Origin of the sequence: Pseudomonas sp. AL10 (genome assembly GCF_029960685.1) — a bacterium.
Classification (GTDB): domain Bacteria; phylum Pseudomonadota; class Gammaproteobacteria; order Pseudomonadales; family Pseudomonadaceae; genus Aquipseudomonas; species Aquipseudomonas lactis.
Genome location: NZ_JASBQZ010000040.1, coordinates 1 through 44,641, shown reverse-complemented (window position 1 = coordinate 44,641; position 44,641 = coordinate 1). Strand labels below are relative to the sequence as shown.

Sequence of the window (44,641 nt, the reverse complement as noted above, 5' to 3'; positions counted from 1 at the left end):
GGCGGAACCCTAAGTGGCCGTTACCGCAGCAATGGATATGTACACAATCCAGCTGTGTTGACTGTTAGGCCGCCTTCGCAGGCAAGCCAGCTCCCACATTTGGATCGCGGGGCGTCAGGTGGATAGGTATCGGCTGTTAGGCCGCCATCGCAGGCAAGCCAGCTCCCACAGTTGGATCGCGGGGCGTCAGGTAGATATGCGCTGGCCGCCGGGGCCGTCACGGGAGCAAGCTCCCACAGCGAACCGCGTCCATTTCAGGCCAGGTAGCCATCCCCGCGCAACAGGGTTTCCAGGCAGTGTTCGGTGATGTGATAGAACGCCTTGAGCTCCTGGATTTTTGCCAGTAGCTGCGCGTTGTCCACAGGCTCGGCACGTTTGACCGCCAGGATCATCTTGTTCTTGTTGGTGTGCTCCAGCGAGATGAACTCGAACACCTTGGTCTCATAGCCACAGGCTTCAAGGAACAACGCACGCAGGCTGTCGGTGACCATTTCCGCCTGCTGGCCCAGGTGCAGGCCGTATTGCAGCATCGGCTTGAGCAACGCCGGGCTCTGGATCTGCAGGCGGATCTGTTTGTGGCAGCACGGCGAACACATGATGATCGACGCACCGGAACGGATGCCGGTGTGGATCGCGTAGTCGGTGGCGATGTCGCAGGCGTGCAAGGCAATCATCACGTCCAGCTCACTGGGCGCCACGCTGCGCACGTCGCCGCATTTGAACACCAGCCCCGGATGCTCCAGGCGTGCGGCGGCGCTGTTGCAGAGGGTGACCATGTCTTCACGCAACTCTACACCGGTGACCTCGCCCTCGGCCTTGAGGGTATTGCGCAGGTAATCGTGAATGGCGAAAGTCAGGTAGCCCTTGCCCGAGCCGAAATCGGCGACCCGCACCGGGCGGTCGAGCTGCAACGGCGACGACGTCAGCGCATGGCTGAACACTTCGATGAACTTGTTGATCTGCTTCCACTTGCGCGACATCGAGGGGATCAGCGCCTGCTTGGCGTCGGTCACGCCCAGGTCGGCGAGGAACGGCCGGCTCAGGTCGAGGAAGCGATTTTTTTCACGGTTATGCTCGGCCGAAGGTGCCTCGCGCAGTTGCTGCGGCTTGCTTTTGAACAGCGAGCTTTTGTTCTTCTTGCTGTACTCCAGCTGGGCTTCGTCGGTCAGCGCCAGCAAGTGCGCGTTCTTGAACGAGCTGGGCAACAGCTCGGCAATCGCCGCCACGCCGTCAGCCGAGGGGAAGTTCTTGGTGATGTCGCGGGTCTTGTAGCGATAGACGAACGACAGGCAAGGCTGGTCCTTGACCACCACCGGCTTGATGATCAGCCGCTGCAACTCGGCTTCCTCACCGACGTACTTGGCCAGCACCAGCTTGATAAAAGCGTTCTGGGCCAAGCTTGCGCTCAACAGTTCGATGAACTGGGCATGATGATCCGGCGCAGGGCGGGCAGGTTGAGCGGTGACGGACATGAACAAAAACGCCTCGGGTAAAGAATGCCGGGCATTTTAGGCGGGATGGGGGTTCAGGGCACGGGGTTATTTGATCAACGGTCAATCAACCCGAATAAGGATGCTGCCTTGTGTGGGAGCTGGCTTGCCTGCGATGCAGGCAACTCGGTTAATCAGGCAAACCGAGGCGATGCCATCGCGGGCAAGCCCGGCTCCCACAGAAAGCAGTTATTCGAGTACAACCAGGCGATTGGGCAGTTCGTTGCGGGTTTGGGTAACGGGCACATGCACCTTGAGCAACTCGCCACAGGCTTCAACGCAGGCGATGAACCCGGCCAGCGTCTGCCCCTGTTTAACTTGCTGGGTAAACGCCTGGACAATGGCGTCCCAATTGCTGTCATCCAGGCGCTTGGAAATCCCCTCATCCACCAGGATCTCCACATAACGCTCAGCCTCGCTGACAAAAATCAGCACCCCGGTGCTGCCCACTGTGTGGTGCAGGTTCTGCTCCAGAAACTGGCGCCGCGCCAGGTTGGACGCACGCCAGTGGCGTACCGAACGCGGAATCAGCCGGGTAGTGACCTTGGGCAAGCGGAACACCAGGCACAGCACAATGAACGTCGCCCACTGCGCCACCAGCAAGGTGTACATGGTCAGGTAGCCCGACAGGTAATGCACCACGCCCGGCACCACCAACGCGATCAAGCTCGCCCACAGCAACGGAATGTAGGCGTAGTCGTCGGCGCGCGCCGCCAGCACGGTGACCAACTCCGCGTCGGTGGTTTTCTCGACCCGGGCGATCGCTTCGGCGACTTGGCGCTGCTCGTGTTCAGTCAGTAATGCCATGGTTGTAGATGCTCTATTCTCGTTATTGTCATTACCAGCTGCCCGAAGCCCCGCCACCGCCAAAGCCACCGCCGCCGCCGCGGAAACCACCGCCACCGCCGCCCCCACCGCCGCCGCGCCCGCTGCTGTTGAGAATCGCCAGCAGGATGGCGCCCACCGGCAAGCCCATGCGATTGCACAACCACAACACGCCGATCAGCAGAATAAACAGGCCGATGGAAAAGCCGGGATTATCCATGGCGAAGTTCGCATCCGCCACATGGGCCGGCACCGCCAACGGCTCCCCGCCCACCACCTGAATCATCGCAGCCACGCCATCGCTGATGCCCTGGCTGAAATTGCCGGCCTTGAACTTGGGCAGGATCACCTGGTTGATGATCACCCAGGATTGCGCATCGGTCAGCACGCCTTCCAGGCCATAGCCGACTTCGATGCGCAACTGGCGGTCATCACGGGAGACGATCAACAGCGCGCCGTTGTCCTTGCCCTTCTGGCCAATGCCCCACTGGCGGCCCAACTGATAACCGTAGTCCTCAATGGGCACGCCTTGCAGGTCAGGCACGGTGACCACCACCAACTGGTCGCCCGAGGTTTGCTCCAGCGCCTGCAATTGCTGGGTCAGTTGTTCGCGCACCGCTGGGTCGATCATCTGCGCGCTGTCTACCACCCGCCCGGTCAGCGCCGGGAAGCTCAGCGCCGCCTGGGCCACGCCCACGCAGGCCAACAGCCACAGCGCCAGGCCTATCCGTAATAAACGCATCGACACCTCAGTGCAGCCTTATTTGAACTTCACTTGCGGCGCTTTATCGGCATCGGCGCTGGTGGCTTCAAACGTGGCGCGGATCGGCAAGTCGCTGTACATCACGCTGTGCCACAGACGGCCTGGGAAGGTGCGGATCTCGGTGTTGTACGCTTGCACGGTCTGGATGAAATCCCGACGGGCCACGGCGATACGGTTCTCCGTACCTTCAAGCTGGGATTGCAAGGCCAGGAAGTTCTGGTTGGCCTTCAGGTCCGGGTAACGCTCGGACACCACCATCAAACGGCTGAGTGCGCCGCTCAGGCCATCCTGGGCTTGCTGGAACTGCTTGAGTTTCTCGGGGTTGTCCAGGGTGCTGGCATCCACCTGGATCGAGGTGGCCTTGGCCCGCGCTTCAATCACCGCGGTGAGGGTTTCCTGTTCGTGGGCGGCATACGCCTTCACCGTTTCCACCAGGTTGGGGATCAGGTCGGCACGGCGCTGGTACTGGTTCTGCACCTGGCCCCAGGCGGCCTTGGCCTGTTCGTCCAGCGTGGGGATGTTGTTGATGCCGCAACCGCTCAGCACGCTGCTGATCAGTAACAGCGCCGCAGCCTTGAAGCCCCAGCGGTAATGTTGTGCTGCTTGCATGGTGTTTCTCCTGCCCGATCTGATGGAATGTGACGACTAACCCTATAAACCACGCGCTTGGGGCATAATCCGCCACCACTGGAATGCTTCGAGCCAATCAGCTACAAAGATGCCCAGCGCGAAAAAGAGTTCAGAGTGTGCTGCATTTATCTGAACAACACCCGAACAACAATAGACGTTCCCCACATTTTGGCCGACAGCATCGCTTTGAATGCTGCGCAGTAGCCGAAAAAGGATATTCATGAAAAAGCTGTGTTTGCTCGGCCTTGTTGCAACGCTGGCCACCCACCCCGTCTGGGCAGAAACAAAGCCTGCTGCGCTTAACGACAAGGACGCCTTTGTCAGCGACCTGCTCAAGCAAATGACCCTGGATGAGAAGATCGGCCAATTGCGCCTGATCAGCATCGGCCCGGAAATGCCCCGCGAGCTGATCCGCAAGGAAATCGCCGCCGGCCGCATCGGTGGCACGTTCAACTCCATCACCCGCCCGGAAAACCGTCCGATGCAGGACGCGGCCATGCGCAGCCGCTTGAAGATCCCCATGTTCTTCGCCTACGACGTGATCCACGGCCACCGCACCATTTTCCCGATCAGCCTGGCCCTGGCTTCCAGTTGGGACATGGACGCCATCGGCCGCTCCGGGCGCATCGCCGCCCAGGAAGCCGCTGCCGACAGCCTCGACATCACCTTTGCGCCGATGGTCGACATCTCCCGCGACCCACGCTGGGGCCGTACCTCCGAAGGTTTCGGTGAAGACACCTACCTGGTGTCACGCATTGCCGAAGTGATGGTCAAGGCGTTCCAGGGCACCAGCCCCGCGAATGCCGACAGCCTCATGGCCAGCGTCAAGCACTTCGCCCTCTATGGCGCGGTGGAAGGCGGGCGCGACTACAACGTGGTCGACATGAGCCCGGTCAAGATGTACCAGGACTACCTGCCGCCCTACCACGCAGCGATCAAGGCTGGCTCCGGCGGCGTGATGGTGGCGCTCAACTCGATCAACGGCGTGCCTGCCACGGCCAACACCTGGCTGATGAACGACCTGCTGCGCAAGGACTGGGGCTTCAAGGGCCTGACCGTCAGCGACCATGGCGCGATCTTCGAGCTGATCAAGCACGGCGTGGCCAAGGACGGGCGTGAAGCCGCCAAGCTGGCGATCAAGGCCGGCATCGACATGAGCATGAACGACTCGCTGTACGGCAAGGAATTGCCGGGGCTGCTCAAGTCCGGCGAAATCCAGCAGAGCGACATCGACAACGCCGTGCGCGAAGTGCTTGGCGCCAAGTACGACATGGGCCTGTTCAAGGACCCGTACCTGCGCATCGGCAAGGCCGAGGATGACCCGGTCGACACCTACGCCGACAGCCGCCTGCACCGGGCCGAGGCCCGCGACATTGCGCGCCGCAGCCTGGTGTTGCTCAAAAATCACAACGACACCCTGCCGCTGAAAAAATCCGCGACCATTGCCCTGGTCGGCCCGCTGGCCAAGGCCCCCATCGACATGATGGGCAGTTGGGCTGCTGCCGGCCGGCCTGCGCAGTCGGTGACCCTGCTCGACGGCATGAACGCCGTGATCGGCGAAAAAGGCAAAGTGATCTATGCCCGTGGCGCCAACATCACCGGCGACAAGGCAGTGCTCGACTACCTCAACTTCCTCAACTTCGATGCCCCGGAAGTGGTGGACGACCCGCGCCCTGCCCAAGTGCTGATTGACGAAGCGGTGAAGGCGGCGAACAACGCCGACGTTATCGTCGCGGCGGTGGGCGAGTCCCGTGGCATGTCCCACGAGTCATCGAGCCGCACCGACCTGAACATCCCGCAAAGCCAGCGCGACTTGATCAAGGCCCTCAAAGCCACCGGCAAGCCGCTGGTGCTGGTGCTGATGAACGGCCGTCCGCTGTCGATTCTGGAAGAAAACCAACAGGCCGATGCGATCCTGGAAACCTGGTTTTCCGGTACCGAAGGCGGCAACGCCATTGCCGATGTACTGTTCGGCGATTACAACCCATCGGGCAAGCTGCCGATCACCTTCCCTCGCTCCGTTGGGCAGATTCCAACCTACTACAACCACCTGACCATCGGCCGGCCATTCACCCCAGGCAAGCCGGGCAACTACACTTCGCAGTACTTCGATGACACCACAGGCCCGCTGTTTCCCTTTGGTTATGGCCTGAGCTATACCCAGTTCAGCCTGTCGGACATGGCGCTGTCGTCCACCACGCTGAACAAGACCGGCAAGCTCGACGCCAGCGTCACGTTGAAGAACACCGGCAAGGTCGATGGCGAAACGGTTGTGCAGTTGTATATCCAGGACGTGGCCGGTTCGATGATCCGCCCGATCAAGGAGCTGAAGAGCTTCCAGAAGGTCATGCTCAAGGCCGGCGAAGCGCGCACGCTGCACTTCACCATTACCGAAGACGACCTGAAGTTCTACAACAGCCAGCTCAAGTACGCGGCCGAACCGGGTGAGTTCAATGTGCAGATCGGGTTGGACTCCCAGGATGTGCAGCAACAAACCTTCGAACTGCTCTGATCTGAAGCTGTAAACACGGTCTGGGTGGGAGCTGGCTTGCCTGCGATAGCGGTGGAATATTCACCACCGCCATCGCAGGCAAGCCAGCTCCCACATTGGACTTGAGGTGAACCGACTAGCCGCGCCGATCCAGCAGGTTCACCACCAACCGATCAATCCAGCCCCACACCCGCTGCTTTACCCGCCGCCACAATGGCCGCGCTTTCCAGGCCTCCAGACTCACCGCCTGGCTCTGGGCAAAGTCCGCTTCGAAACTGCCCACCACCGCCGCCGTCAATCCCGGGTCCAGCGCTTCAAGATTGGCTTCCAGGTTAAAGCGCAAATTCCAGTGGTCGAAATTGCACGAGCCAATGCTCACCCAATCGTCCACCAGCACCATCTTCAGGTGCAGAAAGCACGGCTGGTATTCGAAGATCTGCACCCCTGAACGCAGCAGACGCGGGTAATAACGGTGCCCGGCGTAACGCACCGACGGGTGATCGGTGCGCGGGCCGGTGAGCAACAGACGTACATCCACACCGCGCCCAGCCGCCCGGCGCAAGGCACGGCGCACGCTCCAGGTGGGCAGGAAGTACGGTGTCGCCAGCCAGATACGCGATTTGCTGCTGTTCAAGGCGCGAATCAACGATTGCAGAATGTCGCGGTGCTGACGCGCATCGGCATACGCAACCCGACCCAGTCCCGGCCCGGTGGCGGGCACCTTGGGCAAGCGGGGCAAACCAAAGTGGGTCGCCGGTTTCCATTCACGGCGTGCGGCGTTAGCGTGCCATTGCCGGTCGAACAGGGCCTGCCAGTCCAGCACCAACGGGCCGCTGATCTGCACCATCACTTCATGCCAGTCGGCGGTGTCTTGGCCCGGCGTCCAGAATTCGTCGGTGACGCCCGTACCACCGACCACGGCGACACGCTGATCAATCAGCAGCAACTTGCGGTGGTCGCGATACAGGTTGCGCATCCAGCGCCGCCAATTCAGGCGGTTGTAAAAGCGCAACTCCACACCGGCATCGGTCAAGCGCTTGCGTAGCCCCAGGGTAAACGCCAGGCTGCCGTAATCATCGAACAGGCAACGCACCTGCACGCCGCGTTCGGCGGCCAGCACCAGTGCCTGCACCATGGCCTCGGCGCAGGCCCCGGCTTCGACCAAGTACAACTCAAGGTCAACCTGCTGCTCGGCCCGGGCGATGCCCACCAGCATCTGCGGGAAGAAATTCGGCCCGTCGATCAGCAATTCGAACTGATTGGCGCTGCGCCATGGGAACACTGCGCCGCTCATGTCAGCGCGCCGTGAAGATCAGCACCGCACCCACCGGCACCGACAAACTGATCGACTTGAGCCCCGCCGCCTTGCGCAAGGTCGCCACACCGGGCGCCAGGTCAAAATCCTCGGCATGCAATACCACAGGCTCAAGGGTTACCACTTGGAAGCGTCGATCATCCAGGCGCGTGGCCAGCAGTTCGGCGCTGTAGGTCTGGGTCTTGCCGTGCAGCGTGACGCTCAGGGGCAGGCGCAATTCCAGCTGCGCGCCGGACGCCAGGTCATTGATGGGTTGCAGATTGATCTGCGCACTGATCTGCGCTTCGGGGAAGGTCTTGATCTCGAACAGCGCTTTACGCATGCGCTCGTCGCGCAACGGAATACCGCTGTTGATCGACTCCAACTCCACTTCCAACTGAGCCGCGCCCTTGGCGTCGACCTTGCCATGCAATACCAGGAAGCGCTGGACTTCAGCCACCTCGGTGTTTTTAGTGGTGACGAAGGACACGCGAGAGGATTCGTTATCCAGGTACCAGTCGGCGTGGGCGGGCACGGCAGCACAGGTCAGCAGCGCGAAGACCAGAGGTTTGACATTGAACATAAAGACTCATGGGGCAAAAAACCTGGGCGAACCTTAAGCGCAATCTCACAACCGGCGCAAATTCAAATGTGGGAGCTGGCTTGCCTGCGATGGCGGTGTATCAGTGAACCATTTCTCGCCTGGCACACCGCCATCGCAGGCAAGCCAGCTCCCACAGGGTTTTGCGGTGTTTTTGATCCAGCGTTCGCTGCACTTCGCACACCGCCTGTTCAAGGCTGCCCATATGCAAATTCAACACTCGCTCCACCGGCGCCTGATGCATCGGCCAATGCAACGCCATGCTCCCCACCAGGCGACCATTGGCGCGCACCGGCAGCGCCACCGCCCGGATAAGGAAGGGCAAACGCACCGGGTATTCCCAATAACCTTCGGTACGCTGGCCGAAGCCCTGGTGCTGGGTTTGCTCGCAGGCGCGATAGTGCTCGTCTGCCGCCACATGATTGCGGCCTGCCAGGCGCTGTACTTCTTCAGCCGGTAACTGCGTCAGGCAGGCCTTGCCCATCGCCGAGTGGAACAGGCTGGCGTACTGGCCGACGATCTGGCAGTTGTTCGGGTACAGCTTGCGCAACACGCTGGGAATCGCACTCTCCATGACCTCCAGGCGCTCACCATCAAAGCACGACAAGTCCACCACCAGCCCGGTGCGCTCGCTGAGCTCCAGCAACCAGGGCGCGGCGCTCTCCACCACCTGGCGCTTGAAGCGTTGCTGGGTGTCGCCGAACAAGCGCCGGGCACGCAGGCGGTAACGTCGATCACTCAGGCCCCGATAGACCCAACCCTGCTCCTGCAAGGTCAGCAACATGCGCGACACCGTGGCCTTGGGCAGGCGCGTGAGGTAGTGCAGCTCTTCCAGCCCCAGGGCCTGGTGCTCGCCCAGCAATTCGACGATTGCCAGAGCGCGCTCAACCGAGCGTACGGTGCCTGTCTCCATGTTCGATCTCCCTGTTGCCGGTGGATGATCTTTTTTCACAGCAAGATACAGGCCCGTCAGCGCTCAGCGGGTCGTTGCAAGGCACGCCGGTGGCCGGCGTTGTACCCATTGGGTCAGTTGCTCATGGGCGTAGGCCAATTGCAACACGGCCCTGTCGGCCTGGGCCGGGCCAATGATTTGCAGGCCCATGGGCAGGCCCTGGGGGTTGAAGCCCACGGGGATGCTCATGCTCGGCAAACCGGCGAGGGTCGGGCCGATCACCACTTCCATCCAGCGGTGATAAGTGTCCATTTCACGCCCGCCGACGAGACGTGGCCACGGCTGTTGTGCATCGAAAGGGAACACCTGAGCAGTGGGCAACAGCAGGAAATCGTAACGTTCGAACAGCTTGCCCAAAGCGCGGTACCACTCACTACGATCCACCGACGCCTGGTAAACCTGCTGGGCACTCAAGCCATGGCCACCCTCCACTTCCCACTGGGCCTCGGGTTTGAGCAGTGCGCGTTTTTGCGGGTTGGCGTAGGCCGCGCCGAGGTTGCCGTGCACCAGCCAATGGCGATGAACCAACCAGCAGCGCCACAGGCGCGCCATGGAAAAGTCCGGTTGGCAGCTGTGCACTTCACAGCCCAACCTGGCGAAATCATCCAGCGCCGCTTCGCACAGGCTCATCACGCCCGCGTCCATCGGCAGATAACCGTTGTAGTCCCCCAGCCAACCAAGGCGTGCGCCCTTGAAGTCGCGCTGCAACGGCTGGCCCAGCACCGCCGGATCGGCCTGGGAGGACAGCGGCGCGCGGGGGTCGTAACCGGCCTGGATGCTCAGCAACCGCGCCACATCCGTGACGCTGCGCCCCATCGGGCCTTCGGTGCCCAGTTGCTGCACGAACAGCTCCGGCATCGGCCCGTGGGGCACCCGCCCTTGGGAGGGGCGCAAGCCGAACACGTTGTTGAACGCCGCCGGGTTGCGCAGCGAGCCCATCATGTCACTGCCGTCGGCCACCGGCAGCATGCGCAGCGCCAGGGCCACCGCCGCCCCGCCACTGCTGCCGCCGGCTGTCAGGCGCGGGTCATAGGCATTGCCGGTGGTGCCGAACAGCGTGTTGTAGGTGTGGGAGCCCAGGCCGAACTCCGGCACGTTGGTCTTGCCGATGATGATCGCACCACTGGCCCGCACCCGCGCCACGCTGATGGCGTCTTCGCCCGGCACATGCTCGGCGAACAACGGTGAGCCCAAGGTGGTGCGCAAGCCCTGGGTGGCCGCCAGGTCCTTGATGGCCTGGGGCATGCCATGCATCCAGCCACGGGAGCGGCCCTGGTCCAACTCCCGATCGCAGGCCCTCGCCTCGGCCAGCACGGCCTCGCTGTCGCGCAATGTCACCAGCGCATTCACGCCGGGGTTAAAGCGCTGGATCTGCGCCAGGTACGCCTGCATCACCTCTTCGCACGACACCTGCCGTCCATGAATGGCCCGCGACAGTTCAGTGGCATCCCAATCAACAATACTCAAGGCTTCACCTCTCTGGAAAACGGCAACGGCTTGCTCGCCCGGGGGGCCTCGCGCATGCAGTAAGTGCCCAGCAGCGTCAGCACGCAGGCGAACAATACATAAAACGAGGGCGCCACCGGCGTGCCCAGCACCTTGCTCAGCCAGGTCACGATCAACGGCGCGAAACCTCCGAACACCATCACCGCCACGTTATAGGCCACCGACACGCCGGTCGAGCGCACCTCGATAGGGAACTGTTCGGCCAATGCCGTCGGCGCTGGCCCGAAGAAGCCCCCAATCGCGGTGCACAACATCACCTGCATCACCAGCAAGCGCTCGATGGACGGCGCGGTGGCTACCCACACATACAAGGGGTAGACCATCACGAAGAGGGCCAGGGTGAATGCCATCAATACCGGCCGCCGCCCCAACCGATCCGAGAGCAGGCCGGACAAGGGGATCACCACGGTCATCAACGCCACCGCAAACATCTGCACCATCAACACCTGATCCAGCGGCAGGCCGAGGTTCTTGTGGGCGAAGGTCGGCATGTTCACCAGCACCACATAAAACGACACCGTCGCGCCGCAGGCCAGGCCCATGGACACCAGGATACTGCGCCGATGCTCGCGCAGCACTTGCATGAGGCTTGGCGCCGGGCCAGTTGCGTTTTTACGCGCCTGGATAAACTCTTCCGGGTCTTCCATGTGCCGACGAATCCACAACCCCACCGGGCCGATCAACAAGCCCAGCACAAACGGCAGGCGCCAGCCCCACAGGTCGAGGGTTTCGGGCGAAAAGAAATGCGTGACCAACGCCACCATCGCCGCGCCGCCGAACACCGCCAGACACTGCCCCACCAATTGCCAGGAGCCGTACAGCCCCTTGCGATGGGCGGGCGCGCTTTCCACCAAGAATGCCGTCGCGCTCGCGTACTCACCGCCGGTAGCAAACCCCTGCAGCATGCGCGCCACCACGATCAGCAACGGCGCGCCCATACCGATGGCGGCGTAGTTCGGCGCGAAGGCAATCAGCGCGATGGACACGGTCATCAACCGGATAATCAACTGCATCGCCGCCTTGCGGCCTTTGCGGTCGGCGTAGATGCCCAAGAGGATGCCGCCCACCGGGCGCATGAAAAAGCCCACGCCGAAGGTGGCCAGCGCCATCAGCAGCGAGGCGTATTCGTCCTCCGAGGGGAAGAACTGACGGGCGATAATGCTAGCCAGGAAACCGTAAACGATGAAGTCATACCATTCCAACGCGTTGCCGATCACCGCGGCCACCACTTGGCGGGTGCGGGAAACGCCGGGCTTTAAAGTCTGCATGAGGAACACTCCATTCAACCGATCAGGGAAAGGGTCCAGCGGCAGAAAAAGGCGTTACTGTAGGAGCGAGCTTGCTCGCGAAAAACGCGCAGGCAACACGGGCTACCTCAAAGCGCTGCGTCAGCGTTGACGATTTTCGCGAGCAAGCTCGCTCCTACAAGGGTTTGGGTTAGCCGGCCGGCTTGAGCCAGCTCTCGGCCAGCGCGCCCCAATAGGCGGCGCCGGTCAGCAGGATGTCGTCGTTGAAGTCATAGGCGGGGTTGTGCACCATCGGCCGCGACACGCCGTTGCCGATAAACAAGTAACTGCCGGGGCAGCGTTGCAGCATCCAGGCGAAGTCTTCGCTGCCCATCAGCGTGCGGGTGTTGCCGTCCACCGCATCGGCGCCGAGCAAGGCCACACCGACCTGGCGGGCGAATTCGGTTTCTTCGGCATGGTTGACCAGCACCGGGTAAGCCGGGCGGTGTTCGACCTGCACGGTGCAGCCGAAGCTGGCGGCCTGGGTCTGGATGATCGCGTTGACCCGTTCCAGCATCTGTTCGCGTACCTTGGGGTTAAGTGCGCGCAGGCTCAGGCGCAGCAGGGCTTGCTGGGGAATCACGTTGGCGGCTTGCCCTGCTTGAAGGGCGCCGACCGTGACGACAGCGGCTTCCTGGGTGTCGATATTGCGCGCCACCACCGTTTGCAAGGCCATGACCATACTGGCAGCAGCCACCAGTGGATCGACGGTAAGGTGCGGCATAGAGCCGTGGCCACCGACGCCTTCGAGGGTCACGGTGAGCAGGTCCTGGGAGGCCATCATCGGCCCCACCCTCAAGCCCAGATGCCCAGCCGGCAAGCCCGGCATATTGTGCATGCCGAACAGCGCCTCACAGGGGAAACGCTCCAGCAAACCGTCCGCCAACATCGCCTCGGCGCCGCCCTGGCCTTCTTCGGCGGGTTGGAAAATCAGGTTCAAGGTGCCGTGAAACTGCCGCGTCGCCGCCAAGTAACGCGCGGCGCCGAGCAACATGGTGGTGTGGCCGTCATGCCCGCAGGCGTGCATGCAGCCGGCATGCTGGCTGGTATAGGCCGCACCGGTGTTTTCAATGATGGGCAAGGCGTCCATGTCGGCGCGAATGCCCAACGTGCGCGAGCTGTTGCCATTGCGCAGCACGCCGACCACACCGGTCTTGCCGATGCCGGTGTGCACCTCATAGCCCCACTCCTTGAGTGACTGTGAGACCAGCGCTGAGGTGCGATTCTCTTCAAAGCCGAGTTCGGGATGGGCGTGGATATCGTGACGCACAGCGTGCAAGTCGCTGGCAACGTCGCTGAGCCAATCCAGAATGTGCTGGTGCGGGCGCATGGTGATTCTCCTCACAGGCGGGTGGTCCCGTTCTTGTTTGCAACACATCGACAGCTAAGCGCGATGTGCGCGTGAGGACAATCAAAGGTGGTTCCACTCTGTGGAACCTCAGGGCCGAGCTTTTTTCCGTGAGCCCACACACATCCATAGATGGGAGCTGGCTTGCCTACGATGGCCATAGGTATCTACACAACTTTGGTGCGACGCTGGACCTGTGGCGAGGGAGCTTGCTCCCGTGACGGACTGACAGATGACGCAGATCTAGCTGACGCACCGCGATCCAAATGTGGGAGCTGGCTTGCCTGCGATGGCGGCCTGCCAGCCGACACCTATCTACCTGACACCCCGCGATCCAACTGTGGGAGCGGGCTTGCTCGCGAAGGCGGCCTGACAGGCGACACTGTTATACCGAGTACATATCCATTTCTGCGGTAACGGCCACTTAGGGTTCCGCCCTGACGGCGGCTCACTTTGCAAAAGCGGCAAAGTAAGCAAAACGCTCTTGCCCCACCACTCGGCACCTCGCTTTGGCTCGGTGTGCCCGAACGCAGGCTTGAATCCGTGGGCCGCCGCCGAATTCAAGCCTGTGTTCGGCCAGCGTGGTTTGACGGGGCGCCTAAGATCAAGAGCAAAAGCAGAGCAAGATCAACAGCGGCTCGCTCCGCATCGTGGTTAGCGTCTGCTGCTACAGCCCAGAAAGTTGTGTAGATACCTTTGCTGCGATGGCGGAGTGTCAGCTAAACAGTTGTAACTGCCCCACCGCTACCGGGAGCAAGCTCCCTCGCCACAACAGCTATTTGCCACCGGTTGCGAGGGCGCGTGCATAGGGTTAATCTCTGCGGCGTCGCTGCTCATCAGCGACCGGGCGTGGAATCCCGAGAAAGAAGACGCTACAGCGTCGTCATACAATCAGTCGGCGCTTTTTTGTGCCCGCTGTTTGTGCTTTATGGCGGCTGTGCGTGGGAGGCCTTGTGCCTGCCGAGTTGCTTCTTCTCGGATTCCAACCTGCGTACAGCTGCCACCCTCATGCTTGGAATCGTGAATGGCAGCTCTTTTTGGTTGTACCAAAGGAGCAAGCTTATGCCGTACGAAATACCCTCAGCCGAAACCATCGGCGCTGCCACCTTCGCAGATTGCGGAGAAAACAAAAGCCACCTGAAACTGTTCCGCGTCAACGCCGGGGTTCCGCTTGTGGAAGCCCTCGAACACGCCTCGCACGTGCTCTACTACGCCAAAATGCTCGCGCTTGAAGCGGCCATGGACCCCAAGGCGGAAAAGTTTGCGTTTGCCTCGCATTATCTGGGTGAGATGGGTAAGGCGATCATTGATGACTTGCTGCTGGCGATGCAGCCTGGCAGTCAAACCCTGCTGTAAGTAGTACGCGCCCGGTGCGCCGCATCGGGCGCTTGTCTGTATCTCTCTCAATTGCCCATGATCAGCATAAATACGATGTGGGAGCTGGCTTGCCTGCGATGACGGCGGCACAGGCACTCGTGATGTTGACTGACCTGCCGCTATCGCAGGCAAGCCAGCTCCCACAGGGAAATTTGGGTGTGTCAGGGGTTAAGGCGGCAGCCTTGGCGGTTGCCTATCCATCGCGCTGTATGCGTACGCCCCAACCCACTCGCTGTCACTTCACTGCGCTCAGGCGTGTCGATAAACGCACTGATGGGCACGTACTGCTTCACATACCCCAGGCAATACTCCGCAGGGTTGTTCGCCACATACCGGCACGAGCAATACTCCTTGGCGGTGTACGCCGCGATGATGTCGGGAAAGGCTTGCAGGTTGACGCGCTCATGCCAAACCCCGCCCAAGAGTGCGATAAACAACACCAGTAAAACGCTGATAAATGGATGACGACGAATCATGAGCGCACCACCGCCAGCACGCGTTTTAGCAGTTCGTTATGCCGGTAACTGCCATCACGATCATCGCCGTAGCGCACGATCACCAGGTGTTCGTCGGGCAGCACGTACAGCGCCTGGCCCCAGTGCCCCAGCGCGGCGAAGGTGGTGGCCGGTGCGTCGGGCCAGGGTTGGGGGGCGCCGGTGTTGAGCCACCAATGGCCGCCCGGCACGGCTTCATCCTGGCCGGCTTTGTAGTGGTCGAAGGGCCGGCGGTTGAAGGCGACCCAGTCCTTGGGCAGCAGTTGCCGCTCGCCCCAGCGCCCATCCCGCGCCATCAGTAGGCCTATTCGTGCCAGATCGCGGGCAGTGAGGTAGGCATAGGACGATGCAACAAACGTCTCATCGGCATCGGTTTCCCAGGTTGCGTCGCGAATGCCCAGGGGCTGGAACAGCGCGTCCCACGGGTAGGTCATGTAGGCCTTGTGGCCGAGCATGCCCTTGAGCGCAGCGGAGAGGATATTGCTGTCGCCACTGGAATAACGGAAAGCCTGGCCAGGGGCGGCGGCGGCTTCGGTATCCGCTGCGAATTGCGCCATGTCCGTGTGGCCACGGGTGTAAAGCATCGCCACCACCGAAGATTTCAACGGGGCGTACTCGTAGTCTTCCTGCCAATCCAACCCCGAGGCCCAGTGCAGCAGGTCGGCCATGCTCACCTTGGGGTGCTGCTTCATCGGCGGGTAGAAACGTGCGGCGGCGTCGCTGAGTTTGAAGCGGCCTTGCCCATAGGCCACGCCCAGCACGGTAGCCATCAGGCTTTTGCTGACGGACCAGGTGAGGTGCGGTGTGCTCACAGTGGTGGGCGCGGCGTAGCGTTCATAAATGATTTCGCCGTCGCGAATGACCAACAACGCATCGGTGCGAATACCGGTGCGGGTGGCATCGTCGCGGGTTGGGAAAGCGTAGGCGTCCAGGGCATCGACAGCGGGGCCGGCGAGGGCTGTGCCCAGGGCCCACTCCTTATCAGGCCAGATTTCAGCGCGAGCATTCACGGTGACAAACAGCAGGGCAACGCACAACAGGCCTCGGACCATGGACGCAAACTCAAGGAGGGCATTCAAGCCCGCGAGCCTAGCTCACGCCAGTGACAGATTTGCGACAAGGGGGCTGTCATCCAACCGTCACCGTAACTTCATGGAGCTGACACCGAGGCTACATAGCCTGACTTTGGACAACAAAGTCGACTGGCCGCAACCTGGCCGGCACCCGGAGACTCGCTATGACTCAGATCGCCCGCATCAGCGACAAAGGCAATGAACGCCGTCTGCAAGCCGAACGCCTGGTAGGCGCACAGGCATTGCAGGAAGCCCAGGCCCTGCGGTTCAACGTATTCAGCGGCGAATTCAACGCCAAGCTGAAAGGCGCGGAACTGGGTCTGGACATGGATGACTATGATGTTCACTGCAGCCATATCGGCGTGCGGGATTTGAACAGCGGTCGACTCGTCGCCACCACCCGCCTGCTCGACCACCAGGCCGCCAGCACCCTGGGCCGGTTCTACAGCGAAGAAGAATTCAGCCTGCACGGCCTGCTGCACTTGCAGGGCCCGATCCTGGAGATTGGCCGCACCTGCGTCGACCCGGCCTACCGCAATGGCGGCACCATCGCGGTGCTCTGGGGCGAGTTGGCCGAGGTGCTCAACCAGGGCGGCTACAGCTACCTGATGGGCTGCGCAAGCATCCCGATGCACGACGGCGGCATCCAGGCCCACGCGATCATGCAGCGCTTGCGCGAGCGCTACCTGTGCAACGAACACCTGCGCGCCGAACCAAAAAAACCGCTGCCGGCCCTGGACCTGCCGTCCAACGTCATCGCCGAAATGCCGCCGCTGCTCAAGGCCTACATGCGCCTGGGCGCGAAGATCTGCGGCGAGCCGTGCTGGGATGAAGACTTCCAGGTAGCCGACGTGTTTATCCTGCTCAAGCGCGACGAGTTGTGCCCGCGTTACGCGCGCCACTTCAAGGCGGCCATGTGATGAACCGCCTGCGCATTTACGGGCGCATCGCCCGCGTGCTGTTGGTGGTGGGGCTGGGGTTGAGCATGGCCAGTGTGTTCGGCCTGTTCGAGCGCCTGGGGGTGGCTAACTCGATGGTGCGGCGCCAGCGTTGGTCGCGCTTCTTCATGGCACGGCTGACCAACGCCCTGCCCTTTCGCGTGACGGTGCATGGCGAGTTGCCGCAAACGCCGATGCTGTGGGTGAGCAATCATGTGTCCTGGACGGATATCCCGTTGCTGGGCATGGTGGCGCCGATGTCGTTTTTGTCCAAGGCCGAAGTACGTACCTGGCCGGTGGCGGGCTGGCTGGCGGCCAAGGCTGGCAGCCTGTTTATTCGTCGCGGTTCAGGTGACAGCCAACTGATTCGCAAGCAGATGACCCGTCATCTGGAACAACAGCACCCCTTGCTGATGTTCCCCGAAGGCACCACCACCGACGGTCGCGGCCTGCGCACGTTCCACGGGCGCTTGCTGGCCAGCGCGATCGATGCGGATGTGTCGCTGCAGCCGGTGGCGATTCGGTATCTGCGCGACGGCCAGGTCGACCCGCTGGCGCCCTTTATTGGCGATGATGATTTGCTCTCGCACCTGATGCGCTTGTTTTCCAATGACCAGGGCGATGTAGAGATTCATGTGCTCAAGCCGATTGCCTGCGCCGGGCAGGAACGTGCGGCATTGGCGTATCAGGCGCAGCAGGCGGTGCAGAAGGCGTTGTTTGGGCCGGTGCCGGAAGCTGAGCAAGTGTCTGCTCGGCCTGCATTCGCAGCCTGAAGCAATGTGAACACCATCCAAATGTGGGAGCTGGCTTGCCTGCGATGGCGGTGGGTCAGCCACAGCATTCTCAACAGGTAGGCCGCTATCGCAGGCAAGCCAGCTCCCACATTCAGATCTCATGTAGTCAGTTGAGATTGTGCAAATTTCTGCAACTCTGGGTAGAACAGTCGAAAGTCCTCACTCAGCGGCTCATACAAAACCCGCAACTCCTGCATCGCATACCCTAACTCCTCAGGCTGCGTCAGCCGCCGCGAAATTCCGCGCAACACCTGGTCCATCACCGCAAACTCGCGGTACGAGCCCAACCAATCATCCGCTGCCATATACGGCGCAATCTGCGCCAGCCGCCCCGGCAACGCGGGTTCAGCCGCCAACACCCGGTACACCTGGGACGTGAAACGCTCCAGGGGCTGGTCGGCATACAGCGCCCAATCGCGCGCCAGGCAATGGTCAAAAAACACATCGAGGACGATGCCGGCATAGCGCCTGCGGGTCTGGCTGAAGCGTGACAACGCCTCGCCCACCAGCGGATGGCTATCGGTAAAGCGGTCGATGGAACGATGCAGCTGGATCGCCGCTTCGATTTGCGGGCTGAACTGGCCCTGCAGGCGGCCTTTGACGAAGTCGCCATAGAGGCTGCCCAGCAATTGCGCCGGAAGTTGGCCGCCCAGGTGCAGATGTGCGAGATAATTCATGCCGCGCAGTCTACCACTGCCACCTACATATCGTTATAACCCGATATGCCGATTCGCTTTGACCTCAGATCAAAATCATATTGGTATATCGGGATATGACGATTTAAAGTTCGCCTCATCGCGATATAACGCTTTACGACACCGAGCACCCTGCCATGTCCATCGACCTCGACGAAATAATAAAAGCCCTGGCGCACCCAGTACGACGAGACATCCTCACCTGGCTCAAAGACCCGAAAGTCCAGTTCCCCGCGCAATTACACAACCACGAATACGGCATCTGCGCCGGGCAGATCGACCAGCGCTGCGGCTTGTCCCAGTCCACCGTGTCGGCCCACCTGGCCACCTTGCAACGGGCGGGGTTGATCAGCAGCCAGAAGGCCGGGCAGTGGCACTTTTTCAAGCGCAACGAGGAAGTGATCCAAGCCTTTCTCACGGCGCTCATCACCGAACTCAGCGCACCGTAATCACCAAGGACACGCCCCATGCCCCTCTCGCTACTCATACTGGCCCTCAGCGCCTTCGCCATCGGCACCACCGAGTTCGTCATCATGGGCTTGCTGCCCGATGTGGCGGCGGACCTGGGTGTGTCGATTCCCGGCGCCGGCTGGCTGGTGACCGGCTACGCCCTGGGCGTGGCCATCGGCGCACCGTTCATGGCACTGGCCACCGCCAAGCTGCCACGCAAGGCGGCGCTGGTAGCGTTGATGGGTATTTTCATTATCGGCAACCTGCTCTGCGCCCTGGCAAGCGACTACAACGTGCTGATGTTTGCCCGGGTGGTCACAGCGTTGTGCCACGGTGCCTTCTTCGGGATTGGCTCGGTGGTGGCGGCCAACCTGGTGCCGGCCAACAAACGTGCGTCGGCGGTAGCGCTGATGTTCACCGGGTTGACCCTGGCGAACGTGCTGGGCGTGCCCCTGGGTACGGCGCTGGGCCAGGAAGCCGGCTGGCGCTCGACCTTCTGGGCCGTGACCGTGATTGGCGTGATCGCCTTGATCGGCCTGATTCGCTTCTTGCCCGCCAAGCGTGACGAAGAAAAACTCGATATGCGCGCTGAACTGGCCGCCCTCAAGGGTGCCGGTATCTGGTTGTCACTGAGCATGACCGCGCTGTTTGCCGCGTCCATGTTCACCCTCTTTACCTACGTCGCACCGCTGCTCGGCGATGTCACCGGCGTGTCGCCCAAGGGTGTGACCTGGACCCTGCTGCTGATCGGCCTGGGCCTCACCGTGGGCAACATCATCGGCGGCAAACTGGCGGACAAGCGCCTGGCGGCCACCCTGATCGGCGTGTTCATCAGCATGGCGGTGGTGTCCACGGTGCTGAGCTGGACCAGCGTCGCGGTGATACCGACTGAAATCACCCTGTTCCTGTGGGCCACCGCCTCGTTCGCCGCCGTGCCGGCGCTGCAAATCAACGTGGTGACCTTCGGCAAGGCCGCGCCGAACCTGGTGTCCACCTTGAACATCGGCGCCTTCAACATTGGCAACGCCCTCGGCGCCTGGGTCGGCGGCAGCGTGATTGCCCACGGTTTCGGCCTGACCAGCGTGCCGCTGGCCGCCGCGGCGCTGGCGATTCTCGCGCTGCTGGTGACCCTGATCACTTTCCGTCAGGGCGGCAATGCCGACCTGGCCCCCGCGACCCACTGATCAACTTAAAGAGAAGGTGTTTTTTCCATGACGACTATTTTCGATCCGATCACACTGGGCGATGTGCACCTGTCGAACCGCATCATCATGGCGCCGCTGACCCGCTGCCGCGCGGATGCCGGGCGCGTGCCCAATGCGCTGATGGCCGAGTACTACGTGCAACGCGCCTCCGCCGGGCTGATCCTCAGCGAAGCCACTTCCGTGACGCCGATGGGCGTGGGCTACCCGGACACCCCCGGCATCTGGTCCAACGACCAGGTGCGCGGCTGGGCCAACATCACCAAGGCCGTGCATGGCGCGGGCGGCAAGATCTTCCTGCAACTGTGGCACGTCGGCCGCATTTCCCACGAGTCCTACCTGAACGGCGAAACCCCGGTGGCCCCGAGTGCGGTCCAAGCCAAAGGCCACGTCAGCCTGGTTCGCCCCCTGGCCGACTACCCGACCCCGCGCGCCCTGGAAACCGCTGAAATCGCCGACATCGTCGACGCTTACCGCACCGGCGCCGAGAACGCCAAGGCTGCCGGTTTCGACGGCGTGGAAATCCACGGCGCCAACGGCTACCTGCTCGACCAGTTCCTGCAAAGCAGCACCAACCAGCGCACCGACCAGTACGGTGGCTCCCTGGAAAACCGTGCGCGCCTGTTGCTGGAAGTCACCGACGCCGCCATCGAAGTCTGGGGCGCCGGCCGCGTGGGCGTGCACCTGGCACCGCGTGCTGATGCGCATGACATGGGCGACGAAAACCTCGCCGAGACCTTCACCTACGTCGCCAGCGAACTGGGCAAGCGCGGCATCGCCTTTATCTGCTCGCGCGAAAAAGAAGGCGCGGACAGCCTGGGCCCACAGCTGAAAAAAGCCTTCGGCGGTGCGTACATCGCCAACGAACGCTTCACCAAAGACAGCGCCAATGCCTGGCTGGCGGCGGGCAAGGCGGATGCGGTGGCCTTTGGTATTCCTTTCATCGCCAACCCGGACCTGCCGGCGCGACTGAAGGCCGATGCGCCGTTGAACGAGCCGCACCCGGAGACCTTCTACGGTAAAGGCCCAGTGGGTTATATCGACTACCCGACGCTGCCGATCTAACGCAACCCGCAAAACCCAATACTGTAGGAGCGAGCTTGCTCGCGAAAAACGTCAACGATAACGCGCGCTTCCTGAATGAACGCGGCGTCTGTTAGTTTTTCGCGAGCAAGCTCGCTCCTACAGTGTCAGGGGCAAGTTCTCTCCCACATTTGTGCCTGTTGGAAACATCGCTTCACAGAACCGCAACAATATCGCTACAAAATACTTAGCCGGCTACCTATCAACCGCCCGCCATGCCGTATATAAAGTCACCCCACAAATCAGGCAGAAGGACGATTGACCGTCTTTAGGCTTTACTGTTGACACAACGGGTTGCAATTACGCATTTTGTTTCAATTGCGCAGGCTGGGGCTCAGGCGCAGCATGTCCAGCCCTATATCAGCCCAGCGCTCGGCGTCCTGATGCAGTTCAAAGCTATCGGGGACCAGCAGCCACTGGCCGATCAAACCGTGGATAAAGGCATGTATGCAGACAGCCCCACGGGTGGTGTCGAGATTTTCAGGCAGTTGCCCGCGATTGACCGCGTTACGCAACGTCAGGCTGATACGCAGGTTGCATTCCAGGCTATGGGTCTGGCGTTGGCGGCGCATGTCGCACATTTCATCGGTGAACTCGCACTTATGAAACAGAATCTCGTTGATGCGCCGGGTTTTCGGGTCCAGGGCCACTTCATGGTAGAGATGAATCATCAGCTTGCGCATACAGCCCAGCGGGTCGACTTCATCCTCGCTTTCACTCGCCCGGGCCAATTCGTCCAGGGGTTCGTGCAGCGTGTCGAGCAAGGCCTGGAGCAAATCGGACTTATTGCTGAAATGCCAATAGATAGCCCCACGCGTGACGCCCGCCAACGCGGCGATGTCCGCCAGGGTGGTGCGCGCCACACCACGCTCATAAAAGGCTTGCTCGGCGGCTTGGAGAATCTGGCTGCGCGTTTCCTGAGCTTCCTCTTTGGTGCGACGAACCATGGCAGTAAAACCTCAATCAGGACACTGTGGATGGTACTTGACCATCATCTGAATAATTGTGGGACGACGCCGTCATGGGCGCCGAACGTACTAGAATCGAGGCTTGCGGCGGTGCTTTGTCAGCATTGCGCGAAGCCTGTCAAGAGTTTACAAACAACCATGAACGTAAGTATATTGCGTAGCAAGCTACTTATCCACTCACGGCTTGTTTTTTACCCTTCCACACTTCTTGTGCGCACTCTGCGCGCCTGACCCGAGGATCTTCATGCAACTTAAGCCAGCTGTTACCGCTCTGGTCACTGCCGTCGCCCTGGCATCGCTGCTCAGCGGATGTAAAAAGGAAGAAGCGGCACCGCCCGCTCAAACCCCTCAGGTCGGCGTGGTCACCATTCAACCGCAAGCCTATACCCTGACTACCGAGCTGCCTGGCCGCACCACGGCCTTCCGCATTGCGGAAGTTCGGCCGCAGGTCAACGGCATCATTCTCAAGCGCCTGTTCAAGGAAGGCGCCGACGTGAAGGAAGGGCAACAGCTCTACCAGATCGACCCGTCGGTGTATGAGGCCACCCTGAAAAGCGCACAAGCCAGCCTGTCCCAGACCAAGTCCATCAGCGACCGCTACAAGCAGTTGGTCGATGAACAGGCCGTCAGCCGTCAGGAATACGACACTGCCGTCGCCAACCGCATGACCGCCGAAGCAAACGTTCAAACCGCCCAGATCAACGTGCGCTACACCAAAGTGTTTGCGCCGATCTCCGGGCGTATTGGTCGTTCTTCGGTGACCGAAGGCGCACTGGTCAGCAATGGCCAGGCCGATGCCATGGCCGTGATTCAGCAACTGGACCCGATCTACGTCGACGTCACGCAGTCCTCGGCTGAAATGCTGAAACTGCGCCGCGACCTGGAAAGCGGCCAGCTGGAGAAGGCCGGCGAAAACGCCGCCAAGGTCAAGCTGACCCTGGAAGACGGCACGGCCTACGCCCAGGACGGCAAGCTCGAATTCTCCGAAGTGTCGGTCGACCAGACCACCGGTTCCGTGACCCTGCGTGCCGTGTTCCCCAACCCTGACCACGTGCTGCTGCCGGGCATGTTCGTGCACGCCCAGTTGCTGGCCGGTGTGAACAGCAAGGCCATCCTGGCTCCGCAGCAAGGCGTGACCCGCGACCTGCGCGGCATTCCGACGGCGCTGATCGTGAACAAGGACAACAAGGTCGAGCAACGCGAACTGGTTGCCAACCGTACCGCCGGTGCCTACTGGCTGGTGGAAAAAGGCCTCAATGCCGGTGATCGCGTCATCACCGAAGGCTTGCAGTACGTCAAGCCGGGCGCCGAGGTGAAGGTCACGGAAGCCTCCAACGCCAAACCCGCCGGTACCGCTGCTGCGCCTGCTGCCGCTGCTGGTCAAGGGGAGTAATCCATGTCGAAATTTTTTATCGACCGTCCCATTTTCGCCTGGGTAATTGCCCTGGTGATCATGCTGGTCGGGGCACTCTCGATCCTGAAGTTGCCCATCAACCAATACCCGGCCATTGCGCCAACGGCCATTGATATCCAGGTGACCTACCCAGGCGCGTCCGCACAAACCGTGCAGGACACCGTGGTACAGGTCATCGAGCAACAGCTCAACGGTATCGACAACCTGCGTTATGTCTCCTCGGACAGTAACTCCGACGGCAGCATGACCATCACCGTGACGTTCAACCAGGGTACCAACCCGGATATCGCCCAGGTTCAGGTACAGAACAAGCTGAACCTGGCCACCCCACTGCTGCCGCAAGAAGTGCAGCAACAGGGTATCCGCGTGACCAAGTCGGTGAAGAACTTCCTGATGGTGATCGGTCTGGTGTCGGAAGACGGCAGCATGACCAAGGACGACCTCTCCAACTACATCGTGTCCAACATCCAGGACCCGATCTCCCGTACTGCGGGGGTGGGTGACTTCCAGGTGTTCGGTTCGCAGTACGCCATGCGTATCTGGCTCGACCCGGCCAAGCTCAACAACTACCAGCTCACGCCAGTGGACGTCAGCAATGCCATCAAGGCCCAGAACGTGCAGGTGGCCACCGGCCAACTGGGCGGCCTGCCAGCCCTGCCAGGCACCCAGCTGAACGCCACGATCATCGGCAAGACGCGCCTGCAAAGCACCGAGGAATTCGCCAAGATCCTGATGAAGGTGAACACCGACGGCTCCCAGGTTCGCCTGGGTGACGTCGCGCGTATCGAACTGGGCGGCCAGAACTACAGCATCAGTGCACAGTTCAACGGCAAGCCGGCTTCGGGTATGGCGATCAAGCTGGCGGCCGGTGCCAACGCACTGGACACTGGCAAGGCCATCCGCGAAACAGTCAAGTCCCTGGAGCCGTTCTTCCCGCCTGGCATGAAGGCGGTGGTGCCCTATGACACTACGCCGGTCGTGACCGAATCGATCTCCGGTGTGGTTCACACCCTGGTCGAAGCGATCGTGCTGGTGTTCCTGGTGATGTTCCTGTTCCTGCAGAACTTCCGTGCCACCATCATCACCACCATGACCGTACCGGTGGTATTGCTGGGTACCTTCGGGATCCTGGCGGCGTGCGGCTTCACCATCAACACCCTGACCATGTTCGGCATGATCCTGGCCATCGGCTTGCTCGTGGACGATGCCATCGTTGTGGTGGAAAACGTCGAACGGGTAATGGCCGAGGAACACCTGTCGCCCAAGGAAGCAACGATCAAGTCCATGGGCCAGATCCAGGGCGCCCTGGTGGGTATTGCCCTGGTGCTCTCGGCGGTACTGCTGCCGATGGCGTTCTTCGGTGGTTCCACCGGTGTGATCTACCGGCAGTTCTCCATCACCATTGTTTCGGCGATGGCGTTGTCGGTACTGGTTGCCCTGATCTTCACCCCGGCGTTGTGCGCCACCATGCTCAAGCCGATTGATCCGGAAAAACACGGCCAACCCAAGCGCGGCTTCTTCGGCTGGTTCAACCGTACCTTCGACCGTGGCGTACTCAAGTACGAGCGCGGCGTGGGCGGCATGATCAAGCACAAGATCCCGGCGTTCCTGGTGTATGCGCTGATCCTGGTCGGCATGATCTGGATGTTCACCCGTATTCCAAGCGCGTTCCTGCCTGAGGAAGACCAGGGTGTGATCTTCGCCCAGGTGCAGACACCGGTTGGTGCTTCGGCTGAGCGCACGCAAAAAGTCGTCGACGACATGCGCGCCTTCCTGCTGAACGACAAGGAAGGCGAGCCAGGCGAAGGCAAGGCGGTGAAGTCGGTGTTTACCGTGAACGGCTTCAACTTTGCTGGCCGTGGCCAGAGCTCGGGTCTCGCGTTCGTGATGCTCAAACCGTGGGATGAGCGTGACTCGACCCAATCGGTGTTCGAAGTGGCCAAGCGTGCCCAGGGTTACTTCTTCGGGGCCTTCAAGGACGCCATGGTATTTGCCATCGTGCCACCTTCGGTACTGGAGCTGGGTAACGCCACCGGTTTTGACGTGTTCCTGCAAGACCAGGGTGGCGTCGGCCACGACAAGCTGATGGCTGCACGTAACCAGTTCCTGGGCGCGGCAGCACAGAGCAAGGTGCTGGCCGGCGTACGTCCTAACGGCGTGAACGACGAGCCGCAGTACGAGCTGACCGTTGACGACGAGAAGGCCAGTGCCCAGGGCATCAGCCTCGCGGATATCCAGCAGACCCTGGCCATTGCCTTGGGTGGTAGCTACATCAACGACTTCATCGACCGTGGTCGCGTGAAGAAGGTGTATGTACAAGGTGACGCCGCCAGCCGCATGTCGCCCGAAGACCTGGACAAATGGTACGTGCGCAGCAACGACGGGAAAATGGTGCCGCTGTCGGCCATCTCGTCGGGCCAGTGGATCTACGGTTCGCCCAAGCTTTCGCGATACAACGGTGTAGCGGCGATGGAAATCCTCGGTACCCCGGCACCGGGCTACAGTACCGGTGATGCGATGGCCGAAGTCGAACGCATCGCCAAAGAACTGCCGGCCGGTGTCGGTTACGCCTGGACAGGCCTGTCGTACGAAGAACGCCTTTCCGGTTCCCAGGCGCCAGCACTGTACGCACTGTCGCTGCTGGTCGTGTTCTTGTGCCTGGCGGCGCTGTACGAAAGCTGGTCGATCCCGATCGCGGTGATTCTGGTTGTACCTCTGGGTGTGATCGGTGCACTGATCGCCACCAGCATGCGCGGCTTGTCCAACGACGTGTTCTTCCAGGTGGGCCTGTTGGTGACGGTGGGCCTGGCGGCGAAAAACGCCATCCTCATCGTGGAATTCGCCAAGGAATTGCACGAGCAAGGCAAAGGCATCGTCGAGGCGGCTATCGAAGCATCCCGCATGCGTCTGCGCCCGATCATCATGACCTCGTTGGCGTTCATGCTCGGCGTATTGCCGCTGGCAATCTCCACCGGCGCCGGTTCAGGCAGCCAGCACGCAATCGGTACCGGCGTTATCGGCGGTATGATCACGGCCACTGTGCTGGCGATCTTCTGGGTGCCACTGTTCTACGCAACCGTGTCCGCCGCTGGCGAACGCAAAAAGAAAGACACTACTGAAACTCCTAAAGAGGCTGGCCAATGAGCAAGTCGCTACTTTCCCTAGCCGTCACCGCATTCGTGCTCAGTGGCTGCTCGCTGATACCTGACTATCAGCGTCCCGAAGCGCCGGTGGCCGCGCAGTTCCCGCAGGGGCCGGCGTATTCGTCGGCCCAGGCGCCGAGCCAGGCCGCTGCCGAGCAAGGTTGGAAGCAGTTTTTCCATGACCCTGCCCTGCAGCAATTGATCCAGACCGCGTTGGTGAACAACCGTGACCTGCGTGTCGCGGCGCTGAACATCGACGCCTATGCAGCGCAATACCAGATCCAGCGTGCCGACCTGTTCCCGGCGGTATCGGCCACCGGTAACGGCAGCCGTTCGCGTACCCCGGCCAAGCTGTCGCAGACCGGCGAATCGACCATCGCCAGCCAGTACTCGGCGGGCCTTGGCATCAGTTCGTATGAGCTGGACCTGTTCGGCCGCGTTCGCAGCCTCAGTGAAGAAGCGCTGCAAAAGTACTTCGCCACTGAAGAAGCGCGCCGCAGCACCCAAATCAGCCTGGTGGCCAGCGTGGCGAATGCCTACCTGACCTGGCAGGCCGACAAGGAGCTGCTCAAGCTGACCCAGGACACCCTGGCCGCGTTCGAGCAAAGCTACAAGCTCACCTCGCGCAGCAATGAAGTCGGCGTGGCCTCGGCCCTCGACCTCAGCCAGGCACGCACCTCGGTGGAAAACGCCCGCGTGCAACTGGCCCGTTACACCCGCCAGGTGGCCCAGGACGAAAACAGCCTGACCCTGCTGCTGGGCACCGGCCTGCCGGCCAATATCGCCAGCAAGCCGCTGTCCGATGACTTGCTCAGCGAAGTGCCGGCCGGGTTGCCATCAGACCTGCTGCAACGTCGTCCCGACATCGTGCAGGCCGAGTACAACCTCAAGGCGGCCAACGCCAATATCGGCGCGGCCCGTGCGGCGTTCTTCCCGAGCATCAGCCTGACCGCCAGCGCCGGTACCGCCAGCCCTACCCTGGGCGGCCTGTTCAAAGGTGGTTCGGGGACCTGGGCGTTTGCCCCGCAGATCAACATCCCGATCTTCAACGCCGGTAGCCTGCGCGCAAGCCTGGACTACTCGAAGATCCAGAAAGAGATCAACGTGGCCAACTACGAGAAGGCCATCCAGACCGGCTTCCAGGAAGTCTCCGACGGCCTCGCCGCGCGTGCGACCTACAAGCAGCAACTGGATGCCCAGCGCGGCTTCGTCGAGGCTAACCAGGATTACTACCGCCTGGCCGAGCGTCGCTACCGCATTGGTGTCGACAGCAACCTGACCTTCCTCGATGCCCAGCGCCAACTGTTCAGTGCCCAGCAATCGCTGATCACCGACCGCCTGGCGCAGCTCACCAGCGAGGTCAACCTGTACAAGGCCCTCGGCGGTGGCTGGAACGAGCAGACCGCGAAGAACGAGCCGTTGAAAGAACAAGCACCGCCGTTGAAGTTGTTCTGATAGCGCAGGTGTGAAAAAACCGCTTCCCTTACCGGAAGCGGTTTTTTTATGCCTGCATTGTTGCCCGTACAACTTACGTTCGATCATCGCCCACAACCCGCCTTCCCCCACTTTCATCGCCCCCGCACCGCCGCGCACCATGGCCGCCACCTGCATAAACCCAATAACAACAGGTCCACACCATGAGCACTTTCCAACCGCGCCAGCTGTTGCTGGCGGCTGCTGTCGCCAGTTCTGCCCTGCCCGTTTTCGCCCAGGAGCACGGCTTTCTCGAAGACGCCAGCGCCAACCTCAACCTGCGTAACTTCTTCTTCAACCGCAACTTCACCAACCCGACCAAAGCCCAGGGTGGCGCGCAGGAGTGGACACAAAGTTTCATCCTCGACGCCAAGTCCGGTTTCACCCAGGGCACAGTCGGTTTTGGTGTGGACGTGCTGGGCTTGTACTCGCTCAAGCTCGATGGCGGCCGTGGCACGGGCGGCACGCAGTTGCTGCCGCTGGACCATGACGGCCGGCCAGCCGATGAGTTTGGCCGGCTGGGCGTGGCATTCAAGGCGCGCTTTTCCAAGACCGAGCTGAAGGTGGGCGAATGGATGCCGGTGCTGCCGATCCTGCGCTCCGACGATGGTCGCTCCCTGCCGCAGACCCTGCGTGGCGGGCAGATCACCTCCAAGGAAATCGACGGCCTGACCCTCTATGGCGGCCAATTCCGCGCCAACAGCCCGCGGGACGACGGCAGCATGAGCGACATGTCGATGGTCGGCAAAACCGCCTTCACCTCCGACCGCTTCAATTTCCAGGGCGCCGAATACGCATTCAACGACAAACGCACCCAAGTCGGCGTGTGGAATGCCCAGCTCAAGGACATCTACAGCCAGCAGTTCGTCAACCTGATCCACAGCCAGCCCGTAGGCGACTGGACCCTGGGCGCCAACCTGGGCTTCTTTTACGGCAAGGAAGACGGCAGCGCTCGCGCCGGAGACCTGGACAACAAAACCTGGTCCGGTTTGTTCTCAGCCAGGTACGGCGGCAACACCTTCTACGTCGGCCTGCAAAAACTCACCGGCGACAGTGCCTGGATGCGCGTCAACGGCACCAGTGGTGGCACCCTGGCCAACGACAGCTACAACTCCAGCTACGACAACGCGCAGGAAAAATCCTGGCAGGTTCGCCACGACTACAACTTCGCCGCCCTCGGCGTACCAGGCCTGACGTTGATGAACCGCTATATCAGCGGCAGCAACGTGCATACCGGCACCATCACCGACGGCAAGGAGTGGGGCCGCGAGACCGAAGTGGGCTATACGGTGCAGAGCGGCACCCTGAAAAACCTCAACGTGCGCTGGCGCAACTCCAGCATGCGCAGGGACTACAGCAACAACGAGTTCGATGAGAACCGGTTGATCGTCAGCTATCCGATTAGCCTGCTGTAAACCGGCATAGCACTTACTGTATGGTGCGCGCCTGCCGCTGCTGATCCCCCCAGCAGCGGCCTTTACTCGGGCCCTGCACGGCATGAAATCCTTCGCTACAGCAATCGCACTGTTTGCCCTGGCCTTGAGCCTGGGGGGCTGTATCAGCGCGCCCATCGCCCTGACGCCTCAAACCGAACAGCGCCTGCAAACCCAGGCGCCAATCCGCTTTCTGCTGACCTTCGATGACGGCCCTAGCGCCTCCGGCTACAACAACCCGAGCCGCTCGGTAGTGGCCGACCTGGCCAATAATCCGGTGTTGCCGGGGATCAAGGCGGTGTTTTTCCTGCAGACCGAGGCCGCTCGCTCAGGCGGCAGTTCCCGGGGGCGCAAGACCATGGAGCGTGAACACGCCGCCGGTCACGTCCTGGCCTTCCACACCGCCACCGCGTTTCACACCAATCATCGTTGGTTGAATGACGCCACGCTGGAACACACCCTTACCGAAGGCGCCGCAGACATTGCCGCCATCACGGGCGCCCCACCCGTGCTGGTACGCCCGCCCTTCTGGAACTACGACAAGCGCACCTTCGCCGCCTATCAACGCCACGGCATGCAGGTACTGCTGACGGATTTGAGTGCCAATGACGGCAAGATCTGGGGTTTCAACGCCAGCCCGCGTCGGCGGGCCAACCTGTATCGGCAACTGTCGGTGGTGCGCGAGCGCATCGCCTTGGGTGAGCTACCGACGGTGGAGGGCGTGATCCCGGTGGTGGTGACCTTCCATGACATCAACCGCTACACCGCGCGGCATATGCAGGAGTACTTGCAGATCCTGATGGACAGCGCGCGGGTCAACGGTTTGAAGACAGCGGCAGAGCCGTTCTATACCGACCACGCCGCGCTGGAACGTGCAGCGCTGGCCCGTACGGTCAAGGCTGTGAACGCGCCGGTGCATCTGCCGGGGGTGTGGAATTGGGTGTGGGATGCTGATTCCCACTAATGCCCTGAACTTGTGACGATCCCCTGTGGGAGCTGGCTTGCCTGCGATAGCAATCTGTCAGTCAGCCCAATATTGACTGGCCCACCGCAATCGCAGGCAAGCCAGCTCCCACATTTGATTGCATTTCATATTCAGTCTTGCTGGCGAGACTCCACACCCAACTCATCCCACACTGACTCCGCCAAGTGAAACGTCGCATTCGCTGCCGGGATCCCGCAATAGATCGCACTCTGCATCAACACTTCCTTGATCTCGGCGCGGGTTACGCCGTTGCTCGCGGCAGCGCGCAGGTGCAGTTTCAGTTCTTCACTGCGGTTCATGCCGATCAGCATCGCGATGGTGATCAGGCTGCGGGTATGCCGAGGCAGGCCTGGGCGGGTCCAGATGTCACCCCAGGCGTGGCGGGTGATCATTTCCTGGAACTCGCTGTTGAACTCGGTCAGGGCATTGAGGCTGCGGTCGACGTGGGCATCGCCCAGTACTTCGCGGCGCACCTGCAGGCCCTCGGCGTAACGTTGTTTCTCGTCCACAAATAGCTCCTCAGCGGGCCAGCAGAAATTCGATCACCCGGTCGCTGAACGCAGCACCGGCCTGAACGTTGGACAGGTGCGCCGCATAGAACTCGGCATACTCGGCACCCTGCACATGGCTCTGGATAAAGTGGCCACCGGCTGGCGGCGTCACCGCATCTTCGGTACCGGCAATCACCAGGGTCGGCACCTTGATCGAGGACAATTGCTCACGGAAATCCGCATCGCGCACGGCGCCGCAGTTGGCGGCATACCCCTCGGGCGACGTGGCCGCGAGCATGTCAGTGATCTGCTTGGCCTGATGCGGGTGGGCGGCGGCGAAATCTGCGGTGAACCAGCGCGCAATCGACGCATCGCGCAGCGCTACCATCGCGGCTGCGCCATCACGCAGGACCATTTCGATACGCGGGTTCCATACCTCGGGCGTACCGATCTTGGCCGCGGTGTTACACACCACCAGGCGTTGCAGACGCTCGCCGGCATGGATGCCCAGCCATTGGCCGATCAAGCCGCCCATGGACAATCCGCAAAAATGCGCCTTCTGGATCTCCAGCGCATCCAGCAGTGCGATCACGTCTTGGCCCAGTTGCTCAATGCTGTAAGGCCCCTCGGTCACCAGGGATTGGCCGTGGCCGCGGGTGTCGAAGCGCAGTACGCGAAAATGCTCGGTGAAGGCCGGAATCTGGATATCCCACATATGCAGGTCGGTACCCAGGGAATTGGACAGCACCAATACCGGTGCGTCGGCGGGCCCCTCGAGTTGGTAATGCAGTTCGCCCTCGGCGAGTTTTACAAAAGCCACAGCGTTCTCCTCAGGCAGTCAAAGCAAAATGTTCGGTCACTGCACGCGTAACCCAGGTGGACGCCTGGCCCAGGTAGTGGGCCGGGTCGAGCAGGCGGTCCAGTTCAGCCGCTGACAACTCGGCGGTGACGTGCGGCTCATCCGCCAGCACCGCGCGCAAATGGCGCTGCTCGGCGACCGCACGTTTGCAGCACTGTTCCAGCAGATGGTGCGCGGTGTCGCGGCCCAAGCGTTGGGCGAGCACGATACTCACCGCTTCGGCCAGCACCAGGCCCTGGGTCAGGTCGAGGTTCTGTGCCATGCGTTCGGCATTCACTTCCAACCCTTCACTGACCAGAATTGCCTGGTGCAAGGCACCGGACACCAGGCGGCAAATCTCCGGCAAGGTCTCCCATTCGGCGTGCCACAAGCCCAGGCTGCGTTCGTGCTCTTGGGGCATGGCGCTGAACATCGTCGCCACCAGGCCCGGTACACGGGTGGCCGCGCTGATCAACACTGCGGCACCCACCGGGTTGCGTTTGTGGGGCATGGTGGACGAACCGCCCTTGCCCGGCGCCGAGGGCTCGAACACCTCCGCCGCTTCGGTCTGCATCAACAGGCTGATATCGCGGCCCAACTTGCCGAGGCTGCCGGCGATCAGGCCTAGCAGGCTGGCAAACTCCACCAGGCGGTCACGCTGGGTGTGCCAGGGTTGTTCCGGCAAGCCCAGTTGCAACTCGGCGGCCAAGGCTTCGGCCACCGGCATGGCGTGTTCGCCGAGCGCCGCCAACGTGCCTGATGCGCCGCCAAATTGCAGCACCAGCAGGCGCGGCTTCAATTCGGCCAGGCGCTCGCGACTGCGCGTCACCGCGCCCAGCCAACCGGCGATTTTCATCCCCAGGGTGACCGGCGTCGCGTGCTGCAACCAGGTGCGCCCGGCTAAAGGCACGGTGGCATAACGCTGGGCCTGGGCGGCCAACACATCCCCCAGGCGAGCCAGGTCGGCCTCGATCAGTTCCACCCCACGGCGCAGTTGCAGCACCAGGCCGGTGTCCATCACGTCCTGGCTGGTTGCGCCCAGGTGCACATAACGCTCGGCGTCGGCGTCCTCACTGGCGATCAACTTGCCCAACGCCTTCACCAATGGAATCGCTGAGTTGCCCGCCGTGGCAATTGCGCTGCCAAGGGCATCCACGTCATACAGCGACGCCAGGCACGCCTGGGCAATCGGCGCGACGGCGGCCTGGGGAATCAACCCGACGCGGGCCTGCGCCCGGGCCAGTGCGGCTTCGAAATCCAGCATGCCCTGCAAGCGTCCCTGGTCACAGAACACGTCGGCCATGCTGTCAGCGGTGAAATAAGCGTCGAACAGTTGATTGCTCGTGCGCAACGTCATAACTCATCCCTTACAGATCGTGATGCAGGTACGCCGCCTGTTTCGGCAGGCGCAAGCTGAACAGGAAGGCCACCGCCATCATCGCGGTGACGTACCAATAAAAGGTGTTTTCCATGCCGATGGATTTGAGGCTCAGCGCAACCACTTCTGCCGAACCGCCAAACACCGCGTTAGCCACTGCATACGCCAGGCCCACGCCCAATGCACGCACCTGCGGCGGGAACATCTCCGCTTTGACCAGGCCGCTGATGGAGGTGTAGAAGCTGACAATCGCCAAGGCCAGGGTGATCAGCACAAAGGCCAGAAACGGGCTGGTCACGGTTTTCAAGGTCAGCAGGATCGGCACGGTAAACAGCGTGCCAAGGCCGGCGAACCAGAGCATCGAATTACGTCGGCCGATCTTGTCGGCCAACATGCCGAACAACGGCTGCATGCACATGTACAGAAACAGCGCGCCGGTCATGATGTAGCTCGAGGTCTTGGCGTGCATGCCCACGGTGTTCACCAGGTACTTCTGCATGTAGGTGGTGAAGGTGTAGAAAATCAGCGAGCCGCCGGCGGTGTAGCCCAGCACCGTGATGAAGGCTTTGCCGTGGTCGCGAAACAGCGCGACGATACTGCCGGCGTCCTTGTCTTCGCGCATTTCCTTGCTGGTGGTTTCTTTCAGGGTGCGACGCAGCAGCAGGGAGATCACGGCGGCAATGGCGCCGATCACAAACGGGATGCGCCAGCCCCAGGCGCGCAGTTCTTCTTCGGTGAGGATCTGTTGCAGGATCACCACCACGAGCACCGCCAGCAACTGGCCGCCGATCAGGGTCACGTACTGGAACGAGGCGAAGAAGCCACGCTGGCCCTTGAGCGCGACTTCACTCATGTAGGTGGCCGTGGTGCCGTACTCGCCGCCCACCGACAAGCCCTGGAACAGCCGCGCCACCAACAGCAACGCCGGGGCCCAGGCACCGATGTCGTTATAGGTGGGCAGGAAGGCGATGACCAGGGAACCGCCGCACATCATCAGCACCGAAATCATCATCGAATTCTTGCGCCCGTGCTTGTCGGCCACCCGGCCAAACAACCAGCCGCCAATCGGACGCATCAGGAACCCGGCGGCAAACACACCGGCGGTGTTGAGCAACTGCACCGTAGGGTCATCCGAGGGGAAAAACGCCGGGGCGAAATAAATCGCGCAGAAGGCATAGACGTAGAAGTCGAACCATTCGACCAGGTTGCCGGAGGAAGCACCGACAATCGCAAAGATCCGTTTGCTGCGTTCTTCTCCGGTGTAGTGGCTGGTTTTTGTTGTCATGTTTTTTTACTCAGTGGGAACGGTTATAGCCTAGACATACTTTGCAACAACCCTGTTCCGCAAGCAGACTTTTGGATAGGTGGAGCGTGAGAGGGCCTCATCGCGGGCAAGCCCGGCTCCCACATTTTGTGTTGTGGATGATCGTTCCCACGCTCTGCGTGGGAATGCCGCATGGGACGCTCCGCGTCCTGCCGTTCGCGGGTGACGCGGAGCGTCACGGGATGCATTACCACGCAGAGCGTGGGAACGATCGTCAATGGGGCCCTACAGCCAACTCAGTAGTCGAAGAACACCGTTTCCTTAGCTGTCCCCTGCAAAATCACATTCCACTGATAAACCCCGTCCGCATCCGCCTTGGCAATCAGGGTGCTACGACGTTCCGCCGGTACACACGCCAGCAACGGGTCATCGCCGTTCAAGGCCTCACCGTCAAAATAAATCCGCGTCAGCAAGTGCTTCACCAACCCACGGGCAAACACCAGCACCACCAAGTGCGGCGCCTGGGTGGTGCCCTTGAGCCCCGGCACACTGCCAGGCTTGATGGTGGTAAAGCGAAAACGCCCTTGGGCATCCACCGGCACGCGGCCGAAGCCTTCGAAGTTCGGGTCGAGCGCTTTGTCCTGCTCGTCTTCGGGGTGGGCATATTTGCCGGCGGCATTGGCCTGCCAGACTTCCAGCATGGCGTCGTTGACGACATCACCGTTGCCGTCCACCACTTGCCCGGTGATTGCCACGCGTTCGCCGAGGGTGGCAGTGACGGTCAGGTCTTCACGGTTCAGCCAGGTCAGGCCAATGTGGTAATACGGCCCGACGGTGTGGGACGTGGTCGCGTTGAGTGTCATCTCATTTCTCCATCGGCGTGGCGTCGCGGCCGCGCAGGACGATGTCCCAGCGGTAGCCGAGGGCATAGGAAGGAATGGTTTTTTCCAGGTCGAAACTGGCGATCAAGCGTTGCTTGGCGCTGGTGTCCGGCACGCAGTTGTAGATCGGGTCGTATTCCAGCAACGGATCGCCCGGAAAATACATCTGCGTCACCAAGCGCGTCAGCACGCTGGGGCCAAACAGCGAAAAGTGGATATGCGCCGGGCGCCACGCGTTGTGGTGGTTGCCCCACGGGTAGGCGCCAGGCTTGATGGTCTGGAACTGGTACCAGCCGTCGGCGTCGGTGACGGTGCGCCCGGTGCCGGTGAAATTCGGGTCCAGGGGTGCATCGTGCAGGTCGCGCTTGTGGTTGTAGCGGCCGGCGGCATTGGCCTGCCAGATCTCCACAAGAATGCCCGGCACTGGCAGGCCGTTTTCGTCCAGCACGCGGCCATGAATGATGATGCGCTCGCCTTGCGGCTCGCCGTCATGCTGGGCCGTCAGGTCGTTGTCCTTGTCATTGATACGTTCGGCGCCGATGGTCGGGCCGGTGATTTCCGACAAGGAATGGGGCAGAAACACCAATGGCTGAGACGGCGAACGCAGGTTCGTCGACTGGTACGCCGGGTGCAGGTAATCAGGTTGGGTGCCCGCTTGCGGGCGCCGGTAACCGGGCTTGTCACTCATGGAGCAATCCTCTTTTAGTTATCAGACGCGTTCAATCGCCAGGGCCAGGCCTTGGCCAACGCCAACGCACATGGTCGCCAGGCCTTTGCGGCCGCCGTTTTTTTCCAATTGGTGCAGGGCCGTCAGCACCAACCGCGCACCACTCATCCCCAGGGGATGGCCGAGGGCAATGGCGCCACCGTTGGGGTTGACCTGGGGCGCATCGTCCGCAATACCCAGCTCGCGCAGCACCGCCAGGCCTTGGCTGGCAAAGGCTTCGTTGAGTTCGATCACGTCAAAATCGGTGACCGCCAACCCCAGGCGCTCCACCAGCTTGCGTACCGCCGGCACCGGGCCGATGCCCATCACCCGCGGGGCGACACCGGCGCTGGCCATGCCCAGTACTCGGGCGCGGGCGGTGAGGCCGTGTTGCTTGACGGCCTCGGCGCTGGCGAGGATCAGCGCCGCGGCGCCATCGTTGACCCCCGAAGCGTTGCCGGCGGTGACGGTCTTGTCTGCACCGTTGACCGGCTTGAGCTTGGCCAAGGCTTCCAACGTGGTGTCCCGTGGGTGTTCATCGTGTTCCACCAGGGTTTCGCCTTTTTTATGCGCGACCCGCACCGGTACGATTTCCTCGGCAAAGAATCCGGCGGCCTGGGCGGCGGCGGTGCGTTGCTGGCTGCGCAGGGCGAAAGCGTCCTGGTCGGCGCGGGAAACCTGGTAGTCGTCGGCCACGTTATCGGCGGTCTGCGGCATGGCATCCACGCCGTACTGGGCCTTCATCAGCGGGTTGATAAAACGCCAGCCAATGGTGGTGTCTTCCAACTTCATGTTGCGCGAAAACGCCGCGTCGGCCTTGCCCATCACAAACGGAGCGCGGGACATCGATTCGACGCCACCGGCAATCGCCAGCTCCATTTCACCGCTGGCAATCGCACGAAAGGCGGTGCCGATGGCATCCATGCCCGAGGCGCACAGGCGGTTGAGGGTCACGCCGGGAATGCTTTCCGGCAGCCCCGCCAGCAGCAACGCCATGCGTGCCACGTTGCGGTTATCTTCACCGGCCTGGTTGGCGCAGCCGAGGAAGACTTCGTCTACGGCGCTCCAGTCCACCGATGGGTTGCGCTCGATCAACGCCTTGATTGGCAGCGCCGCCAGGTCGTCGGCACGCACCGTGGACAGGCCACCGCCGAAACGGCCGATAGGTGTGCGAATGGCATCACAGATATAAACCTCGCGCATCAGGCTTCTCCCGGTGCTTGGCCGTGGGCAGCCGCAGTGCGCGCTTCGAGGTCACGCAGGGCGGTCAATTCGGTCTCGGTGGGCTCAGCGGTGGTGCTCACCTGGTCGGCAAAGCGAATCGCCCAGCCGGTGGCGGCGACCACTTGCTCGCGGGTCACGCCGGGGTGCAGCGCAGTGACCACGAACTCATGGCTGCCCTCCTCCGGTTCCATGATGCACAGGTCGGTAATGATGCCCACCGGGCCGGCGCCGGGCAGGCCCAGACGCTTGCGCGAGTCGCCACCTTCGCCGTGCCCCACAGAGGTGATGAAATCGAGTTTGTCGACAAACGAACGGGACGACTGCTTCAGGATGATCAGCACGCTCTTGGCGGAACCGGCGATTTCCGGCGCGCCACCGGCACCCGGCAAACGCACTTTGGGCTGGTGATAATCACCGACCACGGTGGTGTTGATATTGCCGAAACGGTCGACCTGGGCCGCGCCGAGAAAACCCACATCAATACGCCCGCCCTGCAGCCAGTAGCGAAAGATCTCACCGGTGGGTACCACAGTGTCAGCGGTCTCCGCCAGCTCGCCATCACCGATGGACAGCGGCAATACGCTGGGCTTGGCCCCAATCGGGCCCGACTCGTAGATCAGCACCACATCCGGCGACGATGTCAGGCGCGCCAGGTTGGCGGCCTTCGATGGCAGGCCGATGCCGACGAAGCACACCGAGCCGTTCTTGAGGCGGCGTGCGGCGGCGACGGTCATCATTTCATTGGTGGAGTAAGCCATTACTTAGCCTCCTGCGCGGTGGCCAGCTTGGCCTGGAATTCACTGAAGTCGGCAGTGCCGTGGATGTATTCGTCGATCCAGGCGGTAAAGGTCCCACGGTCGCGGGCAATCGGGTCCCACGCCTGATAGAAGCGGTTATCCCGCTCGTTGTAGCCGTGCGCATAGGAAGGATGCGCACCACCGGGTACATGACACACCGCCGTCAGCGCCCAGGTCGGCAGCACGCAGCTGTTCATCGGCGCATTCAGGTCGTCGACGATTTCCTCGACGGTGACGATGCAGCGCTTGGCCGCCAGGGCCGCTTCCTTTTGCACCCCGAGAATGCCCCAGAGCAGCACGTTGCCTTTGCGATCGGCTTTCTGCGCGTGAATCACAGTGATGTCCGGGCGCACCGATGGCACCGCCGCCAGCACTTCACCCGTGAAGGGGCAGGTGACGGTCTTGATCAGCGGGTTGACCTTGGGCAAGTCGGAACCGGCGTAGGCACGCAACACCGCGAACGGCAGGCCGGAGGCACCGGCGACGTAGGCATTGGCCAGGTCGGCGTGGCTATGCTCTTCAATCTCCAGCGCTTGCGGCCATTGTTTCTCTACCGCGTCACGCAGGCGATGCAGGGAACCCACGCCCGGGTTGCCGCCCCAGGAGAAAATCAACTTGCGTGCACAGCCGGCACCGATCAACTGGTCGTAGATCAGGTCAGGCGTCATGCGCACCAGTGTCAGGTCTTTCTTGCCCTGACGAATGATTTCATGGCCTGCGGCCGTAGGGATCAGGTGGGTGAAGCCTTCAAGGGCGACGGTATCGCCGTCGTTCACGAAGCGCTTGACCGCATCACGCAGGGTGAGGATTTCAGCCATGGGGTTGGGCTCCCGGTGTTGATCGAAAAAGGCGCTGAGGTGGCGCCGAAGTGCTTGAAGGTTAAGCCGGGGTAATGGGCCAAACAATCCGATAATCGACTGAGTGTTCGATTATCGAACCGATTGTTGCTTGACTAACCATCGCAAAGAACAGGGTCAATGTGGGAGCTGGCTTGCCTGCGATGGCGCGAGTGAATTCAGCACCGCTATCGCAGGCAAGCCAGCTCCCACAGGGATAGTGATCGGTTTCAGGTTGCATCGGCATGGCTGACCATGCCCTTGATCACCACCGCTGCCGTGGCCAATGCCGCCGGAATCACCAGCGCCGTGAGCACCTGCTCGAAGTTCCAGCCCAGGCCCAGCAAGGTCGCGCCCATCCACGCCCCCAGGATCGCGCCGAAGCGGCCGATGCCGAGCATCCACGACACCCCGGTGGCACGGCCCTGGGTGGGGTAGAAACGTGCCGCCAGCGACGGCATCGCCGATTGCGCACCGTTGACGCACATCCCGGCGACCAGCACCAGGGTGGCCAACAGCGTGATGTTGCCCAGGCTCTGCCCCACCGCGTAGGCAAACACCCCGGCCAGCAGATAGAACGTGCCGATCACTTTGTGCGGGTTGAACCGGTCCATCGCCCAGCCCACGCCCACCGCGCTCAGCACCCCACCAAACTGGAACAACGCGCCGATAAACGCGGCCTGCTCCATGCTCGCGCCGCTGTCACGCATCAAGGTGGGGAGCCAACTGGTCAGCAGGTAAACAATCACCAGGCCCATGAAGTACGTGAGCCACAACAGCAAGGTGCCAGCGCTGTAGGTGCCCGAGAAGATCACCGCGAACACATTGCGGGCCTTGACGGTTTTTTGCTCCGGCACGCTGAAGTGAGTGGCCTGGGCGACGATGCTTGGCTCGATAGGGGCCAGGGTCTTGCGCACCTTGTCGGTGCCGCGATTGCGCACCACCAGGTAACGCGCCGACTCCGGCAGCCAAACCAACAGCACCACCGCGAGGATCAACGGCAGGATGCCGCCGATCAGTAACAGGCTGTGCCAGCCGAACGCGGGGATCAGCTTGGCCGAAATAAACCCACCGCCGGCCATGCCAAGGTTGAAGCCACAGAACATGCTGGTCACCAACAAGGATTTATGCCGCTCGGGGGTGTATTCAGAGAGCAAGGTGGTGGCATTCGGCATGCCGGCGCCCAGGCCCAGGCCGGTGAGAAAGCGCAGTACCAGCAACTGGTCGACATTGGTGCTGTAGGCCGACGCCAGGCTGAACGCACCAAACACCAACACCGCGCCGACCAGCACGACTTTGCGGCCAAAGCGGTCGGCCAGCGGGCCGGAACCGAGTGCGCCGAACACCATGCCGATCAACGCGGCGCTCATCACCGGGCCGAGGCTGGCGCGGTCGATGCCCCAGTCCTGGGACAGCGCGGGCGCGATAAAGCCCATGGCGGCCGTGTCGAGGCCGTCGAGGAAGACAATCAGGAAACACAGGATCACCACGCGCCACTGATAGCGCGAGAGTGGCTGGGCGTTGATAAAGGACTGTACATCCAGGGTGGTACCGACAGAAGGCTGATTCATTATTTTTATTCCACACCGATGGCGGGCTGACAACCTGAGGTCGTCATTCTTATAGGGGGCAGCTCCTCAGAGCGCTGCCGCACATTAATAAGCCAAGGGAAACACCGTCAATCGAGCCAGTCGGGATCTGTGCGGTCACCGAACATCTTAGGTTAGGCAAACAGTTGCGCACTCAGCTCACGGCTGGCGCTGAGCATGCTCGGCAAAAAGCGCTGCTCCAACTCGCTGCGGCTGACCCGCCCGGCGTGGGTGCTGACATTCAGCGCGGCCAACACCTGGCCGGACGCGTCATACACCGGCACCGCGATGGAACGCAGGCCCTGCTCCAATTCCTGGTCGACAATGCACCAGCCCTGCTGACGCACCTGTTGCAGGCATTCAAATAACGCTTGCGGCGTGGTCAGAGTGCGGCTGGTCTTGGTTTGCAGGTCGGCATGGTCGAGGTAATCCTGCAGCGAGGCATCGTCGAGGGCGGCCAGCAGAATGCGGCCCATGGACGTGCAATACGCAGGCAAGCGCCCGCCTACCGAAAGGTCAACCGAGATCAGGCGCTGGGTAGTGGCAGAACGGGCGATATAAAGGATGTCATCGCCCTCCAGGGTCGCCATGTTGCAGGCTTCATGCAGTTGCTCGCTCATGCGGTCCAGATAAGGCTGGGCCGAGACAGCCAGCGGTGTGGACGACAGATAGGCATGACCGAGGGTCAGCACTTTGGGCAACAACGAATAGGTGCGCCCGTCCGTGGTGGCGTAGCCGAGCTTGATCAAGGTATGCAGGCAACGGCGCACGGCGGCGCGGGGAATTTCGGTACGGTGGCTGATCTGGGCGATGGTCAGGTGACGCTTGCGCTCCTGGAACGCCTGCACCACGGCCAGGCCACGGGCCAGGGACGTCATGAAATCCGGATCACCGGTGAATGCCTGGATACGCTTGGCCGGTGAAGCCACGATCGGCGGCGCCACTGATGCAAAGGAGTTGCGCAATTGATCGTTCATTTCAAAGGGCCTTCTCTTGTTATCACCACGGGAGGGTTGGCGGCTATTACAAGCCGTGCCGGCCGTACCGCACAAGCCAGCGGCGGCAACATTGGGCGATTATCGGACGATCATGCGATTATCGCAATTTGGCGCAGCCCCACCCGCTAACGTTTCAGATTTGCCTGATGCCTCTGTAAAGCGTAGACATCTACCCTAATGCCGATCAATCAAGCGAAATCAACGCAGAACTCATGTGGGAGCGGGCTTGCTCGCGAAGAGGTCCGCCCAGCAACATACATGTTGACTGACGCACCGCCTTCGCGAGCAAGCCCGCTCCCACATGAGATGTGCGTGTAACTCAAATGTAGACATGAAGATGACGGTGTTCACAAATAACGCGGCGGTATGTAACAAACTCCAGACATGTCGTTGACGCTTTTTAACTTCATGATGATAGTGTTATTCAAATGCGCCGCTATAATGCAACCTGTGCAGAGGTCAGCCCGGTATCACCATCGGGAGTGGAGCTCACCAGGCATTGCAGGCTGCTGGCAACGCCGGTCACAAGTACTCGCTTGAAAGAACGGCCTTCAGGCCCATGTACCAACTTGAACGGTTCGCCTGTTTTATTTGGTATCGCCCGAGCACGACTTTCAGGCATGACGCTGCGCAATCAATAAACTCAACTCAATTAGGTAATACTGTGACGAAAGATGAACTGCGCGCGGAACTTGAGCGCCAGGAGCAACGTTACAAGGATGTCTACGGCGGGGAAGTCACCACCTACGCCGCGCAACCCGAGCCGGAACGCAAGCCATGGCGTAAACGTGCCAGCCTGCTAGACCAGGCATTTGCCCAGGAAATCCAAAAGATCGAGCAGGAACTCAAGACCGAGGAGCCATAAGCGCTTCGGTTCGAGCTTCAAGAGTCGTGCTGTCTCTGCCGGTGCAGTACTGGCAGAGGGCACCTGCTTTAGCGTCCGCTGGTCAGCAACCTACATCCACCTACGAAATTTCATACAAATGTTTCAGGCATGGCGTTTTCATGATGAAAGCCCGTCTTCTGGGGCCTGCGCTTTATAAATCAAAGACTTGCCAAAGCCCCGAAAACCCTGGGATGCGTGCGTCTTGCCGCATTTTTTTCCAGGAAGATTGTTACCGATGAGCAGCTAATGCATCGATTACTGATGTTTTCTGGCATAATCGCGCCCCCTTACGACCGGGTCAGAAAACCTTCATGATCGATTTATTCAGCGGACTGGATGCTTGGGTTCTCGTGAGCCTGTTGCTCGCCCTGGCCTTTGTCCTCGCCTTCGAGTTCATCAATGGCTTTCATGACACCGCTAACGCGGTGGCCACAGTCATCTATACCAAAGCCATGCCGCCACACTTGGCCGTGTTCTTCTCCGGGGTGTTCAATTTCCTCGGCGTATTGCTCGGTGGTGTCGGTGTCGCCTACGCCATCGTGCACTTGCTGCCGGTGGAGTTGCTGATCAATGTGAACACCGGCCATGGCTTGGCAATGGTCTTCTCGTTGTTGGCGGCGGCAATCACCTGGAACCTGGGCACCTGGTACTTCGGTATCCCCGCTTCCAGCTCCCACACCCTGATCGGCTCGATCCTCGGTGTCGGCCTGGCCAACGCGTTGATCAACGACATCCCCCTGGCTGACGGTGTGAACTGGCAGAAGGCCGTGGATATCGGCGCGTCGCTGGTGTTCTCGCCGATGGCGGGCTTCCTGGTCGCCGCCCTGGTGCTGATCGGCCTGAAGTGGTGGCGCCCGCTGTCAAAGATGCACAAGACCCCGGACCAGCGCCGCAAGCTTGACGACAAAAAGCACCCGCCGTTCTGGAACCGCCTGGTGCTGGTGATTTCGGCCATGGCTGTGAGCTTCGTGCACGGCTCCAACGATGGCCAGAAAGGCATCGGCCTGATCATGCTGGTGCTCATCGGTATCGTGCCGGCGCAGTTTGTATTGGACCTGGGCAGCACCACCTACCAGATCGAACGTACCCGCGACGCCACGCTGCACCTGAACCAGTTCTACCAGCGCAACCACGAGACCCTCGGTGAGTTCCTGGCCCTGGGCAAAAGCGTGAAGGATGACCTGCCGGGCAAGTTCCGCTGCAACCCGCAGCAGACCGAACCGACGATCAACGCGCTGCTGGGCACCCTCAAGGGCGTCTCGGACTACCACTCGCTGACCGCCGACCACCGCATCGAAGTGCGTCGCTACCTGCTCTGCCTGGATGACACCGCGAAGAAAGTCGGCAAGCTGCCAGGCCTGGACTCCCGTGAGAAGTCCGACCTCGACAAGCTGCGCAAAGACCTGACCGCCACCACCGAGTACGCCCCGTTCTGGGTGATCCTCGCGGTCGCACTGGCCCTGGGCCTGGGCACCATGGTGGGCTGGAAACGCGTGGTGCTGACCATCGGTGAGAAGATCGGCAAGCAAGGCATGACCTATGCCCAGGGCATGTCGGCGCAGATCACCACGGCCACCATGATCGGCTTTGCCAATATCTTCGCCCTGCCAGTGTCCACCACTCACGTCCTGTCTTCTGGCGTGGCGGGCACGATGGTTGCCAACAAAAGCGGCCTGCAAGGTGGCACGGTCAAGACCATCCTGATGGCTTGGGTATTGACCTTGCCAGCGACCGTAGGCCTCTCGGCCGGGTTGTTCTGGTTGGCGTCCAAGGCATTGGGTAACTGATAGCCAGCCGGCAATAAAAAAGGTGCGATCCGCGAGGGTCGCACCTTTTTTTATGTTCCAAGCGCACCGTAGTCCACCTGTGGCAAGGCATCTTGCCCCCGTGGCGACCGGACAGCCGACACATACCTACCTGACACCCCGCAGTCAAACTGTGGGAGCTGACTTGCCTGCGATGGCGGCCTGACAGTCAACACAGTTGGGCCGTGTACATATCCATTGCTGCGGTAACGGCCACTTAGGGTTCCGCCCTGACGGCGG

General features: G+C 61.5%; 38 protein-coding genes and 1 pseudogene. 14 read left to right on the top strand and 25 right to left on the bottom strand.

Annotated features, from left to right (window positions below; genetic code table 11):
* Positions 1-254 precede the first annotated feature (254 nt).
* The 4 genes from QK296_RS24535 to QK296_RS24520 all read right to left on the bottom strand — a co-directional run bounded on the left by QK296_RS24535 (position 255) and on the right by QK296_RS24520 (position 3,687).
* The gene (locus tag QK296_RS24535) at positions 255-1,472 is read right to left on the bottom strand and encodes an SAM-dependent methyltransferase (RefSeq protein WP_044272728.1); all 1,218 of its coding nucleotides are present in this window, start codon (positions 1,470-1,472) and stop codon (positions 255-257) included.
* Between the two features lie 207 nt (positions 1,473-1,679).
* On the bottom strand, positions 1,680-2,297 hold the full coding sequence (locus QK296_RS24530) for a TPM domain-containing protein (RefSeq protein WP_044272726.1): 618 nt from the start codon (positions 2,295-2,297) through the stop codon (positions 1,680-1,682).
* 31 nt (positions 2,298-2,328) lie between these two features.
* A complete protein-coding gene (locus QK296_RS24525; protein ID WP_003189373.1) occupies positions 2,329-3,057 on the bottom strand; it encodes a TPM domain-containing protein in 729 nt (242 codons plus the stop codon).
* Positions 3,058-3,075: 18 nt separating this feature from the next.
* Positions 3,076-3,687 (bottom strand): LemA family protein, encoded by a 612-nt coding sequence (locus QK296_RS24520; protein WP_003189372.1) that lies wholly within the window; start codon positions 3,685-3,687, stop codon positions 3,076-3,078.
* 241 nt (positions 3,688-3,928) lie between these two features.
* Between QK296_RS24520 and bglX the strand changes: the two genes are divergently transcribed.
* Positions 3,929-6,220: a beta-glucosidase BglX gene (gene bglX, locus QK296_RS24515; protein WP_003189369.1), complete on the top strand. Its 2,292-nt coding sequence runs from the start codon at positions 3,929-3,931 to the stop codon at positions 6,218-6,220.
* A 115-nt stretch (positions 6,221-6,335) separates the two neighbouring features.
* On the opposite strand, the gene QK296_RS24510 is transcribed toward bglX, so the two are convergent.
* The 6 genes and pseudogenes from QK296_RS24510 to QK296_RS24485 form a co-directional block, all read right to left on the bottom strand.
* Complete coding sequence (locus tag QK296_RS24510) at positions 6,336-7,493, bottom strand: phosphatidylserine/phosphatidylglycerophosphate/cardiolipin synthase family protein (RefSeq protein ID WP_057711909.1); 1,158 nt, start codon at positions 7,491-7,493, stop codon at positions 6,336-6,338.
* A 1-nt stretch (position 7,494) separates the two neighbouring features.
* Positions 7,495-8,076 (bottom strand): YceI family protein, encoded by a 582-nt coding sequence (locus QK296_RS24505; protein ID WP_169855427.1) that lies wholly within the window; start codon positions 8,074-8,076, stop codon positions 7,495-7,497.
* A 178-nt stretch (positions 8,077-8,254) separates the two neighbouring features.
* Positions 8,255-9,007, bottom strand: a pseudogene (locus QK296_RS24500) (helix-turn-helix domain-containing protein); the annotation flags it as partial.
* A gap of 63 nt (positions 9,008-9,070) precedes the next feature.
* Positions 9,071-10,513: an amidase gene (locus QK296_RS24495; RefSeq protein WP_282391535.1), complete on the bottom strand. Its 1,443-nt coding sequence runs from the start codon at positions 10,511-10,513 to the stop codon at positions 9,071-9,073.
* Complete coding sequence (locus QK296_RS24490; RefSeq protein WP_282391533.1) at positions 10,510-11,820, bottom strand: citrate-proton symporter; 1,311 nt, start codon at positions 11,818-11,820, stop codon at positions 10,510-10,512. The genes QK296_RS24495 and QK296_RS24490 overlap by 4 nt, the downstream gene beginning before the upstream one ends.
* A 169-nt stretch (positions 11,821-11,989) precedes the next feature.
* Entirely contained in the window at positions 11,990-13,168 is a 1,179-nt protein-coding gene (locus QK296_RS24485; RefSeq protein WP_169855424.1) for a M20 aminoacylase family protein, read from the bottom strand.
* 1,080 nt (positions 13,169-14,248) lie between these two features.
* On the opposite strand from QK296_RS24485, the gene QK296_RS24480 reads away from it, so the two are divergent.
* Positions 14,249-14,542 carry a DUF3077 domain-containing protein gene (locus QK296_RS24480; RefSeq protein ID WP_003189358.1) on the top strand — a complete coding sequence of 98 codons (294 nt, stop codon included), beginning with the start codon at positions 14,249-14,251 and terminating at the stop codon, positions 14,540-14,542.
* Positions 14,543-14,724: 182 nt separating this feature from the next.
* On the opposite strand, the gene QK296_RS24475 is transcribed toward QK296_RS24480, so the two are convergent.
* Together QK296_RS24475 and QK296_RS24470 are read right to left on the bottom strand one after the other, a co-directional pair.
* Positions 14,725-15,039 (bottom strand): hypothetical protein, encoded by a 315-nt coding sequence (locus QK296_RS24475; protein ID WP_003189356.1) that lies wholly within the window; start codon positions 15,037-15,039, stop codon positions 14,725-14,727.
* The gene (locus tag QK296_RS24470; RefSeq protein WP_282391544.1) at positions 15,036-16,109 is read right to left on the bottom strand and encodes a serine hydrolase; all 1,074 of its coding nucleotides are present in this window, start codon (positions 16,107-16,109) and stop codon (positions 15,036-15,038) included. The genes QK296_RS24475 and QK296_RS24470 overlap by 4 nt, the downstream gene beginning before the upstream one ends.
* Positions 16,110-16,294: 185 nt before the next feature.
* Here QK296_RS24470 and olsB point away from each other — a divergent pair, with 185 nt between their 5' ends.
* Positions 16,295-17,050, top strand: a complete 756-nt coding sequence (olsB, locus tag QK296_RS24465) for an L-ornithine N(alpha)-acyltransferase (protein ID WP_003189352.1) — start codon at positions 16,295-16,297, stop codon at positions 17,048-17,050.
* Positions 17,050-17,841, top strand: a complete 792-nt coding sequence (locus QK296_RS24460) for a lysophospholipid acyltransferase family protein (protein WP_003189351.1) — start codon at positions 17,050-17,052, stop codon at positions 17,839-17,841. The genes olsB and QK296_RS24460 overlap by 1 nt, the downstream gene beginning before the upstream one ends.
* Positions 17,842-17,960: 119 nt before the next feature.
* Here the strand turns inward: QK296_RS24460 and QK296_RS24455 are convergent, their stop codons facing one another.
* Positions 17,961-18,539 carry an ACP phosphodiesterase gene (locus tag QK296_RS24455; protein WP_003189350.1) on the bottom strand — a complete coding sequence of 193 codons (579 nt, stop codon included), beginning with the start codon at positions 18,537-18,539 and terminating at the stop codon, positions 17,961-17,963.
* Positions 18,540-18,694: 155 nt separating this feature from the next.
* On the opposite strand from QK296_RS24455, the gene QK296_RS24450 reads away from it, so the two are divergent.
* Genes QK296_RS24450 through QK296_RS24440 form a run of 3 tightly spaced genes read left to right on the top strand, consistent with a single transcriptional unit; the run spans position 18,695 to position 21,274 of the window.
* On the top strand, positions 18,695-19,006 hold the full coding sequence (locus QK296_RS24450; RefSeq protein ID WP_034134947.1) for a helix-turn-helix transcriptional regulator: 312 nt from the start codon (positions 18,695-18,697) through the stop codon (positions 19,004-19,006).
* Positions 19,007-19,024: 18 nt separating this feature from the next.
* Entirely contained in the window at positions 19,025-20,191 is a 1,167-nt protein-coding gene (locus QK296_RS24445) for an MFS transporter (protein WP_120247626.1), read from the top strand.
* 27 nt (positions 20,192-20,218) lie between these two features.
* The gene (locus QK296_RS24440; RefSeq protein WP_282391525.1) at positions 20,219-21,274 is read left to right on the top strand and encodes an alkene reductase; all 1,056 of its coding nucleotides are present in this window, start codon (positions 20,219-20,221) and stop codon (positions 21,272-21,274) included.
* 332 nt (positions 21,275-21,606) lie between these two features.
* Here the strand turns inward: QK296_RS24440 and QK296_RS24435 are convergent, their stop codons facing one another.
* The gene (locus QK296_RS24435) at positions 21,607-22,239 is read right to left on the bottom strand and encodes a TetR family transcriptional regulator (RefSeq protein WP_044272702.1); all 633 of its coding nucleotides are present in this window, start codon (positions 22,237-22,239) and stop codon (positions 21,607-21,609) included.
* 265 nt (positions 22,240-22,504) lie between these two features.
* On the opposite strand from QK296_RS24435, the gene QK296_RS24430 reads away from it, so the two are divergent.
* The 5 genes from QK296_RS24430 (at position 22,505) to QK296_RS24410 (ending at position 30,687) form a co-directional block, all read left to right on the top strand.
* A complete protein-coding gene (locus tag QK296_RS24430) occupies positions 22,505-23,653 on the top strand; it encodes an efflux RND transporter periplasmic adaptor subunit (protein ID WP_034134944.1) in 1,149 nt (382 codons plus the stop codon).
* A 3-nt stretch (positions 23,654-23,656) separates the two neighbouring features.
* On the top strand, positions 23,657-26,818 hold the full coding sequence (locus QK296_RS24425; RefSeq protein WP_003189340.1) for an efflux RND transporter permease subunit: 3,162 nt from the start codon (positions 23,657-23,659) through the stop codon (positions 26,816-26,818).
* On the top strand, positions 26,815-28,272 hold the full coding sequence (adeC, locus tag QK296_RS24420; protein ID WP_003189337.1) for an AdeC/AdeK/OprM family multidrug efflux complex outer membrane factor: 1,458 nt from the start codon (positions 26,815-26,817) through the stop codon (positions 28,270-28,272). The genes QK296_RS24425 and adeC overlap by 4 nt, the downstream gene beginning before the upstream one ends.
* A gap of 182 nt (positions 28,273-28,454) precedes the next feature.
* Positions 28,455-29,705, top strand: a complete 1,251-nt coding sequence (locus QK296_RS24415; protein ID WP_047710257.1) for an OprD family porin — start codon at positions 28,455-28,457, stop codon at positions 29,703-29,705.
* A gap of 82 nt (positions 29,706-29,787) precedes the next feature.
* Positions 29,788-30,687: a polysaccharide deacetylase family protein gene (locus QK296_RS24410; RefSeq protein ID WP_069557985.1), complete on the top strand. Its 900-nt coding sequence runs from the start codon at positions 29,788-29,790 to the stop codon at positions 30,685-30,687.
* 131 nt (positions 30,688-30,818) lie between these two features.
* Here QK296_RS24410 and pcaC read toward each other — a convergent pair whose 3' ends face one another.
* The 11 genes from pcaC to pcaR all read right to left on the bottom strand — a co-directional run bounded on the left by pcaC (position 30,819) and on the right by pcaR (position 41,689).
* Positions 30,819-31,217 (bottom strand): 4-carboxymuconolactone decarboxylase, encoded by a 399-nt coding sequence (gene pcaC / locus QK296_RS24405; protein ID WP_003189316.1) that lies wholly within the window; start codon positions 31,215-31,217, stop codon positions 30,819-30,821.
* A 10-nt stretch (positions 31,218-31,227) separates the two neighbouring features.
* On the bottom strand, positions 31,228-32,019 hold the full coding sequence (gene pcaD, locus QK296_RS24400; RefSeq protein ID WP_094775203.1) for a 3-oxoadipate enol-lactonase: 792 nt from the start codon (positions 32,017-32,019) through the stop codon (positions 31,228-31,230).
* Between the two features lie 10 nt (positions 32,020-32,029).
* Complete coding sequence (locus QK296_RS24395; RefSeq protein ID WP_282391516.1) at positions 32,030-33,394, bottom strand: 3-carboxy-cis,cis-muconate cycloisomerase; 1,365 nt, start codon at positions 33,392-33,394, stop codon at positions 32,030-32,032.
* Positions 33,395-33,404: 10 nt separating this feature from the next.
* Positions 33,405-34,700: an MFS family transporter gene (locus QK296_RS24390; RefSeq protein ID WP_032893116.1), complete on the bottom strand. Its 1,296-nt coding sequence runs from the start codon at positions 34,698-34,700 to the stop codon at positions 33,405-33,407.
* Positions 34,701-34,975: 275 nt separating this feature from the next.
* Positions 34,976-35,542, bottom strand: a complete 567-nt coding sequence (pcaG, locus tag QK296_RS24385; RefSeq protein WP_282391513.1) for a protocatechuate 3,4-dioxygenase subunit alpha — start codon at positions 35,540-35,542, stop codon at positions 34,976-34,978.
* A 1-nt stretch (position 35,543) separates the two neighbouring features.
* Positions 35,544-36,248 carry a protocatechuate 3,4-dioxygenase subunit beta gene (pcaH, locus tag QK296_RS24380; RefSeq protein WP_032893118.1) on the bottom strand — a complete coding sequence of 235 codons (705 nt, stop codon included), beginning with the start codon at positions 36,246-36,248 and terminating at the stop codon, positions 35,544-35,546.
* Between the two features lie 21 nt (positions 36,249-36,269).
* Positions 36,270-37,472 (bottom strand): 3-oxoadipyl-CoA thiolase, encoded by a 1,203-nt coding sequence (gene pcaF, locus QK296_RS24375; protein WP_194251677.1) that lies wholly within the window; start codon positions 37,470-37,472, stop codon positions 36,270-36,272.
* Positions 37,469-38,248: a CoA-transferase subunit beta gene (locus QK296_RS24370; protein ID WP_003189301.1), complete on the bottom strand. Its 780-nt coding sequence runs from the start codon at positions 38,246-38,248 to the stop codon at positions 37,469-37,471. The genes pcaF and QK296_RS24370 overlap by 4 nt, the downstream gene beginning before the upstream one ends.
* Positions 38,248-39,105 (bottom strand): CoA transferase subunit A, encoded by an 858-nt coding sequence (locus QK296_RS24365; protein WP_003189300.1) that lies wholly within the window; start codon positions 39,103-39,105, stop codon positions 38,248-38,250. Before QK296_RS24365 ends, QK296_RS24370 begins: the two co-directional genes overlap by 1 nt.
* Before the next feature lie 248 nt (positions 39,106-39,353).
* Positions 39,354-40,694 carry an MFS transporter gene (locus QK296_RS24360; RefSeq protein ID WP_003189298.1) on the bottom strand — a complete coding sequence of 447 codons (1,341 nt, stop codon included), beginning with the start codon at positions 40,692-40,694 and terminating at the stop codon, positions 39,354-39,356.
* Between the two features lie 152 nt (positions 40,695-40,846).
* Entirely contained in the window at positions 40,847-41,689 is an 843-nt protein-coding gene (gene pcaR, locus QK296_RS24355; protein WP_003189296.1) for a pca regulon transcriptional regulator PcaR, read from the bottom strand.
* 685 nt (positions 41,690-42,374) lie between these two features.
* Here pcaR and QK296_RS24350 point away from each other — a divergent pair.
* Positions 42,375-42,575, top strand: coding sequence for a hypothetical protein (locus QK296_RS24350; RefSeq protein ID WP_003189295.1), 201 nt, complete (start codon positions 42,375-42,377; stop codon positions 42,573-42,575).
* 332 nt (positions 42,576-42,907) lie between these two features.
* Positions 42,908-44,383 carry an inorganic phosphate transporter gene (locus QK296_RS24345; protein WP_003189291.1) on the top strand — a complete coding sequence of 492 codons (1,476 nt, stop codon included), beginning with the start codon at positions 42,908-42,910 and terminating at the stop codon, positions 44,381-44,383.
* Positions 44,384-44,641 lie beyond the last annotated feature (258 nt).

Bases quoted from the DNA above. Each gene is read 5' to 3' on its own strand.
- pcaR (WP_003189296.1), bottom strand. From the start codon at position 41,689: ATGAACGATCAATTGCGCAACTCCTTTGCATCAGTGGCGCCGCCGATC.
- QK296_RS24415 (WP_047710257.1), top strand. From the start codon at position 28,455: ATGAGCACTTTCCAACCGCGCCAGCTGTTGCTGGCGGCTGCTGTCGCC.
- QK296_RS24370 (WP_003189301.1), bottom strand. From the start codon at position 38,248: ATGGCTTACTCCACCAATGAAATGATGACCGTCGCCGCCGCACGCCGC.
- QK296_RS24530 (WP_044272726.1), bottom strand. From the start codon at position 2,297: ATGGCATTACTGACTGAACACGAGCAGCGCCAAGTCGCCGAAGCGATC.
- QK296_RS24390 (WP_032893116.1), bottom strand. From the start codon at position 34,700: ATGACAACAAAAACCAGCCACTACACCGGAGAAGAACGCAGCAAACGG.
- QK296_RS24485 (WP_169855424.1), bottom strand. From the start codon at position 13,168: ATGCGCCCGCACCAGCACATTCTGGATTGGCTCAGCGACGTTGCCAGC.
- QK296_RS24505 (WP_169855427.1), bottom strand. From the start codon at position 8,076: ATGTTCAATGTCAAACCTCTGGTCTTCGCGCTGCTGACCTGTGCTGCC.
- QK296_RS24445 (WP_120247626.1), top strand. From the start codon at position 19,025: ATGCCCCTCTCGCTACTCATACTGGCCCTCAGCGCCTTCGCCATCGGC.
- QK296_RS24345 (WP_003189291.1), top strand. From the start codon at position 42,908: ATGATCGATTTATTCAGCGGACTGGATGCTTGGGTTCTCGTGAGCCTG.
- adeC (WP_003189337.1), top strand. From the start codon at position 26,815: ATGAGCAAGTCGCTACTTTCCCTAGCCGTCACCGCATTCGTGCTCAGT.
- QK296_RS24455 (WP_003189350.1), bottom strand. From the start codon at position 18,539: ATGAATTATCTCGCACATCTGCACCTGGGCGGCCAACTTCCGGCGCAA.
- QK296_RS24480 (WP_003189358.1), top strand. From the start codon at position 14,249: ATGCCGTACGAAATACCCTCAGCCGAAACCATCGGCGCTGCCACCTTC.
- pcaG (WP_282391513.1), bottom strand. From the start codon at position 35,542: ATGACACTCAACGCGACCACGTCCCACACCGTCGGGCCGTATTACCAC.
- QK296_RS24440 (WP_282391525.1), top strand. From the start codon at position 20,219: ATGACGACTATTTTCGATCCGATCACACTGGGCGATGTGCACCTGTCG.
- bglX (WP_003189369.1), top strand. From the start codon at position 3,929: ATGAAAAAGCTGTGTTTGCTCGGCCTTGTTGCAACGCTGGCCACCCAC.
- QK296_RS24460 (WP_003189351.1), top strand. From the start codon at position 17,050: ATGAACCGCCTGCGCATTTACGGGCGCATCGCCCGCGTGCTGTTGGTG.
- QK296_RS24360 (WP_003189298.1), bottom strand. From the start codon at position 40,694: ATGAATCAGCCTTCTGTCGGTACCACCCTGGATGTACAGTCCTTTATC.
- QK296_RS24365 (WP_003189300.1), bottom strand. From the start codon at position 39,105: ATGGCTGAAATCCTCACCCTGCGTGATGCGGTCAAGCGCTTCGTGAAC.
- QK296_RS24430 (WP_034134944.1), top strand. From the start codon at position 22,505: ATGCAACTTAAGCCAGCTGTTACCGCTCTGGTCACTGCCGTCGCCCTG.
- QK296_RS24395 (WP_282391516.1), bottom strand. From the start codon at position 33,394: ATGACGTTGCGCACGAGCAATCAACTGTTCGACGCTTATTTCACCGCT.
- QK296_RS24470 (WP_282391544.1), bottom strand. From the start codon at position 16,109: ATGGTCCGAGGCCTGTTGTGCGTTGCCCTGCTGTTTGTCACCGTGAAT.
- QK296_RS24535 (WP_044272728.1), bottom strand. From the start codon at position 1,472: ATGTCCGTCACCGCTCAACCTGCCCGCCCTGCGCCGGATCATCATGCC.
- QK296_RS24525 (WP_003189373.1), bottom strand. From the start codon at position 3,057: ATGCGTTTATTACGGATAGGCCTGGCGCTGTGGCTGTTGGCCTGCGTG.
- pcaH (WP_032893118.1), bottom strand. From the start codon at position 36,248: ATGAGTGACAAGCCCGGTTACCGGCGCCCGCAAGCGGGCACCCAACCT.
- QK296_RS24425 (WP_003189340.1), top strand. From the start codon at position 23,657: ATGTCGAAATTTTTTATCGACCGTCCCATTTTCGCCTGGGTAATTGCC.
- QK296_RS24475 (WP_003189356.1), bottom strand. From the start codon at position 15,039: ATGATTCGTCGTCATCCATTTATCAGCGTTTTACTGGTGTTGTTTATC.
- QK296_RS24450 (WP_034134947.1), top strand. From the start codon at position 18,695: ATGTCCATCGACCTCGACGAAATAATAAAAGCCCTGGCGCACCCAGTA.
- QK296_RS24410 (WP_069557985.1), top strand. From the start codon at position 29,788: ATGAAATCCTTCGCTACAGCAATCGCACTGTTTGCCCTGGCCTTGAGC.
- QK296_RS24490 (WP_282391533.1), bottom strand. From the start codon at position 11,820: ATGCAGACTTTAAAGCCCGGCGTTTCCCGCACCCGCCAAGTGGTGGCC.
- QK296_RS24520 (WP_003189372.1), bottom strand. From the start codon at position 3,687: ATGCAAGCAGCACAACATTACCGCTGGGGCTTCAAGGCTGCGGCGCTG.
- QK296_RS24435 (WP_044272702.1), bottom strand. From the start codon at position 22,239: ATGGTTCGTCGCACCAAAGAGGAAGCTCAGGAAACGCGCAGCCAGATT.
- olsB (WP_003189352.1), top strand. From the start codon at position 16,295: ATGACTCAGATCGCCCGCATCAGCGACAAAGGCAATGAACGCCGTCTG.
- QK296_RS24510 (WP_057711909.1), bottom strand. From the start codon at position 7,493: ATGAGCGGCGCAGTGTTCCCATGGCGCAGCGCCAATCAGTTCGAATTG.